At 72.1% G+C, this 55,492-nt stretch carries 53 protein-coding genes (1 of these 53 cut by a window edge); 23 read left to right on the top strand and 30 right to left on the bottom strand.

What is annotated here, in order from left to right:
• Positions 1-574 carry the 3' portion of a LysR family transcriptional regulator gene (locus tag L2C96_RS19280; protein ID WP_237337233.1) on the top strand. 422 nt of this gene lie to the left of the window's left edge, so the window shows 574 of its 996 coding nt (coding positions 423-996); its start codon lies off the left edge, out of view; it ends in the stop codon at positions 572-574.
• Here the strand turns inward: L2C96_RS19280 and L2C96_RS19275 are convergent.
• The 3 genes from L2C96_RS19275 to L2C96_RS19265 all read right to left on the bottom strand — a co-directional run bounded on the left by L2C96_RS19275 (position 461) and on the right by L2C96_RS19265 (position 2,882).
• Positions 461-922: an Rv2732c family membrane protein gene (locus L2C96_RS19275; protein ID WP_237337232.1), complete on the bottom strand. Its 462-nt coding sequence runs from the start codon at positions 920-922 to the stop codon at positions 461-463. The two genes, L2C96_RS19280 and L2C96_RS19275, sit on opposite strands and share 114 nt — an antisense overlap.
• Positions 919-2,403: a tRNA (N6-isopentenyl adenosine(37)-C2)-methylthiotransferase MiaB gene (gene miaB / locus L2C96_RS19270; protein ID WP_237337231.1), complete on the bottom strand. Its 1,485-nt coding sequence runs from the start codon at positions 2,401-2,403 to the stop codon at positions 919-921. The genes L2C96_RS19275 and miaB overlap by 4 nt, the downstream gene beginning before the upstream one ends.
• A 242-nt stretch (positions 2,404-2,645) precedes the next feature.
• Complete coding sequence (locus tag L2C96_RS19265) at positions 2,646-2,882, bottom strand: hypothetical protein (RefSeq protein WP_020419605.1); 237 nt, start codon at positions 2,880-2,882, stop codon at positions 2,646-2,648.
• A 258-nt stretch (positions 2,883-3,140) separates the two neighbouring features.
• Here L2C96_RS19265 and L2C96_RS19260 point away from each other — a divergent pair, with 258 nt between their 5' ends.
• The 5 genes from L2C96_RS19260 to L2C96_RS19240 all read left to right on the top strand — a co-directional run bounded on the left by L2C96_RS19260 (position 3,141) and on the right by L2C96_RS19240 (position 7,959).
• The gene (locus L2C96_RS19260) at positions 3,141-3,869 is read left to right on the top strand and encodes an amino acid ABC transporter ATP-binding protein (protein WP_193354374.1); all 729 of its coding nucleotides are present in this window, start codon (positions 3,141-3,143) and stop codon (positions 3,867-3,869) included.
• Positions 3,870-3,926: 57 nt separating this feature from the next.
• A complete protein-coding gene (locus L2C96_RS19255; RefSeq protein WP_020419607.1) occupies positions 3,927-4,838 on the top strand; it encodes a glutamate ABC transporter substrate-binding protein in 912 nt (303 codons plus the stop codon).
• Positions 4,839-4,924: 86 nt separating this feature from the next.
• Positions 4,925-5,572, top strand: coding sequence for an amino acid ABC transporter permease (locus L2C96_RS19250; RefSeq protein ID WP_020419608.1), 648 nt, complete (start codon positions 4,925-4,927; stop codon positions 5,570-5,572).
• Positions 5,569-6,429, top strand: coding sequence for an amino acid ABC transporter permease (locus L2C96_RS19245; protein ID WP_020419609.1), 861 nt, complete (start codon positions 5,569-5,571; stop codon positions 6,427-6,429). Before L2C96_RS19250 ends, L2C96_RS19245 begins: the two co-directional genes overlap by 4 nt.
• Positions 6,430-6,552: 123 nt before the next feature.
• Positions 6,553-7,959 (top strand): hypothetical protein, encoded by a 1,407-nt coding sequence (locus L2C96_RS19240; protein ID WP_237337230.1) that lies wholly within the window; start codon positions 6,553-6,555, stop codon positions 7,957-7,959.
• 5 nt (positions 7,960-7,964) lie between these two features.
• On the opposite strand, the gene ggh is transcribed toward L2C96_RS19240, so the two are convergent.
• The 5 genes from ggh to L2C96_RS19215 all read right to left on the bottom strand — a co-directional run bounded on the left by ggh (position 7,965) and on the right by L2C96_RS19215 (position 13,503).
• The gene (gene ggh, locus L2C96_RS19235) at positions 7,965-9,356 is read right to left on the bottom strand and encodes a glucosylglycerate hydrolase (protein WP_020419611.1); all 1,392 of its coding nucleotides are present in this window, start codon (positions 9,354-9,356) and stop codon (positions 7,965-7,967) included.
• Positions 9,357-10,433 (bottom strand): ABC transporter ATP-binding protein, encoded by a 1,077-nt coding sequence (locus tag L2C96_RS19230; protein WP_020419612.1) that lies wholly within the window; start codon positions 10,431-10,433, stop codon positions 9,357-9,359.
• A 9-nt stretch (positions 10,434-10,442) separates the two neighbouring features.
• Positions 10,443-11,291, bottom strand: coding sequence for a carbohydrate ABC transporter permease (locus L2C96_RS19225; protein WP_237337229.1), 849 nt, complete (start codon positions 11,289-11,291; stop codon positions 10,443-10,445).
• Entirely contained in the window at positions 11,288-11,926 is a 639-nt protein-coding gene (locus tag L2C96_RS19220; protein ID WP_237337228.1) for a carbohydrate ABC transporter permease, read from the bottom strand. The genes L2C96_RS19225 and L2C96_RS19220 overlap by 4 nt, the downstream gene beginning before the upstream one ends.
• Before the next feature lie 257 nt (positions 11,927-12,183).
• Positions 12,184-13,503: an ABC transporter substrate-binding protein gene (locus L2C96_RS19215; protein WP_020419615.1), complete on the bottom strand. Its 1,320-nt coding sequence runs from the start codon at positions 13,501-13,503 to the stop codon at positions 12,184-12,186.
• 78 nt (positions 13,504-13,581) lie between these two features.
• Here L2C96_RS19215 and L2C96_RS19210 point away from each other — a divergent pair, with 78 nt between their 5' ends.
• Together L2C96_RS19210 and L2C96_RS19205 are read left to right on the top strand one after the other, a co-directional pair.
• The gene (locus L2C96_RS19210) at positions 13,582-14,745 is read left to right on the top strand and encodes an ROK family transcriptional regulator (protein ID WP_020419616.1); all 1,164 of its coding nucleotides are present in this window, start codon (positions 13,582-13,584) and stop codon (positions 14,743-14,745) included.
• A gap of 16 nt (positions 14,746-14,761) precedes the next feature.
• Complete coding sequence (locus L2C96_RS19205; RefSeq protein ID WP_237337227.1) at positions 14,762-16,474, top strand: P-loop NTPase fold protein; 1,713 nt, start codon at positions 14,762-14,764, stop codon at positions 16,472-16,474.
• Here L2C96_RS19205 and L2C96_RS19200 read toward each other — a convergent pair whose 3' ends face one another.
• Genes L2C96_RS19200 through L2C96_RS19185 form a run of 4 tightly spaced genes read right to left on the bottom strand, consistent with a single transcriptional unit; the run spans position 16,475 to position 20,269 of the window.
• Entirely contained in the window at positions 16,475-17,230 is a 756-nt protein-coding gene (locus L2C96_RS19200; protein ID WP_237337226.1) for a succinate dehydrogenase/fumarate reductase iron-sulfur subunit, read from the bottom strand. It abuts the gene before it with no gap.
• Entirely contained in the window at positions 17,227-19,137 is a 1,911-nt protein-coding gene (locus tag L2C96_RS19195) for a fumarate reductase/succinate dehydrogenase flavoprotein subunit (RefSeq protein ID WP_020419619.1), read from the bottom strand. The genes L2C96_RS19200 and L2C96_RS19195 overlap by 4 nt, the downstream gene beginning before the upstream one ends.
• A 38-nt stretch (positions 19,138-19,175) precedes the next feature.
• Positions 19,176-19,982: a succinate dehydrogenase subunit SdhC gene (gene sdhC / locus L2C96_RS19190; RefSeq protein WP_020419620.1), complete on the bottom strand. Its 807-nt coding sequence runs from the start codon at positions 19,980-19,982 to the stop codon at positions 19,176-19,178.
• Positions 19,979-20,269, bottom strand: a complete 291-nt coding sequence (locus tag L2C96_RS19185; RefSeq protein ID WP_017983947.1) for an Rv0250c family protein — start codon at positions 20,267-20,269, stop codon at positions 19,979-19,981. Before L2C96_RS19185 ends, sdhC begins: the two co-directional genes overlap by 4 nt.
• Before the next feature lie 235 nt (positions 20,270-20,504).
• On the opposite strand from L2C96_RS19185, the gene edd reads away from it, so the two are divergent.
• The 5 genes from edd to L2C96_RS19160 all read left to right on the top strand — a co-directional run bounded on the left by edd (position 20,505) and on the right by L2C96_RS19160 (position 27,082).
• Entirely contained in the window at positions 20,505-22,373 is a 1,869-nt protein-coding gene (gene edd / locus L2C96_RS19180) for a phosphogluconate dehydratase (protein WP_237337225.1), read from the top strand.
• 8 nt (positions 22,374-22,381) lie between these two features.
• A complete protein-coding gene (eda, locus tag L2C96_RS19175; protein ID WP_027936108.1) occupies positions 22,382-23,005 on the top strand; it encodes a bifunctional 4-hydroxy-2-oxoglutarate aldolase/2-dehydro-3-deoxy-phosphogluconate aldolase in 624 nt (207 codons plus the stop codon).
• A 121-nt stretch (positions 23,006-23,126) separates the two neighbouring features.
• Positions 23,127-24,563 carry a lipase maturation factor family protein gene (locus tag L2C96_RS19170; protein ID WP_237337224.1) on the top strand — a complete coding sequence of 479 codons (1,437 nt, stop codon included), beginning with the start codon at positions 23,127-23,129 and terminating at the stop codon, positions 24,561-24,563.
• Positions 24,564-24,573: 10 nt separating this feature from the next.
• A complete protein-coding gene (locus L2C96_RS19165; protein WP_237337223.1) occupies positions 24,574-26,091 on the top strand; it encodes an aminotransferase-like domain-containing protein in 1,518 nt (505 codons plus the stop codon).
• Positions 26,009-27,082: a pyridoxal phosphate-dependent aminotransferase gene (locus L2C96_RS19160; protein WP_237337222.1), complete on the top strand. Its 1,074-nt coding sequence runs from the start codon at positions 26,009-26,011 to the stop codon at positions 27,080-27,082. Before L2C96_RS19165 ends, L2C96_RS19160 begins: the two co-directional genes overlap by 83 nt.
• Here the strand turns inward: L2C96_RS19160 and L2C96_RS19155 are convergent.
• A complete protein-coding gene (locus L2C96_RS19155; protein ID WP_237337221.1) occupies positions 27,071-28,210 on the bottom strand; it encodes an MFS transporter in 1,140 nt (379 codons plus the stop codon). The two genes, L2C96_RS19160 and L2C96_RS19155, sit on opposite strands and share 12 nt — an antisense overlap.
• 66 nt (positions 28,211-28,276) lie before the next feature.
• Here L2C96_RS19155 and L2C96_RS19150 point away from each other — a divergent pair, with 66 nt between their 5' ends.
• Positions 28,277-29,887: an ArsR family transcriptional regulator gene (locus tag L2C96_RS19150; protein WP_237337220.1), complete on the top strand. Its 1,611-nt coding sequence runs from the start codon at positions 28,277-28,279 to the stop codon at positions 29,885-29,887.
• Positions 29,888-30,262: 375 nt separating this feature from the next.
• On the opposite strand, the gene L2C96_RS19145 is transcribed toward L2C96_RS19150, so the two are convergent.
• From L2C96_RS19145 to L2C96_RS19135, 3 genes are all read right to left on the bottom strand, one after another.
• The gene (locus L2C96_RS19145; RefSeq protein WP_020419628.1) at positions 30,263-30,799 is read right to left on the bottom strand and encodes a regulatory protein RecX; all 537 of its coding nucleotides are present in this window, start codon (positions 30,797-30,799) and stop codon (positions 30,263-30,265) included.
• A 3-nt stretch (positions 30,800-30,802) separates the two neighbouring features.
• Complete coding sequence (recA, locus tag L2C96_RS19140) at positions 30,803-31,843, bottom strand: recombinase RecA (protein ID WP_017983956.1); 1,041 nt, start codon at positions 31,841-31,843, stop codon at positions 30,803-30,805.
• 204 nt (positions 31,844-32,047) lie between these two features.
• Positions 32,048-32,242, bottom strand: coding sequence for a DUF3046 domain-containing protein (locus L2C96_RS19135; RefSeq protein ID WP_017983957.1), 195 nt, complete (start codon positions 32,240-32,242; stop codon positions 32,048-32,050).
• 42 nt (positions 32,243-32,284) lie between these two features.
• Here L2C96_RS19135 and L2C96_RS44545 point away from each other — a divergent pair, with 42 nt between their 5' ends.
• On the top strand, positions 32,285-32,410 hold the full coding sequence (locus L2C96_RS44545; protein WP_020419629.1) for a hypothetical protein: 126 nt from the start codon (positions 32,285-32,287) through the stop codon (positions 32,408-32,410).
• Here the strand turns inward: L2C96_RS44545 and L2C96_RS19130 are convergent, their stop codons facing one another.
• Positions 32,411-34,261, bottom strand: a complete 1,851-nt coding sequence (locus tag L2C96_RS19130) for an Hsp70 family protein (RefSeq protein ID WP_020419630.1) — start codon at positions 34,259-34,261, stop codon at positions 32,411-32,413.
• 112 nt (positions 34,262-34,373) lie between these two features.
• On the opposite strand from L2C96_RS19130, the gene L2C96_RS19125 reads away from it, so the two are divergent.
• Entirely contained in the window at positions 34,374-38,990 is a 4,617-nt protein-coding gene (locus tag L2C96_RS19125) for an ATP-dependent helicase (protein WP_237337219.1), read from the top strand.
• An 81-nt stretch (positions 38,991-39,071) separates the two neighbouring features.
• Positions 39,072-39,572 carry a peptide deformylase gene (def, locus tag L2C96_RS19120; RefSeq protein ID WP_020419632.1) on the top strand — a complete coding sequence of 167 codons (501 nt, stop codon included), beginning with the start codon at positions 39,072-39,074 and terminating at the stop codon, positions 39,570-39,572.
• Positions 39,573-39,856: 284 nt separating this feature from the next.
• On the opposite strand, the gene L2C96_RS19115 is transcribed toward def, so the two are convergent.
• The 4 genes from L2C96_RS19115 to L2C96_RS19100 form a co-directional block, all read right to left on the bottom strand.
• Complete coding sequence (locus tag L2C96_RS19115) at positions 39,857-40,933, bottom strand: GNAT family N-acetyltransferase (protein ID WP_020419633.1); 1,077 nt, start codon at positions 40,931-40,933, stop codon at positions 39,857-39,859.
• A gap of 117 nt (positions 40,934-41,050) precedes the next feature.
• The gene (locus L2C96_RS19110; RefSeq protein WP_237337218.1) at positions 41,051-41,779 is read right to left on the bottom strand and encodes a VOC family protein; all 729 of its coding nucleotides are present in this window, start codon (positions 41,777-41,779) and stop codon (positions 41,051-41,053) included.
• Positions 41,780-41,823: 44 nt separating this feature from the next.
• A complete protein-coding gene (locus tag L2C96_RS19105; protein WP_020419635.1) occupies positions 41,824-42,588 on the bottom strand; it encodes a maleylpyruvate isomerase family mycothiol-dependent enzyme in 765 nt (254 codons plus the stop codon).
• Positions 42,585-43,094 carry an SAV_6107 family HEPN domain-containing protein gene (locus tag L2C96_RS19100; RefSeq protein ID WP_237337217.1) on the bottom strand — a complete coding sequence of 170 codons (510 nt, stop codon included), beginning with the start codon at positions 43,092-43,094 and terminating at the stop codon, positions 42,585-42,587. The genes L2C96_RS19105 and L2C96_RS19100 overlap by 4 nt, the downstream gene beginning before the upstream one ends.
• Positions 43,095-43,517: 423 nt before the next feature.
• Between L2C96_RS19100 and L2C96_RS19095 the strand changes: the two genes are divergently transcribed.
• Positions 43,518-44,063, top strand: coding sequence for a copper resistance CopC family protein (locus L2C96_RS19095; RefSeq protein WP_237337216.1), 546 nt, complete (start codon positions 43,518-43,520; stop codon positions 44,061-44,063).
• On the opposite strand, the gene L2C96_RS19090 is transcribed toward L2C96_RS19095, so the two are convergent.
• Together L2C96_RS19090 and L2C96_RS19085 are read right to left on the bottom strand one after the other, a co-directional pair.
• The gene (locus tag L2C96_RS19090; RefSeq protein ID WP_237337215.1) at positions 44,032-44,934 is read right to left on the bottom strand and encodes a DUF2268 domain-containing putative Zn-dependent protease; all 903 of its coding nucleotides are present in this window, start codon (positions 44,932-44,934) and stop codon (positions 44,032-44,034) included. The two genes, L2C96_RS19095 and L2C96_RS19090, sit on opposite strands and share 32 nt — an antisense overlap.
• 43 nt (positions 44,935-44,977) lie before the next feature.
• On the bottom strand, positions 44,978-45,562 hold the full coding sequence (locus L2C96_RS19085; protein WP_020419639.1) for a DUF5134 domain-containing protein: 585 nt from the start codon (positions 45,560-45,562) through the stop codon (positions 44,978-44,980).
• A gap of 170 nt (positions 45,563-45,732) precedes the next feature.
• On the opposite strand from L2C96_RS19085, the gene L2C96_RS19080 reads away from it, so the two are divergent.
• A complete protein-coding gene (locus L2C96_RS19080; RefSeq protein ID WP_020419640.1) occupies positions 45,733-46,233 on the top strand; it encodes a YbaK/EbsC family protein in 501 nt (166 codons plus the stop codon).
• Complete coding sequence (locus L2C96_RS19075; RefSeq protein ID WP_237337214.1) at positions 46,230-46,799, top strand: GNAT family N-acetyltransferase; 570 nt, start codon at positions 46,230-46,232, stop codon at positions 46,797-46,799. Before L2C96_RS19080 ends, L2C96_RS19075 begins: the two co-directional genes overlap by 4 nt.
• On the opposite strand, the gene L2C96_RS19070 is transcribed toward L2C96_RS19075, so the two are convergent.
• The 4 genes from L2C96_RS19070 to L2C96_RS19055 all read right to left on the bottom strand — a co-directional run bounded on the left by L2C96_RS19070 (position 46,784) and on the right by L2C96_RS19055 (position 51,742).
• Positions 46,784-47,677 carry a DMT family transporter gene (locus L2C96_RS19070; RefSeq protein ID WP_237337213.1) on the bottom strand — a complete coding sequence of 298 codons (894 nt, stop codon included), beginning with the start codon at positions 47,675-47,677 and terminating at the stop codon, positions 46,784-46,786. The two genes, L2C96_RS19075 and L2C96_RS19070, sit on opposite strands and share 16 nt — an antisense overlap.
• Positions 47,678-48,097: 420 nt before the next feature.
• Positions 48,098-49,759: a DUF885 domain-containing protein gene (locus L2C96_RS19065; protein ID WP_237337212.1), complete on the bottom strand. Its 1,662-nt coding sequence runs from the start codon at positions 49,757-49,759 to the stop codon at positions 48,098-48,100.
• A 31-nt stretch (positions 49,760-49,790) separates the two neighbouring features.
• Entirely contained in the window at positions 49,791-50,675 is an 885-nt protein-coding gene (locus L2C96_RS19060) for a methylenetetrahydrofolate reductase (RefSeq protein ID WP_020419644.1), read from the bottom strand.
• Positions 50,676-50,734: 59 nt separating this feature from the next.
• On the bottom strand, positions 50,735-51,742 hold the full coding sequence (locus L2C96_RS19055; protein ID WP_237337211.1) for a bile acid:sodium symporter family protein: 1,008 nt from the start codon (positions 51,740-51,742) through the stop codon (positions 50,735-50,737).
• 84 nt (positions 51,743-51,826) lie between these two features.
• Between L2C96_RS19055 and L2C96_RS19050 the strand changes: the two genes are divergently transcribed.
• Entirely contained in the window at positions 51,827-52,681 is an 855-nt protein-coding gene (locus L2C96_RS19050; protein ID WP_237337210.1) for a LysR family transcriptional regulator, read from the top strand.
• A 12-nt stretch (positions 52,682-52,693) separates the two neighbouring features.
• Here the strand turns inward: L2C96_RS19050 and L2C96_RS19045 are convergent, their stop codons facing one another.
• On the bottom strand, positions 52,694-53,041 hold the full coding sequence (locus L2C96_RS19045) for a winged helix-turn-helix transcriptional regulator (protein ID WP_237337209.1): 348 nt from the start codon (positions 53,039-53,041) through the stop codon (positions 52,694-52,696).
• 53 nt (positions 53,042-53,094) lie between these two features.
• Between L2C96_RS19045 and L2C96_RS19040 the strand changes: the two genes are divergently transcribed.
• Positions 53,095-53,847, top strand: coding sequence for a group II truncated hemoglobin (locus L2C96_RS19040; RefSeq protein WP_237337208.1), 753 nt, complete (start codon positions 53,095-53,097; stop codon positions 53,845-53,847).
• Here L2C96_RS19040 and L2C96_RS19035 read toward each other — a convergent pair.
• Positions 53,844-54,155: an AzlD domain-containing protein gene (locus L2C96_RS19035; protein WP_237337207.1), complete on the bottom strand. Its 312-nt coding sequence runs from the start codon at positions 54,153-54,155 to the stop codon at positions 53,844-53,846. The two genes, L2C96_RS19040 and L2C96_RS19035, sit on opposite strands and share 4 nt — an antisense overlap.
• Positions 54,152-54,814, bottom strand: a complete 663-nt coding sequence (locus L2C96_RS19030; RefSeq protein ID WP_237337206.1) for an AzlC family ABC transporter permease — start codon at positions 54,812-54,814, stop codon at positions 54,152-54,154. Before L2C96_RS19030 ends, L2C96_RS19035 begins: the two co-directional genes overlap by 4 nt.
• Positions 54,815-54,883: 69 nt before the next feature.
• On the opposite strand from L2C96_RS19030, the gene L2C96_RS19025 reads away from it, so the two are divergent.
• Positions 54,884-55,441 carry a helix-turn-helix domain-containing protein gene (locus tag L2C96_RS19025; protein ID WP_020419651.1) on the top strand — a complete coding sequence of 186 codons (558 nt, stop codon included), beginning with the start codon at positions 54,884-54,886 and terminating at the stop codon, positions 55,439-55,441.
• The last annotated feature ends 51 nt before the right edge of the window (positions 55,442-55,492 follow it).

Below are 55,492 nucleotides of genomic sequence, written 5' to 3'. Positions count from 1 at the left end.
CTTCGTGCGGCCCGCCGTCACCGACGAGCGCATCACCGTCGACGTGCTCACCACGGAAGCCCGCATCGTCGTCATCCCGGCGCACTCCGAACTGGCCGCCGCCGACGAACTCCACCTCGCCGACGTCCTGGACCTGCCGTTCGTCGCACTCCCGCCGCACACGCCGCGGCCGTTCACGGACTACCTGTACTTCACCGAGGCCCGCGGCGGCGAGGCCCCGCGCCCCGGACCGGACCACGCGGTCACGCCGCAGGAGGTGCTGATGAGCGTCGCGGCCGGGCGGGGCGCCGGCTCGGCCCTCAGCTCGTTCGCGCGCTTCTACCGCTGGCCCGGCACCGTGTGCGTGCCGGTCGTGGACGCGCCGTGGGACCACAGCGTGCTCGCCACCCGCACCGGCGACCGCGACCCGCACGTGCAGCTGTTCCGCGGCCTCGCCCGGTCGCTGGCCCCGCGGTTCGCGTCAGGTGCGGGACCAAGCGGTGCGCATCCACTGGGCGGCCAGCAGGATGGTCGCGACCAGCGCGATCACCATGCCGATGCCGGGGCCGCGCCCGATGGCGCCGTTGGCGACTGACGACTGCTGCGACCAGATCGCCAGCAGCCCGTCGACCGAGGCGAACCAGCCGCCCATCGCGCACACCCAGGACAGCCACCAGCGGCGCGTCATCAGCGTCAGCGCGGAGGCCAGCACGCCGATCACCGTGGACGTGACCGCGAACAGCTGCGGGATGCCGCCACCCTGCCCGAGCAGCACCTGCCAGCCCACGTGCGGGCCGACCCACGGCAGCAGCTGCCCCACCAGCAACACGAACACCAGCACCGCGATGACGAACCCGCGGCGGCCCAGCTCGACAGTGCGGGAGGCCTTGGTGACGACCTCGTCGACGTCGGTGCCCAGCCGGTCGTAGTCGCTCTCGCTCACAGCCCGCACCCGCCCGTCGTCACCGGCTGGGGCGCCGGGCGGCCGAACGAGGGCAGCCCGAGGCTGACCCCGTCGGTCTTGGGCCGGCGGCCCGCCTCCACGTTGTCACCGGCGCGGGTGCGCCGGTGCGTAAGCAGGTCACCGTCGGCGACGAGGTGGTGCGGCGCGCCGTAGGTGACCACGGTTTCGACCACGTCACCCGGCCGCACGGACCCGTCGATGGCGGACCCGGTCGGCGTGAAGTGCACCAGCCTGCCGTCGCGGGCGCGCCCGCTCATCCGCCGGGTCTCGGTGTCCTTGCGGCCCTCACCCTCGGCGACCAGCAGCTCGACCTTGCGCCCGACCAGCTTCTTGTTCTCGTCCCAGGCGATCTCGTTGACCAGCTCGACGAGCCGGTCGTAGCGCTCCTGCACGACCTGTTTGGGCAGCTGGTCCGGCAGCTCGGCGGCCGGGGTGCCGGGGCGCTTGGAGTACTGGAAGGTGAACGCGCTGGAGAACCGGGCCTCGCGCACGACGTCGAGCGTGGCCTGGAAGTCCTCTTCGGTCTCGCCGGGGAACCCGACGATGATGTCGGTGGTGATGGCCGCGTCCGGGATCCGGTCGCGCACCTTGTCCAGAATGGACAGGAACCGGCTCGACCGGTAGGAGCGGCGCATCTCGCGCAGGACCCGGTCCGAACCGGACTGCAGCGGCATGTGCAGCTGCGGGCAGACGTTCGGGGTCTCGGCCATCGCGTCGATGACGTCGTCGGTGAACGCGGCCGGGTGCGGCGAGGTGAACCGGACCCGCTCCAGGCCGTCGATGCCGCCGCAGGCGCGCAGCAGCTTCGAGAAGGCGTCCCGCTCGCCGAACTCGACGCCGTAGGAGTTGACGTTCTGCCCGAGCAGCGTCACTTCCAGCACGCCCTCGGCGACGAGCGCCTCGACCTCGGCCAGGACCTCGCCTGGCCGCCGGTCGCGCTCCTTGCCGCGCAGCGACGGCACGATGCAGAAGGTGCAGGTGTTGTTGCAGCCCACGGAGATCGAGACCCAGCCCGAGTAGGCCGACTCGCGCCGCGCGGGCAGCGTCGAGGGGAACGTCTCCAGCGACTCGAGGATCTCCACCTCGGCCTCGGCGTTGTGCCGGGCGCGCTCCAGCAGCACCGGCAGGGCGCCGATGTTGTGGGTGCCGAACACGACGTCCACCCACGGCGCGCGCTTGACGATCTCGCCGCGGTCCTTCTGGGCGAGGCAGCCGCCGACGGCGATCTGCATGTCCGGGTTGGCGTCCTTGGCCGGGCGCAGGTGCCCGAGGGTGCCGTAGAGCTTGTTGTCCGCGTTCTCGCGCACCGCGCACGTGTTGAACACGACGAGGTCGGGCGCGTCGTCGGCGCCGGCCGGAACGTAGCCCGCCTCCTCCAGCTGGCCCGCGAGCCGCTCGGAGTCGTGCACGTTCATCTGGCAGCCGAACGTGCGGATCTGGTAGGTTTTGCCACCGTTCATCGGGCACCGTGTTCGCTGGTAAGACAAGCCATGACGGCTACCAGCGTAACTCTTCGGGGTTGCCCGCCTTCGCGCGCGTCAGCGTTCTTGCTTCCGGCGGCGGAGCCGCCGCACCACCTGCGCAGTCGGCACCGCCCCGGGTTTGAGCCGGCGCCGCCGCGCGCAGCGTGTCCGTTGAGGGTGGTGCCGGCCAGACGGGAGGGGCCGCCACCCGCACCGCCACGCAAGGCGTGTGGACAGGCCTAAGTTCGCAGCGCTACGTACCAGCCTTCGGGGATCGGGCCGGGCAGCAGGTCCGGGATGAACGTGCAGATGTGGCCCGGCCAGGACGGGAGCTGCGACTGGCAGTCCGCCTGCGTCGGGTACGGGCCGGCTTTCAGGCTGACCCCGTCGGCGTGCGCGGCGGGCGCGGCGAGCGTGCACAGCCCCGCGCCGAGCACGAGCGCGGCGGCCGTCTTGCGGAGGTTGCGTGCGGTCACGAACCGAGTATCGAACGTGACGACGCCGAGCGCAGCGGTGTGCCCCGTTCGAGCGAAGCGACCCCGTCCGAACTGCACCGCTCGCCTGACTACAGTTACCGGCACCCGGGGTCACCGTGCGTCCGGAACCGGCCAAAACGGATGACACCTAGGTTGCGTTTGATTCGATTTACGGGCGCGGGGGCGCGTCACGGTGTTAGATCGCCGAGTGAGCCTGGCTATGGAGGGCAGATGAGCACAGCTACGTCAGCACCAGCGATGATCAGGGCTGCGGGCGTGAACAAGTTCTTCGGTGACCTGCACGTGCTCAAGGACATCAACCTCGAGGTGCCCAAGGGCCAGGTCGTCGTGGTGCTCGGCCCGTCCGGGTCCGGCAAGTCGACGCTGTGCCGCGCGATCAACCGGCTGGAGCCGATCAACTCCGGCGAGATCGAGGTGGACGGCCAGCCGCTGCCAGCGGAGGGCAAGGCGCTGGCCGCGCTGCGCGCCGAGGTCGGCATGGTGTTCCAGTCGTTCAACCTGTTCGCGCACAAGACCATCGTCGAGAACGTGATGCTCGCGCCGGTGAAGGTCCGCAAGATCGGGCAGGACGAGGCGCGCAAGACCGCGATGCAGCTGCTGGACCGGGTGGGCATCGCGAACCAGGCGCAGAAGTACCCGGCTCAGCTGTCGGGCGGTCAGCAGCAGCGTGCGGCGATCGCGCGGGCGCTGGCGATGAAGCCGAAGGTGATGCTGTTCGACGAGCCCACCTCGGCGCTGGACCCGGAGATGGTCCAGGAGGTTCTGGACACCATGACCGGGCTGGCCAAGGAAGGCATGACGATGCTCGTGGTCACGCACGAGATGGGCTTCGCCCGTCGCGCGGCGAACCGCGTGGTGTTCATGTCCGACGGGGAGATCGTCGAGGACGCGTCGCCGGACGAGTTCTTCACCAAGCCGAAGTCGGACCGCGCTAAGGACTTCCTCGGCAAGATCCTGACGCACTAGTTGAGTTCCCGCGGCGCCCGGCAGGCGCCGCTCGATCCCGGGAGAACAGGAATTCAGATGAAGATCCGCACCCTGGCAGCGGGCCTGCTGGTCGGCGCCCTGACGCTGACCGCTTGTGGCAAGGAGGGGACCCCCTCCGGCGGCACCGGGGACACCGGAACCGACGCCGCCGCGCTGCCCACCTACACGGTGGCTCAGAACGTGGACGTGGCCGGCTCGCCGACCTTCGCCAAGATCAAGGGCGCAGGCAAGCTGACCATCGGCGTGAAGGACGACCAGCCGGGCCTGGGCCTGAAGGACCCGACGACCGGCAAGTTCCAGGGCTTCGACATCGAGATCGCGAAGATGGTCGCCGCGGGCCTCGGCTTCGACGAGAGCAAGATCACCTTCACCACGGTCGACTCGGCCGCGCGTGAGGCCGCGATCACCAACGGCAACGTCGACTACTACGTCGGCACCTACACCATCACCGACAAGCGCAAGGGCCAGGTCTCCTTCGCCGGCCCGTACTTCATGGCCGGGCAGGACCTGCTGGTGCGCAAGGACGACACCTCGATCACCGGCCCGGAGACCCTGAAGGGCAAGAAGGTCTGCTCGGTGACCGGGTCGACCCCGATCCAGCGCGTGCGCGACCAGCAGCTGACCGAGCCCGCGAACATCGTGGAGTTCCAGAAGTACTCGCAGTGCGTCGAGAAGCTGATCACCAAGGAGGTGGACGCCGTCACCACCGACGACGCCATCCTCAAGGGCTTCGCCGCGCAGGACCCGGACAACCTGAAGGTCGTCGGCAAGACGTTCTCGCAGGAGCCGTACGGCATCGGCCTGCCCCGTGACGACGCCGCGCTGCGCGGCAAGGTGGACGACCTGCTGCAGGCCGCCATCGACGACGGCACCTGGCAGAAGATCTACGACGCCACCCTCGGCAAGTCCGGCTCGGCCGCGACGCCGCCGGCGATCCAGCGCTACTGACACTCCTCTGTGGCCGGTGAGCGCGAGCGCGCTCACCGGCCACACCCGTTTCCACCCATCAATCGAACCGCGGCGGGGAAGGCCCGATGGACGTCCTGCTCGACAACTTGGACCTCTACGGTCCGTTCTTCTGGACCACGATCAAGCTGTTCCTGATATCCGGTGTGGCGAGCCTGATCTTCGGCACGTTCCTGGCCGGCCTGCGGGTCAGCCCGGTCCCGGTGTTCCGCGCCGTCGGCGCCACCTACGTGACACTGCTCCGCAACACCCCGCTGACGCTGGTGTTCGTGTTCCTGGTGTTCGCCTACCCGCTGCTCGACATCCTCGACCTGAGCTACTTCACCGCCGCGGTCGTGTCGCTGACGCTCTACACCTCGGCGTTCATCTGCGAGGTCGTCCGCTCGGGCATCAACACCGTCCCCGTCGGGCAGGCCGAGGCCGCCCGCGCGCTGGGGCTGACCTTCACCCAGATCCTCGGCCAGATCGTGCTGCCGCAGGCCATCCGCTCGGTGGTGCCGCCGCTGATGAGCATGCTCATCGCGTTGCTGAAGAACACCACCATCGCCGCCGGGTTCTCCGTCGCCGAAGCGGGCGCGATCCGGCAGTACCTGTCCGAGCGCGGTGACAACCAGCTGGTCGGCCTGCTGTGGGTCGCCCTCGGGTTCATCATCCTGGTCGCGGTCCTGTCGTTCATCCAGCGGACCCTCGAGAAGCGCTGGAGCGTGGCGCGATGAGCAACGTCCTGTTCGACGTCCCCGGTCCCAAGGCGCGTGCCCGCCACCGGGTGCTGGCCGTGGTCGGCAGCCTGATCGTGGCCGCGGTGATCGCCTACATCATCTGGCGCTTCATCGACAGCGGCCAGTTCTCCGCGCGGCGCTGGGAGTGGCTCCAGTACGCCCAGGTCCAGCGCGACCTCGTGGACGCGTTGCTGGCCACGTTGCAGGCCTTCGCGCTCGGCGCGGTCCTGGCGCTGGTGTTCGGCGCGATCTTCGCGGCCGGGCGGCTGTCCGACCACGCGTGGGTGCGCGGCGTCTCCACCGCCGTCGTCGAGTTCTTCCGCGCCATCCCGCTGCTGATCCTGATGTTCCTCTTCTACTACGGCGCACCGGTGCTGGGCGTGTCCCTGCCGCCGTTCGCCGCCGTGGTGCTGGGCCTGACCCTGTACAACGGGTCGGTGCTGGCGGAGGTCTTCCGCGCCGGCATCCTGGCGCTGCCGAGGGGCCAGAGCGAGGCGGCGTACGCGCTGGGCATGCGCAAGACGCAGGTGATGACGCTCGTCCTGATCCCGCAGGCGGTCCGGTCGATGCTGCCGACCATCATCAGCCAGCTCGTGGTGCTGCTCAAGGACACCGCGCTCGGGTTCCTGGTCACCTACCCCGAGCTGCTGTACTACGCCCGCTACATCGGCTCGCAGGGCACGTTCGGCCGCCCGATCGTGCCGTCCACGCTGGTGGTCGCGGCGATGTACATCGCGTTGTGCCTGCTGCTCACCGCGCTGGCGAACTACATCGAACGCCGCCAGCGGCGCAGCAAGAAGCACGTGGAAGTCCAGCGCCCGCCGACGACGGAGGACGTCGTGGGCGTGGCCTGATTCAGGCGGGAACGAGGGGCGTGACGGCTGCCGTCACGCCCCTCTTTTCGTTTCCGCACCGTCACCGCCGTGCCCGCGGATAACATGGATCATCCGCTGGTCCTGGCCGGGAAGTGACGCCACATGGGAAACCACCTCGAAACGTTCGCCAAGATCATCGGCAAGCTGAAGACGCCGCTCACGCTCGCCGGCCTGGCCGTGGTGATCCTCTACCTGCTCTACCAGCAGGTGCTCAACCTCAGCGTGCTGTCCCCGCTGCAGGGCAACGAGACGTTCACGCTGGTCGATTCGATCGTGTCGAAGGTGTTCTGGCTGGCCGTGGTGGCCGTGGTGTTCGGGTTCGCCGGATTCGTGCTCACCGCGCTGCTCCCGCGCCGCACCAGGCCCAAGCAGGCGGTGGTGTCCCTGGTGGACACCGCGCTCGACCCGGAACTGTCCAGTCCGGCCGCCAACCCGCCCACGGACAACCGGTACGAGGTGCTCGAGCAGAAGTTCGAGGTCGGCGCGATCGACTGCAAGTTCGTCAACCGCGGGGACGCGACGGCGTTCCTCGATTCCTTCTCGGTGCTCGTCAAGGGCGTCACCGTCGACCGGGCGCCGGTGTTGTCCTACAGCTACGCGGTGCGGGGCCGGTCCGTGGTCGTCTCGGCGCGCAACGCGGGCTGGGGTGCGGCGAGGCGGATGCGGTTGCGGCTCGTCGACCCGGTTCTGCCGGACCTGTTCCCCGCGCAGTCGGAGGTGACGGTTCCCGTCGTGGAGCCGGGGGCGACGGTTCCGGTGCTCCGCCTCGACCCGGACCCCGCCATCGCCGGCGCGATCGGCGACCTGAGGCGACGGCGGGCGGAGTTCCTGCCCAGCGTCGTCGAAGCGATGCGGCGGGAGGACGACTCGATCCGCGCGTCGGCGGACTTCCGGGCGTTGCTGTCCCACCACGAGCGCTGGCACGTCGGCGAGTACTTCGAGAACCTCCCCCGCGGTGACAGCCCGCGCCAGCAGTGGCACCTCCGCTACGTCGGCGCTCTCCCGGAGACGGCGGAGGTGCCGGTCGGCATCACCGTGACGGGGAGCTACGAAACCGAGGACGGCAACTCCCACGAGATCACCCGCACCGACGTGCGGTGCGCAATCGACGAACCGGTCTCGCCGGGGGTGCTCTGGCTCGGCGACCACGGGTTCTCCTACGAGTTCCACGAGGTCAGCCACAACGCGGTACCCCCGTCCACGGTGCACGCCGTGGTGCTCGACGCGGAGCCCGGACAGCGGCGGGACTACGCGTTGTCCAGGGCGATCGAACCCGGCGGTGTGGAGCGCTTCCACGTCGCGCTCGCCTCCGTCAAGTCGGCCACGTACGAGATCGCCCTGGGCTTCCGCGTCGACGGGCGCGAGCACATCTGGTCGAAACCGATGCCGGTCCGGCTGGAGCGCCTGCACGGCTCCGCGCTGCCGGACAACTTGACCGACGGCGCGTCCTTCGAGGTGCGGGACGGCCGCCTCGTCCTCGGCGGCCGCCGGACGTCGCCCTGGTGGTGACCGCGTCAGTCGGCGTCGGCGCAGAGCCAGTCCAGCACCACGGCCGCCGTCCAGCTCTGGTCGGTGCTGCCCAGCGGTTCGCCGGTGAAGGGCTCGTAGTACTCGCCGAAGGCGCCGTCGTCGGTCAGCCGCAGTCCGGCCTCCCGCAGCTTGCGGGCCCGCTCGTGCCAGCCGCGGCGCTCAAAGGCCCACCCGAACAGCCAGTTCACCACCGGCCACTGTGGACCGCGCCAGTACTGGCGCGGGTTGAAGCCCGGCCGCATCGGTGACACCGACGGCGGCACCGGCGCCAGCAGGCCGGGGTGGCCGCACCAGCGGTCGCTGTCCAGCAGCGACAGCAGGCGCAACTGGACCTCGTCCGGCGCGCCGCCGCACAGCAGCGGCGCGAACCCGGCGATCGTCTGCGTGTCGAGCCACCGGTTGGCGCGCAGGTCCCGGTCGCGGGCCATGCCGGACACCGCGTGGCAGCTCGCCGCCACCGCGTCCCGCGCCCGCGACGCCCACAGCGCCAGGTCCGCGAGTTTGTCCTCGGCCTGGCCGAACTCCGTGCCCAGCTCGATCAGCACGTCGCAGGACACCGCGAACAGCGCGGTGATGAACACATCGCCGACCAGGAAGCTGGAGCGGCGCACGATCTCCTTCTGGTCGTACCCCGCGCGGCGCATCTCCTCGATGAGCCACAGGTAGCGGTCGTACTCCTTGTCGGTCGGCCGCTCGCTCGGATCGCCGATGACGCGCACGTCCTTGCGCACGTACGGCGGCAGCTCGTCGCCCGGGTTGACCGCCGCGTAGGGCACGTCCCAGCGCGGCGAGTTGTCCATTCCGGACTCCCACCCGTGCACGATCGCGATCAGCCCGCTCGACCCCGGGGTGCGGTACTCGACGAGCCAGCGGTGCCAGGAGTACAGCCTGGGCCAGATCGAGCGGGCGAACCGCTCGGCGTCGGCGCGGTCCTCCGGCGAGGACGTGCGCGCGATCTCCAGCATCCGCTGCACCGCGATCGCGTGCACCGGCGGCTGGCAGATGCCCGAGGTGCGCACGTCGCGCGGCCCGTCGACCGCCGTGTCGGTGCCCCAGCGGTCCGGGCCCGGGAAGTACGCGTCGTCGTCGGTGAAGACGATGTGCGGCACCATCCCGTTGCGCCACTGCGCCTTGAACAGGGTCTCCAGCTCGGCGACCGCGCGCGGCAGGTCGAGCCGGGCCAGGCCGATCGAGATGAACGCGGCGTCCCAGCTCCACATGTGCGGGTAGAGCCGCGGCGCCGCGGTGATCACGGCACCGGTGTCGTTGTCCCTCAGCACTCGTGCGGCCCGCGCGGCCAGGGTGGGCCTGGCGTAGCGGACCGGTCTTCTGCCGCCGGCGGCTCCTTCGCAGGGACTGGTGACGTCGACGGTCATCTACTTCGCCTCCAACAGGAGTTGGGTTTCGGGGTCGTACCACCGGCACTGCTCCGGTGGCAGGCCCAGCGTCAGGGTCTGGCCGGGCTCGGCGCGGAAACCCGCCGCGGCCTGCACTTTCAGCACCTGCCCGCACAACTCCGTGGTGAGCAGCGTCGAGGAGCCCAGCGGCTCGTACACCTGCACCTCGCAGCGCAGGCCGTCCGCGCCGGGCGCCACCGTGATCGACTCCGGCCGGATGCCGAGCCGCAACTCCTTGCCCCCGAACGTCTTCAGCGCGCCCGGGACCGGCAGCGTCTGGCCGCCGAAGTCGATCCGCGAGCCGTCGTCGCTGACGGTGCCGGTGAGGAAGTTCATCGGCGGGCTGCCGAGGAAGCCACCGACGAACTCGTCCGCGGGCTCGGTGTAGACGGCGACCGGGTCGCCGCACTGGGCGATGCGGCCGTCGCGCATGACGGCGACCCGGTCGCCCAGCGACAGCGCCTCGACCTGGTCGTGCGTCACGTACAGGGTGGTCACGCCGATCTCGTTGACCAGCTTCTTCAGCTCCGCGCGGAAGGACAGCCGCAGCAGGGCGTCCAGATTGGACAGCGGCTCGTCCATCAGGAGCACGTCGGCGTCCATCACGATCGCCCGCGCCACCGCGACGCGCTGCCGCTGGCCGCCGGACAGCTTCGCCGGGTACCGGTCCAGGTAGGGCGTGAGCTGCAGCAGCTCCGCGGCCCACTCGACCTTCTTGCGCACCTCGTCCGCCGGCACGCCGTGCACCCGCAGGCCGAAGCCGATGTTGTCGGCGACCTTCTTGTTGGGGAAGACCGCGTAGGACTGGAACACCATGGACAGGTTGCGCCGCCGCGGTTCCAGGTAGGTGACGTCGCGGCCGCCGATCACGATCTGCCCGGCGTCCGGGGTCTCCAGACCGGCGACCATCCGCAGCAGCGTGGTCTTGCCGCAGCCGGACGGGCCGAGCAGGACCATGAACTCGCCGTCGGCCACCTCCAGGGACACCTCGTCGGTGGCGCGGGCGGTGCCGCCCGGGTAGGTCTTCACGAGCTCGTGCAAGACGACCTCAGCCATTGCGCTCCCTCATCGCAGCGTGGTCCCCCACATGTTCACCAGGTACCGGCGCATCACGAAGATGAACACCAGCGCGGGCAGGATCAGCGCGAAGCCGCCGGCGAACCGGTAGGCCTGCGGCGCCTCCCCGAGCGAGGCCAGCACCTGGGCGGGCAGCGTCCGGTGCCCGAGCGTGATCACGGCGGCGCCGAGGATCTCGTTCCAAGACAACACGAACGTGAAGATCGAGGACGCGGCCAGACCCGGCAGCGCCATCGGGAACACGACCCGGCGCGCCGCCTCGAACCGGCTGCAGCCGAACACCTGCGCCGCTTCCTCCACGTCGGTGGGCACCGAGACGAAAATGCTCGCGCTGATCAGCACGGTGGTCGGCATCGCGAGCGTGGTGTGCAGCAGCGTCACCGAGAACACCGTGTCGTAGACGCCGGTGTTCAGGAACATCGTCGCCAGCGGCACGGACAGCACCACGATCGGCAGCGCGCGGGCCAGCACCATGAACACCTGGTAGGCGTCCTTGCCGCGGAACACCTGCCGCGCCAGCGCGTACCCGGCGGGCGCGCCGACCAGCAGCGACAGCACCACCGTGTAGACGCCGACGAGCAGCGAGTTGCCCAGCGCCGGGATGGTGCCGGTGGCCTGGACGAACGCCAGCAGCGTGTCCCCGGAGAACCCGCTCGGGATCAGCGGTTTCGGGAACTCCAGCAGCGCCTGCGGCGAGGACACCGCGGCCAGGCCGATCAGGACCATCGGCACGAGCATGAACAGGCTGATCAGGATGCACGCGACCTGGACGGCGACCGCGCGGCGACGGCGGCGACGCAGCGGCGCCCGGTCGATCGGGGGCAGGGTCGTGGTCACTTGGCCGCCTCCTGCTGCCGCATCGTGCGCAGGTAGAACAACGCCGTCGCCAGGGACAGCGCCAGCACGACGAGCGCCGCGGCACTGGCGACCGCCGGATTCTGCAGGTTCACGTACCACTGGTAGGTCTCCCCGACCAGCAGCGGGAAGTCCCGGCCGGTGAGGGCCTGCGCGACCGCGAACGCCTGCAGCGCCAGGATCGTACGCAGGATCAGCGCCACCTGCAGGCTCGGCTTGAGCTGCGGCAGGGTCACGTGCCACAGCCGCTGCCAGGCGCTCGCGCCGAACACCTGCGCGGCCTCGTCGAAGTCCTTGGGCACCATCTGGATGCCGGCCACGACGATGACGAACACCAGCGACGTGGCGCGCCAGATCTCCGCGATCACCACGGCCAGCAGCATCGTGCCGGTGTTGGTGTAGGTCAGCCACTGCACGCCGGTGTCCGAGACGCCCCACGACACCAGCAGCGAGTTCAGGTAACCGCGGCTGTCGAACACCGACAGCCACACCAGGCCGGCGGCCAGCTCGGACACCGCGAGCGGGATGGTCCACAGGTAGAAGTGGCCGGACAGGAACTTCGGCCGGGCCTGCACGAGCAGCGCCATCGCGACGGCCAGCACGAGCTGGACCGGCACCACGATGACGATCAGCAGCAGGGTGTTGCGCAGCGCCCGCAGGAAGTACGGGTCGCCGAAGAGCCGCTCCCACGCGGCGAGCGTGAAGCCGGAACTCGTCGGTGAACGCGGAGATCAGCGCCTGGATCACCGGCCAGCCGAACAGGGCCAGCATGAAGACGATCGACGGCGCGAGCAGCAGCCACGGCGAGCCGGACAGGCGGCGGCGCTTCGCCACCGGGGTCTGGACCGGCGCGGGTGCGGTGGTCACGGCCATGTCAGCCCACCTCGCAACGCTCGGACGGCGGATCGGGCGCCCAGCACGGCACCTTCAGGTCGTCGAACACCTTCTGCAGCACCCGCGCCTGACTGTCCAAAGTCGACTGGATGTCGGCGCCGCCGAGGACGATCGCCTGGAACGAGTCCTTGAACGCCTTGGTGACCTCGCCCTCGCGGGTGCCGAGGCCGACCGGCAGCAGCGACAGGACCGAGCCCGGCGCGTCCCGCTGGCGCTGCACCGCGCCGGCCTCCATCTGCAGCGCGGGCGGCAGATCCGCGGGGATCTGCGCGTCGACGACCGGGAAGAACCCGTTCGAGCGCAGCAGCCCGACCTGCGCCTGCGGGGTCGACAGGGCCTGGATCACCTGCTCGGCCTGGCGGCGGTCGGTGCTGCCCTTCGGGATCGCGAGACCGAGCACGACGGCCATGTAGCCGAGGCCGCGGGGGCCGCGCGGCGCGGGCAGCATGCGCCACCGCCGCGGCTCGTCGCCGGGCGCGGAGACCAGGCGCGCGACGTGGTCCCAGCCGACTTTCACCGCACCGGCCTGCAGCGGCTCCTGCATGAAGTCGTAGGTGGTGCTGGACGGGCTGGTGTTGGCCCACAGCTCCTTGAGGTACTGCCACGCGGTGACGGCCTCCGGCGAGCGGAAGGTGGTGATCTGCCCGCCGGTGAACGAGGGCAGCAGGTAGCCCTGCAGGAACCGGTGGATGAGCCCCTTCGGCCCGCACGGCAGGCCCAGCACCGGCTGGTTGCCGTTGGCGCGGCGGGCGGCGATGGCCCAGTCCAGGAGCTGGTCGTAGGTCAGCGTCTCCGGGTCGGCGCCCGGCGGCAGGTGCGCCAGCGCGTCCTCGTGCGCGGCGAGCACGAAGCTGGCCTGCGCCCACGGGACGTACCAGGACTGCTGGGTGCCCGCCCTGGCCAGCGCCCGGAACTCCTCGGGAATCCCCTGGCCGGACGGCACCGCGGAGACGTCTTCGAGGTACTCCCCCGCGAGTGGCGCGAGGTCGCTGTGCGAGCCGCCGAGCAGGCCGACCTGGGTGCGCCCGGCGCCGACCTGGCTCTGCACCTGGCTGGCGAACGGGCCTTCTTCGATCGTGACGTAGCTCACCGAGCCCGGGACCGCGCCGGCCAGGAACGAGCGGAAGCGCTCGGCCTCGGCGACCGGCCGGAACTGCGTGGACAGGAAGACCATGCCGCCGCCGCCCGTGGTCGCGAAGCCGACGCACCCGGCGGCCGTGGACGCGGCGCCGGCCAGGAAAAGACCCCGGAGGACGGTACGACGGGTGGGGCCGCTGCCGGTCAGGCGGGCCGCGCGCATTCTTTTCCACCCCAGATTTCGCCGTCTACACTTCTGTCAGGTCATTGAACATAAGTCCTCGCGGGAGACCCTGTCAACATGCCCCCGGCACGCACCGGCTCGCCCACCTCGCCGGGCCACATCCTCGCGATCCTGCGCAGCGAGGGGCCGCTGACGCGGCAGCAACTGCAGGATCGGACCGGTCTGTCCCGCCCGACCCTGGTCGAGCGGCTCGACGTGCTGCAGCGGCTGAAGCTGCTGCGGCAGGTCGGGCACCGGGCCTCCAGCGGCGGCCGTCCCGCCGAGATGCTCACCGCCGACGACGTGGGCCGCACCGCGCTGGTGGGCGACATCGGCCAGCGGCACGCGACGATCGCCGTGGTCGACCTGCGCGGGACCGTGTTCGGCCAGGTCCACCGCCCGTTGCCGGTGGGGCACCGGCCCGCGGAAACGCTGTCCTTCCTGCTGGAGACGGGCCGCAAGCTGCTGGCCGAGGCCGGGCGCGCGGACAGCCTGTGCGCGTTCGGGCTGAGCGTGCCGGGGCAGATCGACCACGAGGCCGGCACGACGATCGCGCCGCCGTCGATGTCGGAGTGGCTCGGGGTGCGGTTGCGCGACACCTTCGCCGACGCGCTGTCGGTGCCGGTGTTCCTGGAGAACGACGCGAACGCGCTGGCGTTCGGCGCGTACTGCGACATGGACCGGCCGCGGGCGGCGCTGGTCGGGGTGAAGGTCGGCACCGGGATCGGCGCGGGCATGGTGATCTCCGGACGGGTGCACCGCGGCGAGACCGGCTGCGCGGGCGAGGTGGGCCACATCCGCATCGAGGGGTCCGATCTGCGCTGCGACTGCGGGCGGCGGGGCTGTGTTTCGGCGATCGCGAGCGGGCAGGCGGTGATCCGGACGCTGCGGCCGACGGGCGTGCGCAGCGCCGACGACGTGCTGCGCCGGGTGCGTGCCGGACACCCCGAGGCGGTCCGCGTGACGCGCGAGGCCGGCCGTCTGGTGGGCACCGTGCTGGCGACCGTGGTGACCATCGTGAACCCGCGCTACCTGCGGGTGGGCGGGGCGATCGGGGTGCTGCCGCCGTTCCTGGAGGGGCTGAGCGAGGTGGTGCTGGCAGGCGCGCACACGAGCTCGCTGGACGGCCTCGACATCGGGCCCTGCACGATCGGGGTCAACACCACGCTGACCGGCGTGGCCGGCCTCGTCGCGGACGAGGTGCTGGACCCGGCCGCGGTCGACGCGATGGCGTCGCGGTGACCGGTATAAACCAGGGGTGACCGCTTTCGACGACGACGGGTTCACCGTCACCGAGCCGCCCGGGGGCTACTCGGTCCTCAACGACTCCCCCGTCGGCGAGGGCGGCAACACCGACCTCCTGGAGTCGACGGTCATCGCGGGCAACCTCGCGGAGCTGATCCTCGCCTCCCGGGACGCGGCGCCGTTCACCGTCGCCGTCGACGCCGGGTGGGGCATGGGCAAGAGCAGCCTGCTGCGCGGCCTCGACACCGCATTGAGCGCGGACCCGGCGGTCAGCACGGTGTGGTTCAACGCCTGGACCGCCGAGCGCGCGGGCGCCGTCGAGGGCCTGATCAAGTCCGTGCTGCTGAGCTTCGACCGCAACGTGGTGCGGCGCGTCATCCGCGGCGCGTTGCGGCGCACGCACGTCGTCGGCGGGCTGCGCGCCGCCTCGCTCGTCGTGTCCAGCGTCTTCGGGCTCGGCCAGGTTGTGGACGCGGTGTGGCGCGCGCTGAGCGTGGATGCCAAGGCGCGCAACGAGATCAACACGGTCGTGCGGGAGATGGCGGCCGACTGGCTGGAGCGGGGCGGCGGCGCCGGGCAGCGACTGCTCGTGGTCTTCGTCGACGACCTCGACCGCTGCTCGGACGAGCGGATCTTCGAGGTCTGCGAGGCGATCAAGCTCTACCTGGACTCGCCGGGGATCGTGTTCGTGCTGGCCTGCGACCAGGCCGTGCTCTGGCGCGCCGTCGGCCACGACGACCCCGGCGCCGGCGTGCGGTACCTGGAGAAGATCATCCAGGTCAGCTACCCCGTGCCGCCGCCGAGCGAGGCGCTGGCGCGGAAACTGGTGGACGGTTACGTGAGCCGTTCCGGCACCGCGCACCTCTTCGACGACGCCATGAAGAGGCTGCTGATCGAGCGCACCGGCCGCAACCCGCGGCGCATCAAGCGGCTGATCAACAGCTTCGTGCTGGAGCACCACCTCGGCCGCGGCAGCGACGACCTGGACGCGGCGACGCTGGTCAAGGTCGTCCTGCTCCGGCACTTCTACCCCGAGTTCCACACCATGGTCGCGCTCGAAGGACCCGCGCTGATCACCCGCTTCCTGGACTACCACGACTTCCGCGAGCACGTCCGGCGCGGCGCGGAGCTGGACCCGGCCGCCAGGGACCGGCTGTTCGCGGCCACCGGCGTCACGCCGGCCGGCACCGCCGCCGACCTGGACAGCGTCACCCAGGACCTGCCCGTCGGCTTCCCGGAACTGGCCAAGGACAAGGAGTTCGTCGAACTGGTGCGCAGCCTGCCGCGGGACGGGCGGTGGCTGCGCCGCCCCCTGCACACCGGCGCGCGGGCCTACGGCGCGCCCCCGACCGGGTCGCTGCTCGGCATGCGGGTGCTGTGGATCGACGACAACCCGGCGGACACCGGATCGCTGCCCGACCTGTTCCGCGCGGCCGGCGCCCGCGTCGAGACCGCCACGAACCGGGACGAGGCCATGGCGACGCTGGCCCGGCTGAACCCGACGGTGATCATCTCCGACGTCAGCCGGGACGGCGATCCGCAGGCCGGGTTCACCGACCTGCGCCACCTGCGTGAGCACGGGAACTACACCGGGCCCGCGTTCTTCTACTGCGGGCAGGTGACGCCGTCCCGCCTGCAGAAGGCCAGGGAGGTGGGCGCGGACGGGATCACCACCTCGCCGCGCGAGCTGGCCGCCTGGTTGTCCGCCCTCGCGGACGAGGGTTGATCAGTCCGCCTTCCGCCGGAAGATCTTGCTGCCCAGCCAGACCACCGGGTCGTAGCGGCGGTCCACCACGCGCTCCTTCATCGGGATCAGCGCGTTGTCGGTGATGTGGATGTTCTCCGGGCAGACCTCGGTGCAGCACTTCGTGATGTTGCAGTACCCGAGCCCGTGCTCGTCCTGCGCCGCGTGGCGGCGGTCGGCCACGTCGAGCGGGTGCATCTCCAGCTCGGCGATCCGCATCAGGAACCGCGGCCCGGCGAAGTTCTCCTTGTTCTCCTCGTGGTCGCGGATCACGTGGCAGGTGTTCTGGCACAGGAAGCACTCGATGCACTTGCGGAACTCCTGCGAGCGCTCCACGTCGACCTGCTTCATCCGGTACTCGCCCGGTTTCAGGTCGGCCGGCGGGGTGAACGCGGGGATCTCGCGCGCCTTCGTGTAGTTGTACGAGACGTCGGTGACCAGGTCGCGGATCACCGGGAACGTCCGCATCGGCGTCACGGTGACGACCTCGTCCTCGGCGAACACCGACATCCGCGTCATGCACAGCAGCCGCGGGCGGCCGTTGATCTCCGCCGAGCACGACCCGCACTTGCCCGCCTTGCAGTTCCACCGCACCGCCAGGTCCGAGCACTGAGTGGCCTGCAGCCGGTGGATGATGTCGAGGACGACCTCGCCCTCGTTGACCTCGACGGTGAAGTCCTGCAGCCCGCCGCTGTTCGCGTCCCCGCGCCAGACCCGGAACGAAGCCTTGTAGCTCATGCCCGCCTCCCCGGGTGGTCGGCCAGCTCTTCGTCGGTGTAGTACTTCTCCAGCTCGCTGAGCTCGAACAGCTCCAGCAGCTCGGGCCGCATCGGCTCCTGGTCCTTCGGCGTGACCGTGACCTCCAGCGCCAGCGGATCGTCCCCGGACGCGCTGCACACGAGCAGCTTGTTGCGCCAGTGGGAATCCATCCGCGGGTAGTCGTCGCGGGTGTGCCCGCCACGGCTTTCGGTGCGCATCAGCGCGGCCCGCGCGACGCACTCGCTGACCAGCAGCATGTTCCGCAGGTCGACGGCCAGGTGCCAGCCCGGGTTGAACTGCCGGTGCCCCTCGACGGTGACGTTGCGGATCCGCTTCTTGATCTCGTCCAGCTTGGCCAGCGCCTGCTCGATCTCCTCGGCCTTGCGGATGATCCCGACCAGATCGTTCATCGACTGCTGCAGCTCGTTGTGCAGTGTGTACGGGTTCTCCTCGACGCCTTCGGCAGGCGGGTCGAACGGCACCAGCGCGGTCCGGGCCGCCTTGTCGACATCGGACTGCGCGACCGCGGGACGGGTCTCCAGACCCTCCACATAGGACGCGGCGCCGAGACCAGCGCGACGGCCGAACACCAGCAGGTCCGACAGCGAGTTGCCGCCCAGCCGGTTCGACCCGTGCATCCCGCCGGAACACTCCCCGGCGGCGAACAGGCCGCGCACGCTCGACGCGGCCGTGTCCGGGTCGACCTCGATGCCGCCCATCACGTAGTGGCAGGTCGGGCCGACCTCCATCGGCTCGGCGGTGATGTCCACATCGGCCAGTTCCTTGAACTGGTGGTACATCGAGGGCAGCCGCCTGCGGATCTCCTCCGGCGTGAGCCGGCTGGCGATGTCCAGGAACACCCCGCCGTGCGGCGAACCGCGGCCCGCCTTGACCTCCGAGTTGATCGCGCGCGCCACCTCGTCGCGCGGCAGCAGGTCCGGCGTGCGGCGGTTGTTCTCCTGGTCGGTGTACCAGCGGTCGGCCTCCTCCTCGGAGTCGGCGTACTGGCCCTTGAACACGTCCGGCACGTAGTCGAACATGAACCGCTTGCCCTCGGAGTTCTTCAGCACGCCGCCGTCACCGCGCACGCCCTCGGTGACCAGGATGCCCTTCACGCTCGGCGGCCACACCATGCCCGTCGGGTGGAACTGGACGAACTCCATGTTGATCAGGTCCGCCCCGGCGCGCAGCGCGAGCGCGTGCCCGTCACCGGTGTACTCCCAGGAGTTCGAGGTGACCTTAAAGGACTTGCCGATGCCGCCGGTCGCGAGCACCACGGCCGGCGTCTCGAACAGGATGAACCGGCCGCTCTCGCGCCAGTACCCGAACGCGCCCGCGATGCGGTCGCCGTCCTTGAGCAGCTCGGTGATCGTGCACTCGGCGAAGACCTTCAGCTTGGCCTCGTAGTCGCCGAACTCGCGCAGGTCCTCCTGCTGCAGCGAGACGATCTTCTGCTGCATGGTGCGGATCAGTTCCAGCCCGGTGCGGTCGCCGACGTGCGCCAGCCGCGGGTAGGTGTGCCCGCCGAAGTTGCGCTGGCTGATCCGCCCGTCCGCGGTGCGGTCGAACAACGCGCCGTAGGTCTCCAGCTCCCAGACCCGGTCCGGCGCCTCCTTCGCGTGCAGCTCCGCCATGCGCCAGTTGTTGAGGAACTTGCCGCCGCGCATGGTGTCCCGGAAGTGCACCTGCCAGCTGTCCCGCTCGTTCGCGTTGCCCATCGCGGCGGCGCACCCGCCCTCGGCCATGACCGTGTGCGCCTTGCCGAACAGCGACTTGCACACCACCGCCACCGACAGCCCGCGCTGCCGCGCCTCGATCACCGCTCGCAGACCGGCGCCGCCCGCGCCGATCACCACCACGTCATAGCTGTGCCGCTCGACTTCCATCGCCTGCCACCTAGTCCTTGGAGTCCTTGACGTCCTTGTCAGTCCACGAAACGCAGATCGGGGATGGCGCCGCTCGCCACGAGCATCACGTAGAGGTCCGTGACGACGAGCGTCCCCAGGGTGATCCAGGCCAGCAGCATGTGCCGGTTGTTGAGCTTGGTGACCTGGGTCCAGAGCCAGTACCGCACCGGGTGGCGGGAGAAGTGTTTCAGCCGCCCGCCGACCACGTGGCGGCACGAGTGGCAGGACAGGGTGTAGGCCCAGAGCATGATCACGTTGCCGAGCAGCACCAGGTTGCCCAGCCCGAAGCCGAACCCGCCGGTCTCGCCGTGGAACGCGACGATCGCGTCGTAGGTGTTGATCACCGAGATCAGCACCGCCACGTAGAAGAAGTAGCGGTGGGCGTTCTGCAGGATCAGCGGCAGCCGGGTCTCGCCCGTGTACTTGCCGTGCGGTTCGGCGACCGCGCACGCAGGCGGCGAGAACCACACCGACCGGTAGTAGGCCTTGCGGTAGTAGTAGCAGGTCAGCCGGAAGCCGAGCAGGAACGGCAGCGACAGGAACGCCAGCGGGATCCAGCCCGGCAGCTCCCCGAACGGCGTGCCGAAGTGGGCCGACCCCGGCACGCAGGAGTCGCTCAGGCACGGCGAGTAGAACGGCGTCAGGTAGCCGTACTCCGGCACGTAGTAGGCGGTGCGGACGAACGAGCGGATGCCCGCGTAGATGACGAACGTGGCCAGGCCGAGCGTGGTGAACAGCGGCGGCACCCACCACCGGTCGGTGCGCAGGGTGCGTGCGGTGATCCGGGCGCGCCCGCTAGCGGCGTTGGTAGCGGGCGCGCTCACCGCTGGTCACGGTGGTATCCGCCGACCCCTTCGTCGTCGGCCCCCTGCCACAGGGCCGGGTCGTACGGGCCGTCGGGGATCTTCACGACGGCCGAGGGGTCCAGCGGCTTGGGCTGGACCGGGACGCTGGGCTGCTCCAGGTCGCTCGCGTCGATGTCCAGGCGGTCGACGTCGTTGGCGAGGCGACGGACCGCGGAGGCGTCACCGTAGCGCGATCGCAGGGCGCCGACGCACTGCTTGAGCTGCCCGATCGTGCGGCGGAGTTCGGCGAGTTCGGTGGTGGTCATGACTACCTCCGGTCAGTTCGGCGGCGAGCCGGGGCTGGTACCGACTCTGCCGTTCGGCGTGCAATGTGACAAGTAGCACACAGTAGGTTGATGTTGTGATCGGGGTCACCTGAAACGATCTTCTTTATCGATTTTGATCCGGCCGATCCGGCAGCTACTGTGTCCACTGTCACGACCGTGCGACGCCAGCGAAGTCGTCAGCCGGACCAGCCGACGAGTTCCAGGTGGTTCTCCCGTGCGAAAAGCCCGAACACCCGTCCACCCCGTCGTCGAGGAAGTCACCGAGCGCATCGCCGCGCGCAGTGCCGCCACCCGCAGCGCCTACCTGGCGCGCATGGCCGCCGCCCGCGCCGAGGGGCCCGCCAGGGCCGGCCTCGCGTGCAGCAACCTCGCCCACGGCTTCGCCGCGTGCGGCGGCGAAGACCGCATCGCCCTGCGCGGGCTGCGCAAGCCCGGCATCGCGATCGTGTCCGCCTACAACGACCTGCTCTCCGCGCACCAGCCGCTGGACGAGTTCCCGGCGTGGATCAAGGACGCCGCACGCGAGGCCGGCGGGGTCGCCCAGTTCGCCGGCGGCGTGCCCGCCATGTGCGACGGCATCACCCAGGGCCGCGCCGGGATGGAGCTGTCCCTGTTCAGCCGCGAGGTCATCGCGATGGCCACCGGCATCGCCCTGTCGCACGAGATGTTCGACGGCGCGCTGCTGCTCGGCGTGTGCGACAAGATCGTGCCCGGCCTGCTGATCGGCGCGCTGGCCTTCGGGCACCTGCCCGCGATCCTGGTCCCGGCCGGGCCGATGACGTCGGGGCTGCCGAACAAGGAGAAGGCGCTCGTGCGGCAGCTCTACGCCGAGGGCCGCGCGACCCGGGAGGACCTGCTGGCGGCCGAGTCGGCGTCGTACCACTCGGCGGGCACCTGCACGTTCTACGGCACCGCGAACTCCAACCAGCTGGTCGTCGAGGTGATGGGCCTGCACCTGCCCGGCGCGAGCTTCGTGCACCCGGGCACGCCGCTGCGCCGCGCGCTGACCGAAGAGGCCGCGCGGCGGGTGGTCGCGTTGTCGCGGGAGGCCGGGTACACGCCGCTGGCCGAGGTGATCAGCGAGCGTTCGGTGGTCAACGGTGTGGTGTCGCTGCTGGCCACCGGCGGGTCGACCAACCACACGATGCACCTGGTCGCCATCGCCGCGGCGGCCGGGATCGAGCTGACCTGGGACGACTTCGCCGACCTGTCGTCGGTGGTGCCGCTGCTGGCCAGCGTCTACCCGAACGGCAGCGCGGACATCAACCACTTCCACGCCGCGGGCGGGGTGCAGGTCCTCATCGGCTCGCTGCTGGACGCCGGGCTGCTGCACGAGGACGTCCGCACGGTGGCCGGGGACGGGCTGTCGCGGTACCGGTCGGAGCCGGTGCTGGACGACGGCTCGCTGACCTGGCGCGAGGTGCCCGCGCGCAGCCTGGACGAGGACGTGCTGCGGCCGGTGGACAACCCGTTCGCGCCCGACGGCGGGCTGCGGATGCTGTCCGGCAGCCTCGGGCGCGCGGTGATGAAGGTGTCGGCGGTCGCGCCGGAGCACCGCGTGGTGCGGGCGCCCGCGCGGGTGTTCACCTCGCAGGAGGGTTTCACCGAGGCGTTCCGGGCCGGTGAGCTGGACCGGGACGTGGTCGTGGTGATCCGCAACCAGGGGCCGCAGGCGAACGGCATGCCGGAACTGCACGGCCTGACGCCCGCGCTCGGTGTGCTGATGGACCGCGGGCACCGGGTCGCGCTGGTCACCGACGGCCGGATGTCGGGCGCCTCGGGCAAGATCCCGGCCGCGATCCAGGTGACGCCGGAGGCCGCGGCGGGTGGTCCGCTGGCGCGGGTCGCCGATGGTGACGAGGTCGTGGTCGACGCGGTCGCCGGGCGGCTGGACGTGCTGGTGGACGAGGTCACGCTGGCGGCCCGGCCGCTGCGGGACGCGCCGCCGGATGAGGCATCCTGGGTCGGCACCGGCCGGGAGTTGTTCACCGCGCTGCGCCGCGCGGTCGGGCCGGCCGATCAGGGAGCCGGCGTGTTCGGGCCGATGACCCCGGGGCACTTCGGTGCGCCCGCGCGAGTGTGAGGAGAGACGTGAAGACAGGGCATGACGTGCTCGAGTTGTCGCCGGTGCTGCCGGTGGTCGTGGTGGACGACGCCGCGGACGCCGTGCCGCTGGCGAAGGCGCTGGTCGCGGGCGGGATCCGGGCGATCGAGCTGACCCTGCGGACGCCGGCCGGGCTGGCCGCGATCGAGCGGGTCGCGGCCGAGGTGCCGGAGATCGTGGTCGGCGCGGGCACCGTGGTGACGCCGGAGCAGGCTCGCCAGGCGGCGGACGCGGGTTCGGCGTTCTTGGTGACGCCGGGCTGCACGGACCGGTTGCTGGAGGCCGTGTCCGGGACGGGGTTGCCGTTCCTGCCCGGCGTGAGCACCGTCTCGGAGGCGATGCGCGTCGCCGAACACGGCATCACCGCGCTGAAGTTCTTCCCGGCGGAGGCCAGCGGAGGGGTCGCGTACCTGAAGGCGCTCGGTGGGCCGTTGCCGCAGCTGCGGTTCTGCCCTACGGGTGGTGTCACGGTGCAGAACGCGCCGTCCTACTTCGCACTGTCCACAGTGGGCTGCGTCGGCGGAACCTGGCTGACCCCGAAGGACGCTGTGCGGGCCGGCGATTTCGGGCGGATCGAGCAGCTGGCGCGCGAGGCCGCGGCGCTGCGCTGAACGGTTTCGCGACCGCCGCCCGTGGGGGGCGCGGGCGGCGGTCGCGAATTCAGCTCCCGATTGGGGGCCGGGCCGCCCGGGTACTAGCCTCACGGCACTCGTCTGGCGAGGGGAGATCGCCGTGGGATGGGAGTGGCTCGCCGATCCGGGTTACTGGGCGCCCCGGCTGCTGTTCCAGCGGGCGCTCGCCGCGATCTACGTCGTCGCGTTCCTGGGCGCCGCCCTCCAGTTCCGGCCGTTGATCGGCGAGCGGGGCCTGCTGCCGGTGCCCCGGTTCACCCGCCGCGTGCCGTTCCGCCGCGCGCCCAGCCTGTTCCACTGGCGCTACTCGGACCAGCTGTTCGCGGGCGTCGCGTGGACCGGCGTCGTCATCTCGGCCGCGCTCGTCCTCGGCCTGTTCGACCACACCCCCGTGTGGGCGACCATGCTGGCGTGGCTGGTGCCGTGGCTGCTGTACCAGTCGATCGTCAACGTGGGCCAGATCTGGTACTCGTTCGGCTGGGAGTCGCTGCTGCTCGAGGCCGGGTTCCTGGCGATCTTCCTCGGCCCGGCCGACACCGCGCCGCCCGTGCTCGTGCTGTGGCTGCTGCGCTGGGTGCTGTTCCGGCTCGAATTCGGCGCCGGGCTGATCAAGATGCGCGGCGACGCGTGCTGGCGCGACCTGACCTGCCTCTACCACCACCACGAAACCCAGCCGATGCCCGGGCCGCTGAGCTGGCACTTCCACCACCTGCCCAAGCCCCTGCACAAGGTCGAGGCCGCGGCCAGCCACTTCACCCAGCTCGTGGTGCCGTTCGCGCTCTTCGCCCCGCAACCCGCCGCGAGCGCGGCCGCGCTGCTGATGATCCTCACCCAGCTGTGGCTGGTCGCCAGCGGGAACTTCTCCTGGCTGAACTTCCTCACCATCGCCATCGCGGTGTCCGTTGTGGACATCATCCCGGCGCCCGTCCCGGAACTGGCCCGACCGCCGGTGTGGCAGCACGCTCTCGTGATCGGGGTGACCGTGCTCGTCGCGGTGCTCAGCTACCGTCCGGCGCGCAACCTCGTGTCGCGCGAGCAGGTCATGAACACCAGCTTCGACCGGCTGCACCTGGTCAACACCTACGGCGCGTTCGGCAGCGTCACCAAGGTGCGGCACGAGGTCGTCATCGAGGCGACCGACGATCCCGCGCCCGACGAGCACACCGTGTGGCGCGAGTACGAGTTCAAGGGCAAGCCCGGCGACCCGCGGCGGCGCCCACCGCAGTTCGCGCCCTACCACCTGCGGCTGGACTGGCTGATGTGGTTCGCCGCGCTGTCCACCCGGTACGCCGAATCGTGGCTGCCCGGTCTGGCGGAGAAGCTGCTGTCGGCGGATCCGGGCACGCTGAAGCTGTTGCGGCGCGACCCGTTCGACGGCAGGCGGCCGGCCTACCTGCGGGCGCGGCTCTACCGGTACCGCTTCACCACCCCGCGCGAGCGCAGGGAGACTGGGGCGTGGTGGGTGCGTGAACCGCGGGGCCCGGCGCTACCGACCACGAAGCTCGGGCCGCACGGCGCGGTGGTCGCCGTCGACTGAGGAGGACGGGATGCACGCTGGCCGGCTCGCGGAGCTGCTCGGCCGGTGGTCCAGCGGCAGCGAGCCGCTCTACCTGAAGCTGGCCGCGCGCCTGGAGGGGCTGGTCGAGCGGGGTGAGATCCCGGCCGACGGGCGCCTGCCGACCGAGCGCGCGCTGGCCGCGGAGCTGGCGGTCAGCCGCAACACCGCGGTCGCCGCCTACGACGTGCTGCGTGACCGCGGGCTGGTCGAGCGCCGCCGCGGCAGCGGCACGTTCGTGCGACGGCCGCCGCGGCCCGGGCGCGGGGTGGTCGCCGAGTTCAACCCGATGTTCCTGCACCTGCTCGACCCGGTGCCGGACCTGATCGACCTCACCTGCGCGGCGCCGCCGCAGCCCGCGTACCTCGCCGAGGTCGTCGCCGAGGCCGCGGTGGGCGACTTCGGCATCGGCTACCACCCGTCCGGCATCCCGGCGTTGCGGCAGGCGATCGCGGACCACTACGCCGCGCAGGGTGTGCCCACCGATCCCGCGCAGATCGTCGTCACCTCGGGCGCGCAGCAGGCGATTTCGTTGCTGGCGCAGCTGTTCCTGCGGCCCGGCGACGCGGTGGCCGTCGAGGAGCTGACGTACCCGGGCGCACTGGACGCGTTCCGCGGCGGCGGGGCGCGCATCCTCGGGGTGCCGCTGACCGCCGACGGGGTGTCGGTGCCGCACCTCGCGGAGGTCGTCGTCGGGGCGAAACTCGTGTACCTGGTGCCGGCGTTCCAGAACCCGACCGGCTCGGTGCTGCCGCCGCACGCGGCGCGGCGGGTGGTGGCGCTGTGCGAGTCGCACGGGGTGCCGCTGGTCGACGACCACGTGCTCGCCGACCTCGCGCTCGACGGTCCACGGCCCGCGCCGCTCGCCCGGCACGGGAGCGGGGTGATCAGCGTGGGGTCGCTGAGCAAGCTGATCTGGGGCGGGGTGCGGATCGGCTGGGTCCGGGCCGATCCGCGGACCGCGGCCGACCTGGCGCGGCTCAAGGCGGTCGCCGACCTCGGGACGGACGTCGTCGCGCAGGCGATCGGGGTCGCATTGTTCGCGCGCTTCGGCCGGCTGAGGGCGGAGCGGCAGGCGGAACTGCGGGCGCGGCGGGACCAGGTGGTGCGGGACCTGCGGGCGGCGTTGCCGTCGTGGGAGTTCCGGACGCCACCGGGTGGCCAGACGCTGTGGATCCGGTTGCCAGGCGCCGACTCGCGGCGGTTCGCGCAGTTCGCGTTGCGGTATGGCGTGGCGTTGCTGGAGGGCACGTCGCTGGCCGCGCACGAGTCCAGCGGCGAGCACATCCGAGTGCCGTTCACCCTGCCGCCGGAGGCGTTGTCCGAGGCGGTGCGGCGGTTGCGGAAGGCGTGGGACGACTATCCGGGAGCCAATGACGCGGGATTGGCCCTGTCCGGCGCGGCCGCGACCGGCGAGGGTGATCGGCATGCGACGTTTCCCGCCGAGCGCGATGACGAGTCTGCTGGACGAGAGTCCCCGGTACGACCTGGCCGAGAGCACCTGCGGTGACCTGACGGTCGCCGAGCTGGTCGATGTCGGCAGGCTGGCGAAGTTCCCGCTCGGGTACGGCACTTCCGCCGGTGACGAGGAGTTGCGGGCGCTGCTGGGCGCGCGGCTCGGGGTGTCCGCGGACGAGGTGCTGATCACGGCGGGCGCCGGAGCCGCGCTGTTCCTCGTCGGGCTGGTCGCCGACGGGGAGGTCGTGGTGGTGCAGCCCGGGTACCCGCCGATGCTCGGGCTGGCGCGGGGGCTCGCGGAGCGGGTGCGGACGGTGCGGCTGCGGTTCGAGACCGGGTACCGCCTGGATGTGGCGGCGCTGCGGGCGGCGCTGACCGCGCGGACGCGGCTGGTGATGCTGGCGACGCCACAGAACCCGGCCGGGGTGGCGTTCACCCGGGACGAGATCGACGCGGTGTTGTGCGCGACGGCCGAGGTGTGCCCGGAGGCGGTGGTGCTGGTCGACGAGACGTACCGGGAGGCGGCGTATGCGGAGATCGAGTCGTTCGCCTCGGTTTCGCCGCGGGTGCTGACGTGCGGGTCGTTCTCGAAGGCGCACGGCGCGCCCGGGCTGCGGATCGGCTGGCTCACCGCGCGGGACCCCGCGTGGTACGAGGAGCTGCGCCGGGCGAAGTTCACGAGCGCGGTGTCCTGCGGCACGCTGGACGAGTTCCTGGCGCTGGAACTGTTGCGGCGCGCCGACGAGGTGCTGGCCGGGAAGCGGGCACGGATGCGCGCCGGGCTCGCCGAGGTGGCCGCCTGGGTGCCGCGGCAGAACGGCCGGGTGACCTGGCTCCGCCCCGACGCGGGAGCTTTCTGTTGCCTGCGCGTGGATTCCGGCGCACCCGAGTTCTACGAACACCTGGCGACGGCCGGGGTGGCAGTCTCCCCAGGCGACTGGTTCGGTGACGACCCGGCCGTCTTCCGGCTCGGCTTCGCCCACGAACCGGTCGAGCGCCTGCGCGAAGCGCTGGAGCTGATGAGCCAGGCGCTACAGCCCTGACCGGAACGCCAGCAGGGCGAGGCCTCGCAGCAGCCCCGCGATCGGATAGGGCGCGCGGAGACCGAAGAGGTGCGCGACGAGCCCGCCGGTGAGCGCGCCGAACGGCATGAGCCCCCAGCCGAGCAACCGGTAGACGCTGTTGACCCGGCCGAGGATCCCGGCCGGGACGAGCTGCTGCCGGAGGCTGACGGTGACGATGTTCCAGAGGGTGGTGACGAACCCGTTGGCGGCCAGCAGGAGGGCCAGCACCAGCGCGGTCGGGCTCAAGCCGATGGCCACGAAGATCACGGCGTTCGCCACCAGCGCGAGGCGCAGGGTGCGCCGGGCGCCGAGGCGGGCGGGGACGTCGAGCACCCCGGCGAGGAGGCTGCCGACGGCGGCGCCGGTGAGGAGCAGGCCGTAGCCGCCGGTGCTCAGGTGCAGCGTCTGCGTGGCGAGCAGGACAAGGGTGGCGTTGCCGAGTTGCGCGCAGAAGGTGTTGACGGCCAGCAGCGCGGCGAGGGTGCGGAGCAGCTTGTGCCGGAGCAGCCAGCGCAGTCCTCCGGTGACCGTCGACCCGGCCTGCCTGGACCGGTGGCGGGGCAGCGTGGCGAGGAGCGCGGCGGAGACGGCGAAGGTCACGGCGTCGAGAGTGAGGGGCAGCGCGGCGGAGATGGCGAAGAGGAGACTGCCCAGGGGTGGCCCGGCGAACTGCTGGCCGGTGGTCGTGATCGCCTGCTGGTAGCCGTTCGCCTTGGGCAGCAACGGTTTCGCGACGAGGTCGGGCAGGATCGCCTGTGCCGCGTTGCCGAAGAGGACCTCGCACGCGCCCAGGCCGAAGGCGATCGTCGCCAGTGCGGGCAGGGTCAGTGCGTGCAGTGCGGCGAGGACAGCGGCGGTGCCGGTCAGCAGCGCCTGCACGGTCTGGGTGCGCCACATCAGGGTGGCCCGGTCGCAGCGGTCGACGAGCGCGCCGGCCGGGAGGGACAGCAGCAGCCACGGCAGGTAGGTCACGGCGGACAGGACCGCGATCAGCCGCGGGTCGGGTGTCAGCGTGGTGGCCAGCAGGGGGATCGCCGCCGTGAACGCGCCGTCGCCGAGGGCGTCGACGGCCGATGCCCACCACAGCCGCCAGTAGGTACCGGTCATGCGGTGAGGGTGTCGGGCCCGGGTCGCCGTGCGGCACCGTTGAGCGGTGGGCTACATACTCGGATCATGCCCCTGACGGTCGAACTGGACGTGTCCGAGCTGGCGGCGACGCGGTTCGCGATCTCGCCGCTGTCGGAGACGGTCGCGGGGTTGCAGCAGCTGGCGGGGCACGTGCGGCGGGCGGTGCACCTGCCGTGGGTGCGGTGGGCGGAGGCCGAACTCGCGCGGGAGGCGCTGGACCTGCCGGGGTTGTGGCCGTTGATCGCCGGTGACGGGGCGAGCTGGCCGTCGTTCCTGATCCCGGCGCCGCGCGGAGCGGGTCCGTCGCTCGAGGACGATCTGGCGGTGGTGCGGCGGACCACGGCCGGCCAGGTGCGCGCGAGCCTGGGCCGCGTTTTCGGTGCTGATCTTCCGGACGGTGTGGCCGCTTTGGCTGCGCGCCCGAGTGCGGGCCTGGAAGCGATCACGGACGAGCTGCGGGAGGCGTATGCGCGGCTGATCGAGCCGCACTGGCCGCGGATTCGCGCGGTGCTGGAGGCAGACGTGGCATACCGCGCACGGCAGCTCGCGGCGGGCGGGGCGGCGCGGCTGTTCGGCGGCCTGCACCCGGACCTGAGCTGGCGCGCGGGCCGGCTGGTGCTGGCTGGTGCGGACCGGGCGGTCGAGCTGGGGCCGGGCGGGCTGGTGCTGATGCCCGTCGCACTCGCCCCGGCGCACGTGATGATCAAGCGCCACACGACAACCCAGACGACGATCCGCTACCCGGCGCGTGGAGTGGGGGCCCTCTGGTCCGCGGCGATGGCGCCGGTGCCCCCTGTTCGCGCCCCGGCTCGCCGGTCCGCGCAGAGGGGAGCCGGGCCGCTGGCTGCTCCCGGGCGCGGTGCGGCTGGCCGATCCGCGCTCCGACCGGCGAACCACGCCGCGCCGGAGGTGACTGGTTCAGCGGAGCGAGCCGCGCCGCAGCAGGCGGGAGGCACCGCACCACCGGCAACGACTGTCCGCGGTTCGGCGAACCAGCCCGCACCCCAGCCGGCCCGCCACACCGCACCACCACCGGCGACTGTCCCCAACGCGCCAGACCAACCCACAACCCAGCCCGCCAAGCGAGCCGCACCACCGGCGGCGACTAATCAGGCCCCGGCAGATCAGCCCCACACTGCACCGCAAGCGGTGACTGGCCGCAGCCCGGCAGACCAGCCCACATCCCAACCGGCCAGCCAAGCCGCGCCGCAGGCAGGGAACGACCGCGGGTCGGCGGACCTGTCCGCGCGACAGCCCGGGGGGCAAGCCGCGTCGCGGGTGGCGGGCGTTCGCGGTTCGACACACCGCTCCGAGCCACAGCCGGCCGGGGGCGCAGCATCGGGGGTAGCAGGCGTTCGCGGGTCGGCACGTGAGGCCGACATTCTCTGGGCGGCGCGGCCACCGTCGGCCAGCGTGGTGCGGTTGCTCGGCCGCGCCCGCGCCGAACTGCTGGCGGCACTCCACTCCCCCGCGACGACCACCGATCTGGCCCGCGCGCTCGCCGTGACGCCCAGTGCGGTGTCCCAGCACCTCCGCATCCTGCGCGAGAACGGTCTCGTGACGCGGGAGCGGGCCGGTCGCAGTGTCCTGTACGTGATCACACCCCTCGGCGAGGCACTGATCCGTGTCGCGGGTGGGCGAGAGAACCAGCGGTGAGCGCGCGAAGTCGCCATTTCGTACGGCTGTCAGGAACGCATTTCGTGGCGTGAGTTGTCCACAGCGACCGCACGAAAAGTCATTCTCGCGGAGAACAGCCTGTGATGCGGCAGGCCGTGGGACCGCCGTTCGCTGGTTGCCCCGGGTTGTGAAGAGGGCGAGGCCCGGTCGATCGGTCACTCGACCGCCCTGGGCCTCGCCTACCCGTACTCCTGTGCAGTGGGGCGGCAGGGCTCGACCCACGGCCGCGGCAGTGACCAGCACAAGCCAGCCGCATCGCAGCCGGCCGCTGCCGTCCCACACACAGCGCACCCACGACAAAGCCCACCGCGGGAATCTGCGGTGGGCTCAGTCTTGGGTCCGGGAAGAGCGGGCTCAGTCCAGTGTCGCGTCGTCCAGGGGGGTGGCGTCCGCGCCGGCGTTGCGGAGCTCGTCGCGCACCACGGTGTACGCCAGGCCCTGCGGGTAGCCCTTCCGGGCGAGCGTGCCGAGCAGCCTGCGCGTCGCGGTCTGCTCGTCCAGCGTCGTCATCGTGCGGAGGCGCTTGCGCACCAGCTCGCGCGCCCGCTGCTCCTCCGACTCGCGGTCGATCTCGCCCGCCGCCTGGGCCGCCACCTCCGCGTCGACGCCCTTGCGCTTCAGCTCGGCGACCAGCGCGGTGCGCGCCAGGCCCTGGTAGGCGTGGCGCGAACGCACCCACTGCTCGGCGAACGCGGCGTCGTCGATCAGGCCGGCGTCGTCCAGCTTGCCGAGCAACTGCTCACGGATCTCGTCGTCGAAACCCTTGCGCCGCAACGCCTGCCGCAGCTCGTCCTTGGTGCGGGCGCGGATGGCCAGGAGGTCGAAGCAGACCTCCTTGGCCTTCTTCCACGCCTCGTCCCGGGACAGCTCCTTCGGGTCGAACCTGGGCATCGATCAGAAGTCGACCGGGGCGGGCTCGGCCGCCTCGGCGTCGACCTGCGGCCCGATGCCGAGCTTCTCCTTGATGCGCTTCTCGATCTCGTTGGCGATGTCCGGGTTGTCGCGCAGGAACTTCCGCGCGTTCTCCTTGCCCTGACCGAGCTGGTCGCCCTCGTACGTGTACCAGGCGCCGGACTTGCGCAGGATGCCCTGGTCGACACCCATGTCGATCAGCGAGCCCTCGCGGGACACGCCGACGCCGTACAGGATGTCGAACTCGGCCTGCTTGAACGGCGGCGCGACCTTGTTCTTCACGACCTTCACGCGGGTGCGGTTGCCGACCGCCTCGCCGCTGTCCTTGAGCGTCTCGATGCGGCGCACGTCGAGCCGGACGGAGGCGTAGAACTTCAGCGCCTTGCCACCGGTGGTGGTCTCCGGCGAGCCGAACATGACGCCGACCTTCTCACGCAGCTGGTTGATGAAGATCGCCGTGGTGCCGGAGTTGGACAGCGCACCGGTGATCTTCCGCAGCGCCTGGCTCATCAGCCGGGCCTGCAGACCGACGTGCGAGTCACCCATCTCGCCCTCGATCTCGGCGCGCGGCACGAGCGCGGCCACCGAGTCGATGACCAGGATGTCGAGCGCGCCGGAGCGGATCAGCATGTCCGCGATCTCCAGCGCCTGCTCACCGGTGTCCGGCTGGGACACCAGCAGCGCGTCGGTGTCCACCCCGAGCGCCTTGGCGTACTCCGGGTCGAGCGCGTGCTCGGCATCGATGAACGCGGCGATCCCGCCCGCCTTCTGGGCGTTGGCGACCGCGTGCAGCGCGACCGTCGTCTTACCGGAGGACTCCGGGCCGTAGATCTCGATGACCCGGCCGCGCGGCAGGCCGCCGATGCCGAGTGCGATGTCGAGCGCGATGGCGCCGGTCGGGATCACGCCGATGGGCGGGCGGGTCTCCTCGCCCAGCCGCATGACGGAGCCCTTGCCGTACTGCTTGTCGATCTGGGCCAGGGCGAGCTCGAGCGCCTTGTCCTTGTCGGGTGCTGCTGGCATGGAAATCCACCTCGTCGTCAGAGCCTGTGGGGCTGGTGTTCGAGTTTGTTTTCGCTGTGGCCCGAGACTACGGGCGGGGTCCGACAATTCCGGGCGCCGAGACGAGGCTGTGGATCGTTGACCCCGATGTGGACAACACAATAGCCGAACACGTGTTCGAGGCAAGAGCGACACACCCGCGAGCGCGGATTTTCCGGGAATCGGTCACCGGCGCTCCGGCGGGACGTCGAACTCCGCGCACACCGCCCGCCAGATCTCCTTCGCCGGGGTGCCCTCGGCCAGCGCCTGCTCGACGGTGCGGCCGCCGAGGCCGCTGAAGACGTGGTCCTTCGCCAGGATCTCCGCCCTGCCGGGCCCGAACTCGTCGGCCATCAGCTGGCGGAACACGGTGATGCGCATCGAACCCAGGGTAGCGACCGGCGCGCCGGGTACCGTGTCCGCATGACCTCCGCGCAGGAGATGCCGTCCTGGGGCCCCACCGCGATGACCGTGGCCTCGGCGGCCGTCCTGGTCGCCGCCCTCGTCGTGGCGCTGCGGGCGTTGTGGAACATGCGCAACCGGAAGTAGCTACTCCCCGGGCTGCACGTGCTGCTCGAAGTAGGTGGCCAGGTCGCCGGCCGAGAGCGGCGCCTGCCCGGTGCCCGCCTTCTGGTAGACCACCCCGGCCAGCGGCCGGTCGGCGACCGTGAACACCAGCACCGCCGAGCTCCGCGCGGACGCCGACGAGTAGCTGCCGTCCAGGCCGTTGCCCTTCCACCCGGCCCGCACCTGGTTGCCGCCGACCGCGCCGAGCAGCCGGTCGGTGTACTCCTTCACCTTCGCCGCGGACACCCCGTGCAGGTAGGTCACCTGCGCCCCGGCCAGCGCGGGCGCCGAGCAGGTGGTCAGCACGCCGATGTTCTCGTTCTCCGGCGGGGCGATGTCGCCGGTGCCCGCGCCCGGCGCGCACTGGCCGTCGGCGATCGTCCCGGCCAGCTGGCGCAGGCAGCCGGTGAAGCCGGACGGGTCGGCGGCGCCGGGCTGCTGGCACTCGGCGGCGCTGAACGTGGTCGCCGACGAGCTGGACGACGGCCAGAACAGGTAGGTGGCGACGGCGGCCAGCACCACCACGACGACCGCGGCGACGCCGGCGACCAGCTTCTTCCGGTCCTTCTTCGGCGGCGCGGCCGGGGGCATGCTGGGGAAGTTCGACGGCGCCGGCTGGTACCCGGCCTGCGGGTACGGCGACGCGCCCGGGTAGCCGCCCGGCGGGGTGCCCGGCACGGTCGCGACCGGGGGCGGCGGGAACCCCGGGGGCGTCCCGGTGGCGGCGACCTGCCCCTCGACGTTCTGCGTGCGCATGCTGATGCCGTCGCGGGCCACGTGGTGCGCACCCAGCGCGACCGCGGTCTCCGGCTGGTCCAGGCTGGTGGGCACGATGCCGAGCTTCTCCGCGATCATCGACCCGACCAGCGGCAGCCTGCTCGACCCGCCGACGAGGTAGATGCCTGCCAGCCGGTCCGGGGACAGCCCGGCGGCGGCGACCGTGCGGCCCAGCAGCTCGACGCTGCGCAGCAGGGCCGGGCGCACCAGCGCCTCCAGCTCGCCACGCGTCACCAGGACGTCGTTGAACGGCTCGGGCATCGGCACCTCGGTCTGCGGCAGCCGGGACAGCGCCTCCTTGGCGGCCTTGACGTCCTCCTGCAGCGCGCGCCGGGTGCGCCGGTCCGCGGTGGACTCCGGGCGCAGCAGCCGCTGCCAGCGCTGCGGGTCCGAGTGCGAGACCTCGCGGCCGACGTGCACCATCAGCGCCTGGTCGACGTCGAGCCCGCCGAGGTCGGGCAGGCCGTCCTCGGCCAGCACGGTGAACCCGTTCTGGGTGGCGCCGACGACCGCGACGTCGAACGTGCCCGCGCCCAGGTCGTACACCGCGAGCGCCTGGCCGGGCGCGGGCGAGCGGCCGGGGAAGGAGGCGAAGTGCGCGGCCGCGGCGACCGGCTCGGGCACGAGCAGCAGCGGGCCGGTCAGGCCGGCCAGCCGCGCCGCGGACAGCAGCACGTTGCGCCGGGTCGGTCCCCACTGCGCCGGGTGGGTGAGGCGGACCTCGTCGGGCAGGTCGCCGCCGAGCTGGCGGGTGGTCTCGTCGAGCACGCGGCGCAGCACCGCGGCCAGCGCCTCGTTGACCGGCACGACGTCCTGGCCGAGCAGCAGCGTCTGCTCGTCCACGCGGCGCTTGGGGTTGGGCTCGAAGCGGGTGGGGTCCAGGCGGGCCCGGCGCTCGGCGTCGCGGCCGACCACGAGGGTGCCGCCCTCCTCGGCGAACACCGCGGACGGCATGGTGGCCGAGCCGTCCACCTCGACCACGCGCGGTGGCCGCCCGTGCGCGGACAGCACCGCCACGGTGTTGGACGTACCGAGATCCACCGACAGGATGCGCACAGCTCTTCCCCTCACGATCCACCCAGGCCAGGACGTGATGCTGCCACGCTGCCCGGGACCGCGCGTGCGGCACCCGCGAGAAATTGTCGTACCCCCCGGTCATGATGGATGCGTGACCGACGTGCTCGACCTGTTCTCGCCCGCCACCCGCGGCTGGTTCGCGGGTGCCTTCGCCGCGCCCACCGAGGCGCAGGCGGGTGCGTGGCGCGCGGCGCAGGCGGGTGAGCACGCGCTGGTCGTGGCACCGACCGGCTCGGGCAAGACGCTGGCGGCGTTCCTGTGGGCGCTGGACCGGCTGGCGGCCGGGCCACCGGCGGCGGACGCCCAGCGCCGCTGCCGGGTGCTCTACGTCTCGCCGCTGAAGGCGCTGGCGGTCGACGTGCAGCGCAACCTGCGGGCGCCGCTGGCGGGCATCCGGCAGGCCAGCCACCGGCTGGGGCAGACGCCGCCGGAGATCACGGTGGGCATGCGCACCGGCGACACGTCCGCCGCCGAGCGCCGCACGTTCCTCAAGACCCCGCCGGACATCCTGGTCACCACGCCGGAGTCGCTGTTCCTCATCCTCACCTCGTCGGCGCGCGAGTCGCTGCGCGGCGTCGAGACGGTGATCCTGGACGAGGTGCACGCGGTGGCCGGCGGCAAGCGCGGCGCGCACCTGGCGCTGTCGCTGGAGCGGCTGGACGCGCTGCTGCCGAAGCCGGCGCAGCGCATCGGGCTGTCCGCGACCGTGCGCCCGATCGACGAGGTCGGCTCGTTCCTCACCGGCGGCCGCCCGGTGCGGGTGGTGCAGCCGAAGACGGCGAAGACGATCGAGGTGCGGGTCGAGGTCCCGGTCGAGGACATGGCGAACCTGGACGCGCCCGCGCCGAGCCCGCTGGAGCGGCTGGACGCGATGCTGCCGGACGACGGCCCGCCGGACGAGCCGGCCGCGGTGCGCAGGCCGTCGATCTGGCCGTCGGTGGAGCAGCGGGTGCTGGAGCTGATCCGGCAGCACCGGTCGACCATCGTGTTCGCCAACTCGCGGCGGCTGGCCGAGCGGATGACGGCGCGGCTCAACGAGCTGGCCGCCGAGCAGACGGAACTGGCCGCCGACCAGCGGTTCCCCGCCGAGGCCATCGGCGAGTCCGGGCTCACCACGGGCGCGGCGGCGACGGTCGCGAAGGCCCACCACGGCTCGATGTCGCGCGAGCAGCGCACCCGGGTCGAGGAGGAGCTGAAGTCCGGGCTGCTGCCGTGCGTGGTCGCCACGTCGTCGCTGGAGCTGGGCATCGACATGGGCGCGGTCGACCTGGTGGTGCAGATCGAGGCGCCGCCGACGGTCGCGTCCGGGCTGCAGCGCGTCGGCCGCGCCGGCCACCACGTGGGCGCGGTGTCCACCGGCGTGATGTTCCCGAAGTTCCGGGGCGACCTGGTGTCCTGCGCGGTGGTGTCGGAGCGGATGACGGCGGGCGCGATCGAGGCGGTGCGCTACCCGCGCAACCCGCTGGACGTGCTGGCGCAGCACATCGTGTCGATGGTGGCGCTGGAGCCGTGGTCGGTCGAGGACCTCGCGGCGACGGTGCGGCGGGCCGCGCCGTTCACCGCGCTGCCGGACGACGCGCTGCTGGCGGTGCTGGACATGCTGGCCGGGCGCTACCCCAGCGAGGAGTTCGGCGAGCTGCGCCCGCGCATCACGTGGGACCGGGTGTCGGGCGAGCTGCGCGGGCGGCCGGGGTCGCAGCGGCTCGCGGTCACCTCCGGCGGCACGATCCCCGACCGCGGGCTGTTCACCGTGATGACGCCGGGCGGCGACGGCAGCCCCGGCTCCCGGGTGGGCGAGCTCGACGAGGAGATGGTCTACGAGTCGCGGGTGGGCGACACGATCCTGCTGGGCACGTCGTCGTGGCGGATCACCGACATCACGCACGACCGGGTCATCGTGGTGCCCGCGCCGGGTGAGCCGGCGCGGATGCCGTTCTGGAAGGGCGACGCGCCGGGACGGCCGCTCGAACTCGGCCGCGCGCTGGGCGCGTTCGTCCGCGAACTGTCCAGTTCGGACGACGAGAAGGCCCGCGAGCGGGCGCGTCAGGCGGGTCTGGACGAGCTGGCGTGTGACAACCTCCTGACCTACCTGACCGAGCAGAAGGCGGCGACGCGGCACGTGCCCAACGACCGCACGATCCTGCTCGAACGCTTCCGCGACGAGCTGGGCGACTGGCGGGTGGTGCTGCACTCGCCGTTCGGCGCGCAGGTCAACGCGCCGTGGGCGCTGGCGATCGCGGCCCGGCTGCGGGAGCAGCGCGGGGTGGACGCCCAGGTCATGCACTCCGACGACGGCATCGTGCTGCGCCTGCCGGAAGCGCTGGACAGCGACGGCGCGGAGGTCACGATCGGCACCGACGACGTGCTGATCGACCCGGAGGAGGTCGAGCAGATCATCGTCGCCGAGGTCGGCGGCTCGGCCCTGTTCGCCGCGCGGTTCCGGGAGTGCGCGGCGCGGTCGTTGCTGCTGCCCCGGCGCGATCCGCGGCGGCGCACCCCGTTGTGGCAGCAACGCCAGCGGGCCTCGCAACTGCTGTCGGTGGCCGCGAAGTACGAGCGGTTCCCGGTGGTGCTGGAGGCGATGCGGGAGTGCCTGCAGGACGTCTACGACGTCGGTGGCTTGCGTGAGCTGATGGCCGACGTGCGGGCGCGGCGCGTGAAGGTCGCCGAGGTGGAGACGCCGTCGCCGTCGCCGTTCGCACGCAGCCTGATGTTCGGCTACGTCGGGATGTTCCTGTACGAGACGGACGCGCCGCTGGCCGAGCGGCGGGCGGCGGCGCTGTCGCTGGACTCGACGCTGCTGGCCGAACTGCTGGGCACCGAGGCGATCCGGGAGCTGCTCGACGCCGAAGTGGTCGACGAGGTCGAGCGCTCGTTGCAGCGGCTGGAGCCGGACCGGCACGCGCGCAACGCCGAGGAGACCGCGGACCTGTTGCGGTTCCTGGGTGATCTGTCCGACGAGGAGGCCGCGGCGCGCGGCGTCCGGCGGGAGTGGCTGGACGAGCTGGTCGCGCAGCGGCGGGTCATCCGGGTGCGCATCGCGGGCGTGGACCGCAACCTGTCGATCGAGGACGCGGGCCGGGTGCGGGACGCGCTGGGCGTGGCGCTGCCGATCGGGGTGCCGGAGGCGTTCACCGAACCGGTCGCCGATCCGCTCGGCGATCTGCTGGCCCGGTACGCGCGGTCCCGCGGGCCGTTCTCCGCGCACCAGGCCGCGGAGCGGTTCGGGCTCGGGCCCGCGGTGGTGACGGGTGTGCTCGACCGGCTCACCGCCGAAGGCCGCCTGGTGCGCGGCGAGCTGCGGCCGGTCGGGCATCCGGAAACCCACGGCGCGGGCACCGAGTACTGCGACGCGGCGGTGCTGCGGCGGTTGCGGCGGGCGTCGCTGGCGCGGCTGCGGGCCGAGGTCGAGCCCGTGGAACCCGCGGCGCTGGGCCGGTTCCTGCCGTCCTGGCACGGCATCGGGGCGCGGATGCGGGCGGCGCCGAGCGTCGACGACGTGCTGTCGGTGGTCGAGCAGCTGGCGGGGGCGCCGCTGCCGGCGAGCGCGCTGGAGTCGCTGATCCTGCCGAGCCGCCTGCCCGGGTACTACCCGGCGCTGATGGACGAGCTGATGACCGCGGGCGAGGTCGTGTGGTGCGGCGCCGGGGCACTGGCCGGTGGCGACGGGTGGGTGTCGCTGGCGCCCGCCGACGTGGCCGACCTGCTGCTGCCGGAGGCGGACGAGGAGGCGCCCACCAGCCCGCTGCACGAGGCGATCCTCGCCGCGCTGGACGGCGGCGCGTTGTTCTTCCGCCAGCTCGTCGACCGGGTGACGCCGCTGCTGGACAGCGCGCCGAACGACGCCGACGTGGTGGGCGCGCTGTGGGACCTGGTGTGGGCGGGCACGGTCACCGGCGACACGCTCTCGCCCCTGCGGGCGCTGGTGTCGGGCAAGGGCGCGGCGCACAAACCCCGCCAGGCGACGCCACGCAGCCGGTACGGGCGGATGCGCGCGGGGCGGCCTGCGATGCCGTCGCGCACCGGGCCGCCGACGGTGGCCGGGCGGTGGGCGCTCACGCCGATCCGCGAGTCCGACCCGACGCGGCGCACGCACGCGCGGACGGAGGCGTTCCTGGAGCGGCACGGGGTGCTGACGCGGGGCGCGCTGGAGACCGAGCGGGTCACCGGCGGGTTTTCCGGGATCTACAAGGTGCTGCGGGCGATGGAGGACTCGGGCCAGGTGATCCGCGGCTACGTCGTGGAGGGCCTGGGCGCGGCGCAGTTCGCGGCGCGTGGCGCGGTCGACCGGCTGCGGGCGATGTCCGATCCGAGCGGCACGCGGCGGCCGGACGCGATGACCGACGCTGTCGTGCTGGCGGCGACGGACCCGGCCCAGCCGTACGGTGCGGCGCTGTCGTGGCCTGCGGCGCTGGGCGACACCAAGCACCGCCCGGCGCGCAAGGCAGGCGCGCTGGTGGTGCTGGTCAACGGCGTGCCCGCGCTGTACGTCGAACGGGGCGGCCGGTCGCTGCTGTCGTTCACCGAGGACGAGCCGACGCTCAAGGCGGCCGCGCACGCACTGTCCCGCGCCGTCCGCGAGGGCTGGCTGGGGCAGCTGGCGGTCCAGCGGGCGGACGGCGAGCAGGCCCTGACCTCCGCCCTGGCCGACGTCCTCCGGGACGCGGGCTTCCGCGCCACCCCCAAGGGGCTCCGGCTACGAGCTTGAGATCACGTCACCCTCCGTTGGCTCACTCCGGGCGAGCACGATTTACTTTTCGTGACCCGAACGAGTGAGAGGACAACCCTGATGGCGTTGCGGGAGCTGCGGTACTTCGGCGACCCGGTGCTCAAGACGGTCTGCGATCCCGTGACCACGTTCGACAAGAAGCTCGAGCAGCTGGTGACCGACCTGCTGGACAGCGTGCGGCCGGACGGGCGGGCGGGGCTGGCGGCGCCGCAGATCGGGGTGAGCCTGCGGGTGTTCAGCTACGAGGTGGACAACCTGTTCGGGTACGTGATCAACCCGGAGATCGTCGAGCTGTCCGAGGAGACGCACGAGATCAACGAGGGCTGCCTGTCCGTGCCGGAGCTGTGGTTCCCGACCCGCCGGGCGAAGCGCGCAGTCGTGCGTGGCGTCGACCTGCGGAACGAGCCGGTCACCGTGGAGGGCGAGGACGTGCTGGCGCAGTGCCTCCAGCACGAGACCGACCACCTCGACGGCGTGCTCTACCTCGACCGGCTGGAGAAGGACCGGAAGCGGCAGGCGCTCAAGCAGGCGCGTGACAAGGACTGGTTCTGGAACCGCTGACCTCCGCGCAGAGGCGGCCGCGAGCCCGGTGAGCGTGGCCCGCGAGCCGCGGTGGGCGCTGCGCTGGGCATCGCCGGAAGGCTGCGAAGCTCCGCCAACGACACGACCGCCTCGGCGGGCACTCCCCGGGCGTCGTGAGGGCCGCGACGAGCGCGGCCCCGGGCCTCCCCGCGCGGCGCTCTTGGGCGACCCAGCGCGTTGTGGGAAAGCGATCTCGCGGCGCGCCCGCGGCTTCCGCGCCGACAGCGCGCGGAAGCCATCACTGCGGCGACCGTCGCCGCGGGCTACAGCTCGCTCAGCACCCGAGCACCCGCGGCCTCCAGATCGATCCGCATCAGCCCCTCCTCCTCCGGCGGCTCCGGCGCCAGTCCCGCCCGCCGCGCGGTCCGGTAGATGCCGTCCCGCCCGGGCAGTGACACCGCCACCAGCCTGCGGCAGCCGCGCGCCGCGGCGATCTCCGCCAGGCGGCCCATCAGCGCGGTGCCCACGCCGTTGCGCTGCCAGCCGTCCTCGACGAGCAGCGACACCTCGGCGATCTCGCCCGTCGGGCCGGGGATGAGCTGTCCGACGCCGATCACCTCGCGCCCGCACACCGCGAGCAGGCTCATCCCCCGCGGCGGCACCAGCAGCCGGTGCAGCCAGCGGCGCGGCATGGTGCGCATCCCCGTGTGGTAGCGCGCGAAGAGCGTGGTCATCGAGCACCGCGCGTGCATCGCGGACACCGCCTCGGCGTCGGCCGGCTTGCCTTCGCGCAGCACGACCGCCGCGCCGTCGGCGCAGGTCAGGGCCAGCGGGCTGGACACGTTGCGCCGCGCGCCGTCCAGCAGTCCCAGCAGCGCCTCCGCGCGGGTCAGTTCCAGCTGCACGAACGGCGCCCACCGCCGCCGGGCTACCAGCGCGGTCTCCCCGTCCACCGCGAACACCACCCGGTGGCCGCCCTCGACACGCGCCGGGTTGGCCTCGGCCAGCGGCACGACCGTGACGAGATCCGCGGTCAGCACCTCACGCAGCACCTCGGCCCGGCGCGACGGGTCGTCGACCGCCCGCGCGGCCGCGGTGAGCGTCGCGGCGGAGGCGTCCACCAGCTCGCGCACGTCGGCGTCGGTGATGCACGAGCACTCGCACCCCTCGGCCTGGATCGCCGCGACGAGCTGCTCCTTGGTGAGCCCGGTCGCGGGCCGGATCACCACCTCGTCGAGCACCCCGCCCGGCACCGGGAGCACGTTCAGCCCCAGGATGTTGCACTCCAGGTCGGCCATCCGGATCGCGATGCGCGCCAGCATGCCGGGGTGGTCGTCCATCCGGATGCGGACCCGCCAGACGGCCGACGAGACCTCGTCCTCGACGACCGGCTGCGGCACCGCTCTTCGCGTGCGAATCAACATCCCATAACGATCGCCCACGGTTGTTGCCGAGCGTGGACGCGTGTGTTTCGCCCGTGTCAGGCTCCGGCCGCCGCCGCAACGGCGCCGAAACACTCAGCGCGGCGACAGCACGCAGAACTCGTTGCCCTCCGGATCGGCCAGCACGTCCCACGGGACGTCGCCCTGACCGATGTCGATCCGCCGCGCGCCGAGCCCGCACAACCGGTCCGCCTCGGCCGCGGTGTCGCCGTCCGCGAACGGCGCGACGTCCAGGTGCAGCCGGTTCTTGCCGGCCTTCGCCTCGTCGCTGCGCAGGAACTCCAGCCACGGCCCGCGCCCGGTCGGCGCGCGCAGCCCGACGATCACCGGCTCCTGGTTGCCGATCCGCCACCCCGCGGCCTCGCCCCAGAAACCGGCCAGCGCCAAGGGATCGCGGGCGTCCACGACGACCGCCGCGATGGCCTCCGTCGTGGTGTAGCCGGGCCGCGGTTCGAGCACGCAGAATTCGTTGCCCTCCGGGTCGGCGAGCACCTCCCAGGGGACCGCGCCCTGGCCGATGTCGCGCTTGCGCGCGCCGAGGGCCAGGGCCCGGTCCACCTTGGCCGCCTGGTCCGACGGCGACGTGCTGGCGAGGTCGAGGTGCACCCGGTTCTTCACGGCCGGGTCCTTGGCCTCCGGCACGGTGCCGAAGACCAGCAGGAGGCCGTCGTCCCCGGGCGCCTCGACGTCGATCTCCTCGTCGTCGGCGAAGGTGATCGTCCAGCCGAGCAGCTGCGCCCAGAACTCCGCCAGCTCCCGGGGCCGGTTCGCGTCGATCACGAGGCTGTCCAGTCGTGTCGCCATGCCCGGGACGATATCCAGCAACGCTTCCCCACGTCCTGGAATTTTCACTTCGTCGCCAGGCGCAGCAGCGCCCAGAACTGCCCGATCGAATCGTCGCTCCGCTCCCAGGTGACCGACCCGTGCCCGAGCCTGCCCCACAGCCACTGGTAGACCGCCATCGGCGGACCGGTGACCAGTCCGTTCGCCCTGTCGGTGTCGGCGGCCGAACAGCGCCAGGCGACCGTCTCACCGGGCCCCGCGCGGGCGATCCAGTCGTGGCCACCGGTGCGGATCCCGACCGATCCGGTGAACGTGCCGGACAGCCCGAGCATCGGCAGCCGCTGCCCGAACCACAGCGCCAGGATCTCGTCGATGCCGTCGATCGCCACGTCTTCGTCGACCTCGGTGACGATCCGGTTCGCGGCGTTCTGGAGGTCGATCCGGTGCACCGTGGTCTCGTGCGCCATGCGGCGGCACCAGAACCCGTAGGTGCGGTCGGCGGGCCACCAACTGGCCGCGTGCTCGGCGGGGTCGTGCGAGGTCAGCTCGCGGTACAGCGCCGCGAACCCCTCCCGCAGGTACTCCTCACCGCTTTGGCCGTCCGCCGGGTCCCGCTGCCAGTCCGAGGGGCGCCTGCCCTCGGTCATCCAGCCCGTGGCGACGCGGTAGACGCCGCCGACGTGCCGGACCACCTCGCCGATCGTGAGACCGGGTGTGGTGGGCACCGGCGTGTCCGGCGCCGCCTCCCGCGCCGTCGCGGTGAGCCGGTCGACCTCGGCGCCCAGCACGTCCAGCAGGCGGCCGTGGTCGACGAGTGCTTGCCCGGTCATCGCCTTCGGGACGCCTTCCTCAGGGTCGGCGGCGCGTCGCACTGCCGCACCCGGCTCGGGGTCACGGGCGTCCGCCCGTGGACGAGGTCGCGGGCCAGCTCGACGAACAACGCGGACTGGCGCAGCAGCTCGTCGGCCCGTTCGGGGGTGATCCGGCGGGTGTTGCCCGCCTGCGCGGCGGCGCGGGCCGCCGAGTGCGCGGCGAAGTACGCCGTCCAGTCGGTCAGCTCGGGCGCCGCCGTCTCGAGCAGCACCCAGACGCTGGCCGGGCGGGCCCGGCCGCGGTGCGGACGGCCGCTCGCCGCGAGCACCGCGGCGCCCGCGCGGAGCGCGGCCAGGTACGCCGCGATGAACCTGGGCGCCGGCTGGGCGGCGTGCCGGGCCTCGGCGAGGCCCCGCCGGGCGTCGGCGAGCAGGGCCGTGGCGGCGGGTGCCGCCGGAGGACGGACCGGTAGCGGCAGCGCCGGCTGCCTCTCCTCGGCGTGGGATGCGACGGCAATGGACATTGCCCCTCCCTCGGAACAACGTGCTGGTGGCGGCCCCCGGTGCCGAAACGCTTCCCCCGTTCCGGCACCGGGTGGCCTGACCGGCGAGCGCTCACCGGATGTCGAACTCTTGTTCGAGCGAGTTCCAGCGTAGCTTCGAACACCTGTTCGTTCAAGTCCTGGAATGACGTGGTGTGCCGCACTCCAGCGCGTTCGATCACACGATCGGGTCAGAACGGAAATTCCGCGGAACTCGCCCCGGGGACCCGGCGACCTGCACGACGTCACGCCGGGCCGGTCCGCCGCCCAGCCCACCTGCCCGGTGTCACACACCCCCCGCACAACGCGCGGGAAAGTGGTTCAATGCCGCGGGAACTTTCCCGCGTTCGCGGACGACGTGGATCACGGGCCTCCCACACCCGACTCCCCCAGGAAGGTGCGCCCATGCTCGTCCGGCGTCTGTCCGTCGCGCTCGCACTGGCCGGCACGGCGCTGCTGGCCGCCGCGCCCGCCGCATCGGCCCACACCACGCTGCAGAGCAGCGACCCGGCCGAAGGCGCGGCGCTGTCCACCGCGCCGCGGCAGGTGAGCCTCAAGTTCGGCGGCGCGTTCACGCTCCCGGTCGACCCGATCCGGATCACCGGCCCGGACGGCGCGCAGTGGCAGGTCGGCCCGGCGACGGTGACCGAGCGGACCCTCACCGCGCCGGTCCAGCCGTCCGGTCCCGCCGGGGCCTACGTGCTCACCTGGTCGATCGTCGCGGCCGACGGCGACCCGATCAGCGGCCGGATCAACTTCTCGCTCACGGCGCCCGCCTCCACACCGTCGTCAGCCGTGCCCTCGTCGCCCGCGCCGGCTCCCGCGACGCAGCAGGCGGCCGAGACGCCGGACGACGGCGGCTTCCCGGCCTGGGCGTGGATCGTCCTCGCCGTGGTCGTGGTCGCCGCCGTCGCCGGGGTCATCGTCCGGGGGCGGCGTTCATCGAGCTGAGGGCGGTGTCGATGACCTCCCGGCTGTCCACCAGCAGCGCCTGCGCCGCGGTGCGCCCCGTCGCGGCCAGGTACGCGTCGACCAGCCGGTTGCCCACGGCGTAACCGGCGCCGGTGGGCAGTCCGACCGGCGTGGCGCCGTACCGGATCGCGTGCGCGTCGCCGTGCACCCACGCGGTGAAGTTCTGCATGCCGGTCACCTCCAAGCCGGAGACGACCTTGGCGAACACCGCGTCGTCGTGCAGGTGCGGCACGCCGACGCGGGCGTAGCCGAGCTCGTCGCCGTACAACTGGCGGGCGAACGCGTCCGCCAGGCCCTCGGACACCACCTGCTCCCCCACCGTGACCGTCGCCGGGTCCCAGACCACGCCGCCGCTGGAGTAGCGGAGGTTGTGGTTCAGCTCGTGGACCGCGGTCGCCTCCAGCCGCGCCAGGTTCTCCGGGAACGGCCAGAAGTTGAGGAACAGGTAGCCGGACACGCTGCCGTTGGCCGTCATGCCCAGGCTCGTGCCCATGAAGTGCTCGTCACCGGGGTCGCCGAGGACGATCAGGACGGTGATGCCGGGCACCGCGAGCTCCGGGGTCGCCTCCAGCTGCACGGCGACGGCGTCGCGCAGCGCGCGCTCGATCCGGCCCCACGCATCCGCGTCGTGCAGCGCCTCCAGCGCCTCCAGGCACCGGTCCTCGTCGCGGTCGAGCGGGAAACCCGAGCCCATGCGGTGCATCGCGACGAGGTCCACCTCGCCGGGGAAGTAGCGGTACATGCCTGCGGCGGGCCGCAGCATCGCTTCGAGCAGCGCGGCCCGCTCCTCCCGCGGGGCGCGCAGGATCCGCCGCATGGCGGGGTAGGTGTCCAGAACCGTGATCGTCATGGGCGCGACGCTAAAGCCTCCAGCTAGGGGAGACTCAACCCGTTTAGAGCATCGGCACGAGCATCGCGGCCATGCCGGCGCCCATCACGGCCCGCGCGGCGCCCGTGCCACGGCCGCCGGGCCCGCCCCGCACCGCGCGCCACCCGGACAGGGCGGTGTCGGCGGCGAAGTACACGACCAGACCGGCCATCACGGCGGGCAGCAGGAACCCGGCGGACGCGCTGGAGTGGCCGCCGTGGTCACCGCTCGCCGCGGGCGCGCCGCCCATGGCGCTGACCATCGCGAGCATCGCCACCGCGCCCAGCAGGTGGTGCGTCGCCGCGGAGCGCCACCGCGGCAGGCCGGGCGCGGCGCGGAACAGCGTGGCCGCGAACCAGGCGGCCATCGCCACGAACACGACGTTCCAGGCGATCGCCGGGACGGAGTTCCCCCACGGCACGAACATCAGCGCCATCGCCACGGCCATCACCGAGTGCGCGAGCGCGGACTCGCGGTCGCCGGTCACCCCGTCGCAGCACGCCGCCCACGACCGGGCCGCCGGGGCGAGGACCTGGATCAGGGAGAAGACCGCGAGCACCGTGAACAGGCCGGCCAGCGACCAGCCGAGCCATGCCGGGGAGGAGAACATGCGGGGCCACCTTTCGCACGGATCGGCTCACGATATCGTTGGCGGACAAGGAAAAACACGCCCGACGGGCGGGCGTGAAAAGTCCCACGGCCGGGAACTCCCGGGCCGCTCCGGACGACTGGGCGGGGATACGCGTCGCCACCGGCCGCGGCCCGTGATCTCATATCGGTATGAGCAGCCTGGACCATCCGGCGGTGGCCAAGGTCGCTGCCGCGCTCGCCGAGGCGGGCAAGCACGACGCCGCTGCCGGCATCCGCATCCTGCCGGCCGAGGTGCGCACGGCCGCGCAGGCCGCCGAGGCCCTCGGCGTCGAGACCGGCGCGATCGCCAACAGCCTCGTCTTCCGCGCGGTGTTCGCCGACCGCACCGTCCCGCTGCTGTCGCTGACCTCGGGCGCCCACCGGGCCAACACGGACACCCTCGCCGCGCTGGTCGGTGCCGAGTCGGTGGAGAAGGCCGACCCGGCGTTCGTGCGCGAGCACACCGGGCAGGCCATCGGCGGCGTCGCCCCGGTCGGGCACCCGGCCCCGGTGCTCACTCTCGTCGACACCGCGCTACAGGCCTACGACACCGTGTGGGCCGCGGCCGGGCACGCCAAGTCGGTCTTCCCGACCACCTTCGCCGACCTCGTCGCCGTCACCGGCGGACAGCCCGCGGACGTCGCGTCATGACCACGTCCCTGCACTACACCCAGCTGTCCGCCGACGACTTCCGCACCCGCCTGCGGGAAGCGCTCGCCATCTACGTCGAGGCGATGCGCTACCCGCCGGGCACGGCCGAGCAGCGCGCCCCGATGTGGCTCACGCACGCCCTGCGCGAGGGCTGGCGCTGCATCGCCGCGTTCGACGCCGAGGGCACGATGCTCGGCATCGCCTACGGCTACCGGGGCGCGCCCGGCCAGTGGTGGCACGAGCAGGTGCGGCGCGGGCTGACCTCCGCGGGCGGCGAGCAGCTCGCCCAGCAGTGGCTGGCCGACTATTTCGAGCTGACCGAGATCCACGTCCGCCCGGCGAGCCAGGCCCGCGGGATCGGTGAGGACCTGCTGCGCCGCCTGCTCGACGGCGTGCCCAACCGGCACGTCCTGCTGTCCACGCCGGAGGGGCCGAGCCGGGCGTGGAAGCTGTACCGGCGCCTGGGTTTCGTCGACGCGCTGCGCGACTACCACTTCGCCGGTGATCCACGCCCGTTCGCCATCCTCGGCCGCACCCTGCCGCTGGAGCCTCAGGACCGCAGGTAGCCCACCAGCAGTCCGGCGCCGAGCAGTGCGGCGCCGCACCAGCCCTGGACGCCGAGGTCCTCGTGCAGGACGACGGCGGACAGGATCGCCGCGGTGAGCGGTTCCAGCAGGGTCGCGAGCGCCGCCACGACGGGCCGCGCGGCGCCGAGGACGCGGAAGTACAGCACGTACCCCAGGCCGGTCGGCACGACGCCGAAGTACAGCGCGACCGCGAGGACGTCCAGCCGCAGCGGCAGCGCCATGCCGAGGACCAGCCCGGCTGGCAGCAGCAAGAGCCCGCCGGTGAGCAGCCCGAACGCGGTGGTGCGCTGGTAGTCCAGGCCTTCGACGGGACGGCGCAGCGCCAGCGTCAGCACGCTGAAGCCGGCGCCGGCGGCCAGTGCGAACGCCACGCCGCCGAGCAGCCGCCAGCCGCCCTGGCCGGGGGTGGCGGACAGCAGCGCGAGCCCGGCCAGCCCGAGCGCGACCGAGACCAGGGTCAGCGGGCCGGGCAGGCGGCGGGCGCGGACGGCCGTGACGGCGGTGACGAAGACCGGCACGCTGCCGATGGTGACCATCGTCGCGGTGCCGACCGAGGTCAGCGTGACCGCCGCGAAGTACGCCGCCTGGAACGAGCCGAGTAGCCCGCCGGCCAGGGCGATCCGGCGGACCACCGGCTTGGTCCAGACCATCCCGCGGAGGCCGCGGGAGAGCCACAGGAAGACCACGAGCGCGGCGCCGCCGAGCAGCAACCGGTATGTGGCAACGGAAATCGCGGAGAGACCACCGCGGGTGGCGAGCAGCGACCCGGACAGGCCGCCGGTGCCCCACAGCACCCCGGCGACGAGCAGGGTCAACGACGATCGGGCGCGCGCGGGCGCCTCGACGGAAACGGACATGGGAAATTCGCTCCTGCGTCTGATGTGGACAATGCCGTGGACGCGGGGCGATGCGACATCACGAAACCCGTGATGCCTTGTGGCGCCGCAGAAGTGCGGCGAGAAGCGACCGCCCCGCTAGGCCGGGGGCGGCGGGGTGACGAGGAAGACCCGGTGCATCACGATGTCCTTCAGTCGTTGTTCCTAAGCGGCGGAGCCGCTTGCGGTGGGGCCATCAGCCGGCACCGCCGCGGGTTCTGAGGTGGTTCCTGGCGAGGACAGCGCCGAGGTGGTGAATCGGCATTCATGAGGAGGCGATCCCACAGCCAGGGGCCGCCTGGAATCGAGCCAGTCGCGCGGAGCGCGTCCGTTGAGGGTGGTGGTGGGCTGGCGGGAGGGGCCGCTACCCGCACCGCCACGCAAGCCATGGTTGAAACTCCCCTAGTCGAGTTCGGCGAGCTGTTCGCGGAGGGTGTCGAGGCCCATGCCGCCCAGGCGGAGGGCCTTCGTGTGGAAGTCCTTGAGGTCGAACGCGTCGCCCTGGCGCTTGCGCGCGTCCTCACGCGCCTCGATCCACAGGCGCTCCCCCAGCTTGTACGCCGGGGCCTGGCCGGGCCAGCCGAGGTAGCGGTTGATCTCGTCGCGCACCAGCGGCTCGTCGGTGATCGTGCGGGTCAGCATGAACTCCAGGCCGAGGTCGGGCGTCCACCGCTCGCCCTCGTGGAAGCCGGTGCCGGACGGGATCTCCAGCTCCAGGTGCATGCCGAAGTCGACGATCACCCGCGCGGCGCGGAACAGCTGCTCGGACAGCATGCCGAGCAGGTCGCCGTCGTCGGCGAGGTAGCCGAGGTCCTGCATCAGCCGCTCGGCGTAGAGCGCCCAGCCCTCGCCGTGCCCGGACGTGAACGCCAGCAGCCGCTGGAACCGGTTGAGCGACTGCTCGTGCACGGCGGTGGCGATCTGGAGGTGGTGGCCCGGCACGCCCTCGTGGTAGACGGTGCTGACCTCGCGCCAGGTGGTGAACTCGTCGCGGCCCGGCGGCAGCGACCACCACATGGTGCCGGGACGGGTGAAGTCCTCGTTCGGGCCCGTGTAGTACGCGCCGGCGCCGCCGCCGGGCGGGGCGATGCGGCAGTCCAGGGCCATCAGCGGGTCCGGGATGTCGAAGTGCTTGCCGCGCAGGTCGGCCAGCGCGGTGTCGGACAGTTCCTGCATCCACCGCTGGAACGCGTCCCGGCCCCGCACCTGGTAGCGCGGGTTCGCGTCCAGCGCCGCGGCGGCGTCGGCGAGCGTGCCGCCCGGCGCGATGCGCTCGGCGACGGCCTTCATCTCGGCTTCCAGCCGCAGGAACTCGGCCCAGCCCCACTCGTAGGACTCGCGCGGGTCGAGCTTCGCGCCGATGAAGTACCGCGACCAGAGCCGGTAGGCGTCCTCGCCGACGGCGTCCTTCGCGCGGGCCTTCGGCGCCAGTTCGGCCCGCAGGAACCCGGCGAGCTCGGCGTAGGCCTCCTGGGCGGCGCGGGCACCGCGGTCGAGGTCCGCGCGCGGCGCACCGTCGGGCGCGCCGGCGATCATGTTCTGGAAGAAGCCGGTCTCCCCGGACAGCCCGGCCCACGTCTCGGCCTGCTCGGCGACCTTGGTGACCTGGCGCAGCGCGGGCGCGTTGCCGGCTTCGGCGGCGGCGAGCAGGGACGCGCGGATGCCGTCGACCGCGTCCGGGACCTTCGCCAGGCGCTTGGCGATGGTCGCCCACTGCTCGGGCGTGTCGGTGGGCATGAGGTCGAACACCATGCGCAGGTCCTGCACCGGGCTCGCGATGACGTTCAGCGACGCGACGTCCAGGCCGGCGTCGTGGATCTCCAGGTCCAGCCCGATCCGCTCGGTGAACACGGCCTTGGCCGCGCGCTCCCCCGCGTCGGCGGGCTCGGCGGCGGTGACGGCCTCCAGCGCCCGCCGCTCCAGCGCGGCGCGGGCGGCGTAGCCCTCCGGCGAGTAGTCGGTGAGCTGGTCGTCGTAGCCCGGGATGCCCATCTCGGTCGCCGCGACGGGGTGCGCGGCGGCGAAGTCCTCGACGAACTGGTCACAGATCTGGTGCACGCCCATGGATGCAACCTACCTGGCGCGGCAACCGGGTTTACGCGCGAGCGGGCACCAGGCCGAGCCGGTGGACCACCTCGCGGGTCGCCTTGGACCGGTTGAAGGTGTAGAAGTGCAGGTCCGGCACGCCTTCGGCGATGAGCCGCTCGCACAGCTCGGTGACCACGTCCAGGCCCTCGGCGCGGAACGCCTTCGGGTCGCCGGCCAGCGGTTCGAGCCGGTCCAGCAGCCGCTGCGGCGCGGGCGCGCCGGACAGCCGGATCGTGGTGTGCAGGGTGCGCGGCGTGGTCAGCGGCATCACGCCGGGGATGACCAGCGCGTCGCAGCCCGCGGCGGCGACCCGGTCGCGCAGCCGCAGGAAGTCCTCGGCCTCGAAGAACAGCTGGGCGATGCCGAAGTCGGCGCCTGCGCGGAACTTGCGCACCAGGTACTTCGTGTCGGTGTCCAGGTCGAGCGAGCGCGGGTGGCCGTAGGGGAACGCGGAGACGCCGACGCAGAAGTCGCCGAGCGAGCGGACGAGCGCGACCAGCTCCTCGGCGTAGCTCAGGCCCTGCGGGTGCGGCACCCACTCGCCGTACGGGTCGCCCGGCGGGTCGCCGCGCAGCGCGAGGATGTTGCGCACGCCGACTGCGGCGTACCAGCCGATGACGTTGCGCAGCTCGGCGACGGAGTGGTCCACCGCGGTCAGGTGCGCCATCGGCACCAGCGTGGTCTCGGTCGCCACCCGCGCGATGCTGCGGATGGTGCCGTCCCGGCTCGACCCGCCCGCGCCGTAGGTGATCGACATGTAGGCGGGGTCCAGCGGCTCCAGCTCGCGGATCGACCGCCACAGCACGGCTTCGTCGGCCGCGTCGCGCGGCGGGAAGAACTCAATGGAGAACGCCGGGGACTCCCCTCGCAGGCGCTCGATCACCGACGTCATGCGGGCAATGGTAACCGGTGTCCGAAAGGTGGGAAATGAGGTCCGCCACCTGGGAAGGGCTAACGCACCGCGGCCGCAGCGGGTTGGTCCGCGCCCGCCTTGGCGCCCCACCGCCTGGCGAGCACCGCGCAGATCATGAGCTGGGCCTGGTGGAACAGCATCAGCGGCAGCACGATCAGGCCGACCGTCTGCGCGGGGAACAGGACCGCGGCCATCGGCAGTCCGCTGGCGAGGCTCTTCTTCGACCCGGCGAAGATGATCGCCACGCGGTCCGCGCGGCCGAAGCCCAGCTTCGGCGTGACCAGCTTGAGGGTCCAGAACACGATGTAGAACAACGCGAGGTTGACGACCACCAGCCCGCCGAGCGCGAGCGGCGTCAGCTGGTGCCAGATCCCGGCCACGACGCCCTCGCTGAACGCCGCGTAGACGACCATCAGGATGACTGTGCGGTCGGCGCGGCCGAGGACCTTCTTGTGGCGCGTGATGAACCCGCCGATCCAGCGCCGCGCGATCTGCCCGGCGACGAACGGCACGAGCAGCTGCAGCACGATCGAGGTGACCGCGTCGAGCGAGAAGCCGTTGCCGGTGCTGTGCAGCAGCAGGCCGACCAGCAGCGGGGTGATGACGATGCCCAGCAGGCTGGAGAACGACGCGGCGCAGATGGCGGCGGCCACGTTGCCCTTGGCGATCGAGGTGAACGCGATCGAGGAGTTGACCGTCGAGGGCAGCGTGCACAGGAAGATCACGCCGGCGGCCAGCGCGGGGGTCAGCACGGACGGCACGAGCAGCTTGGTGGTCAGGCCGAGCAACGGGAACAGCACGAACGTCGTGGCCAGGATCACCAGGTGCAGCCGCCAGTGCTTGAAGCCGGCCACGGCCTCGGCGGTGGACAGGCGCGCGCCGTAGAGGAAGAACAGCGCGCCGACGCCGATCGAGGTGACCCAGGAGGCGATCTCCGCGCCCTGGCCGCGCGCCGGCACCAGGCAGGCGACTCCGACCGCGGCGAGGATGCCGATGATGAACGGGTCGATGCGGAGCTTGGCGAGGAGCGCGGCGGGGCTTTTCACGCTCCCGATGGTCCGCCGGACCGGGCCGATTGTGAAGTATGATGAAGGGCATAACTGCTATCGCGATTCGCGATGGAGGCCGGTGTGCTCGATCCCGTGTGGCTGCGGACGTTCCTGACGGTGGCCGAGACGCGCAGCTTCACGCGCGCCGGGCAGCGGCTCGGGCTGCGGCAGTCGACGGTGAGCCAGCACGTGCGCAAGCTCGAAGAGGCGACCTCGCAGCAACTCCTGCTGCGCGACACCCATTCGGTGTCGCTGACGCCGGACGGTGAGGCGATGATCGGGTTCGCCGGGACGATCCTGGAGGACATCGAGCGGGCGCTGGCCTACTTCGCCGGGCCGGAGTTGCGCGGGCGGGTGCGGTTCGGCGCCTCGGAGGACTTCGTGGTCGGGCCGCTGCCGGAGATCCTGCGCGAGTTCCGGCGGCTGCATCCGCTGGTGGACCTCGAACTGACGGTGGATCTGTCCGGTGTGCTCTACGAAAAGCTGCGCGCGGGCGAGCTGGACCTGGTGCTGGGCAAGCGCCGCGCGGGCGACGAGGCGGGAAGTCCGTTGTGGACGGATCCGCTGGTGTGGGTGGGGCGCGAGGGGTTCGAGCTGGAGCCGGGCGCGCCGGTGCCGCTGATCGCGTATCCGCCGCCGAGCATCACCCGCGCCAGGGCACTGGAGTCGTTGCAGGACAACGGAAAGCCGTGGCGCATCGTCTGCACGAGCGGCAGCCTGAACGGCCTCCGCGCCGCGGCGCTCGCCGGTCTCGGTGTCGTGGTGTTCGCGCGGAGCCTGATCCCGGCCGGGCTGGTGGAGCTGCCGGCCGGCCACGGACTGCCCGACCCGGGCGAGGTGCAGTTCCTGCTGACCACCCGCTCGACCACCCCACGCGGCCCCACGGCGGCGCTGTCGGAAGCGATCCGCGCGGAGGCCAACCGGCTGCACGGTTGACCGGAACCGCCGCTACCCGGCCGGTTCGATGCGCACCCCCTCCCGTTCGGCCCGGCGCTGTCCCCAGTCGTGCAGGATCTGCAGCGCCGGGGCCAGCTCGGTGCCCTCCGCGGACAGCCGGTAGGTGACCGAACGGACCGCGCCGTCGTGCACGAACCTCTCCACCAGCCCGGCCGCCTCCAGTTCCCGCGACCGCGTAGTCAGCACCTTCTCGCTGATCCCCGGCATCCGCCTGCGCAGCTCGCCGTACCGGTGGTCGCGCTCCTTCAGGTACGCCAGCACCACCACGGCCCACTTGCCGCCGATGACGTCGACGGCGAGTTCGACCGGGCAGTGGTAGCGCGTGCGAGTCGTGTCCACGCACCACAAAGTACGTACTTGCCGGGCCAGCGCACAGGTGCTCGACTTGACCGATGCTCACCGAATACATCCGGTACCGGATTCCCGCCGGGCAGGGCGCGGAATTCGAGGACGCCTACCGGCGCGCGTCCGCGCACCTGGCCGCCGCTCCCGAGTGCCACGACTTCGAGATGACCCGCTGCGTGGACGAACCGCAGTGCTACGTCGTCCGGCTGACCTGGACCTCCGCCGACGCGCACCTGACCGGCTTCCGGAAGGGCCCGCACTTCCCGCCCTTCTTCGCCGAGGTCCGCGGTTTCGTCGACGCCATCGAGGAAATGCGCCACTACGAACCCGTCGACATCGGCAGTCCGCTGCCGAGCCTGTACGAGTGGGCGGGCGGCGCCGAGGCGTTCGAGAAGCTGTTCACCGCCTTCTACCGGAAAGTGCCTGCGGAAGACCTGCTCGCGCCGCTGTTCGCCGGCATGGACGCCGAGCACGCGCAGCACGTCGCGCAGTGGGTCGGCGAGGTGTTCGGCGGTCCGAAGGACTACAGCACGCGCCGCGGTGGTCACCGCCACATGGTGTCGAAGCACCTCGGCAAGGCGATCACCGAACAGCAGCGCCGCCGCTGGATCGGCCTCCTGCTGGAGACCGCGGACGAGGTGGGCCTGCCGTCGGACCCGGAGTTCCGCTCGGCGTTCGTCGCCTACCTGGAGTGGGGCACCCGGCTGGCGGTGTTCTTCTCGCGTCCCGGCGCGCGCCCCGCCGTCGACGAGCCGATGCCGGTGTGGGGCTGGGGTTCCGTGCGTCCCTGGCAGGGCTAGGGCACGCCGGCCAGCCGCAGCAGCGCGGTGACCGCCGCGGCGGCGACGACCACCACCAGGAACGGCGCCTTCCGCCAGGCGAGCACGCCGCCGACGGCAACCCCGATCGGGCGGGCGAACCCGGCGAAACCGTGGCCCTCCGCGAGCGCGCTCGTCGCCACCACGGCGACCAGCAGGACCGTCGCCGAGACCGCCATCAGGTTCTGCACCCTGGGCGAGAGCTGGATCCTCGACTGCAGCAACGGCCCGGCGAACCGGAACGCGAAAGTGCCCGCGGCGAGCACCGCGATCGCGATCAGCAGGGTCATCGCCGCACCACCAGGACCAGCACCCCGGCCAGCGCGAGCAGCACCGGCAGGCCCGCGGGCAGGAACGGGGTGGCCGCGAGCGCGACCACCGCGCCGGCCAGCGCCGCGTGCCGGGTGCCGCGGTCCTTCAGCGACGGCAGCACCAGCGCGAGCAACACGGCCGGGAAAGCGGCGTCCAGCCCGAACGCGTCGGTGTCGCCGATGACCGTGCCCGCGAAGGCGCCCGCGACCACGCCAAGGTTCCAGGCCACGAAGATGGCGATCCCGCAGGCCCAGTAGGCGGTGCGACGGCGCGGGGCGTCCTCCTGCGCCAGCGCGAACGCCACGTTCTCGTCCGTCATCAGGTGGCTGCCCAGGATGCGCCCGCGGCGGCCGAGCACCTCGCTGACCGCCATGCCGAACGGCAGGTGCCTGCTGTTGACCAGCAGCCCGGCGACCGCCGCCGCGAACGGGCTGCCGCCCGCGGCCACCAGCCCGACGAACAGGAACTGGGCCGCGCCGGCGAACACCAGCAACGACATCACCACCGGCAGCCAGGCGCCGAAGCCGGACCCGGTGCTGATGGCGCCGTAGGAGACGCCGACGACCCCGTCGGCCAGCGCCACCAGGGCGACGTCGCGCAGCAGGCGATGGTCGAGTGTTCGGTATATCGTACGCATCACCTTCCATACTGAACACCGACAAAGCGTTCGTCAAGGCGAACAACCGGACTTCTGGAGCGAACACGCATGGCCGAGCGCGGCGCACCACTGGACGTCATCGCGGCTTCCCTGCGACGGGAACGCGCCCGCACCGGGCTGTCCCTCAGCGAGGTCGCCAAGCGGGCGGGTATCGCCAAGTCGACGTTGTCCCAGCTGGAATCCGGTAGCGGCAACCCGAGCGTGGAAACGCTGTGGGCGCTCAGCGTGGTGCTGGACGTGCCCTTCGCGCGACTGGTCGAACCGGTGCGGCCGCAGGTGCAGGTCATCCGCGCCGACGAGGGGCCGACGTTCTACTCGGAGCGCTCGGACTACGTGGCAACGCTCGTGGCATCCTGTCCGCCGAACGCGCGCCGCGACATCTTCCGCATCGCCGCCGAGCCGGGCCCGCCGCGCCGCTCGGACCCGCACATGCCCGGCGTGGTCGAGCATGTAGTGCTCAGCGCGGGCCGCGCCCTGGTGGGCCTGACCGACGAGCCGGTGGAACTCGCCCCCGGCGACTACATCGCCTACCCGGGCGACGTGGAGCACATCTTCCAGGCCCTGGAGCCGGGCACCCGCGCGGTGCTGATCTCCGAGCACACCTAGATGAGTAATTCCGATCTTGGTTAGTGGTCGTAGGCGATCAGGGATCGGGTT

The sequence above is a fragment of the Amycolatopsis tucumanensis genome, from assembly GCF_021654135.1.
Classification (GTDB): Bacteria; Actinomycetota; Actinomycetes; order Mycobacteriales; family Pseudonocardiaceae; genus Amycolatopsis_E; species Amycolatopsis_E tucumanensis.
This window is presented reverse-complemented; position numbering and strand designations above follow the sequence as displayed.

Excerpts from the sequence above, each read along its gene's own strand:
- miaB (WP_237337231.1), bottom strand. The coding sequence starts at position 2,403 with ATGAACGGTGGCAAAACCTACCAGATCCGCACGTTCGGCTGCCAGATG.
- L2C96_RS19260 (WP_193354374.1), top strand. The coding sequence starts at position 3,141 with ATGATCAGGGCTGCGGGCGTGAACAAGTTCTTCGGTGACCTGCACGTG.
- L2C96_RS19255 (WP_020419607.1), top strand. The coding sequence starts at position 3,927 with ATGAAGATCCGCACCCTGGCAGCGGGCCTGCTGGTCGGCGCCCTGACG.
- L2C96_RS19250 (WP_020419608.1), top strand. The coding sequence starts at position 4,925 with ATGGACGTCCTGCTCGACAACTTGGACCTCTACGGTCCGTTCTTCTGG.
- L2C96_RS19245 (WP_020419609.1), top strand. The coding sequence starts at position 5,569 with ATGAGCAACGTCCTGTTCGACGTCCCCGGTCCCAAGGCGCGTGCCCGC.
- L2C96_RS19240 (WP_237337230.1), top strand. The coding sequence starts at position 6,553 with ATGGGAAACCACCTCGAAACGTTCGCCAAGATCATCGGCAAGCTGAAG.
- ggh (WP_020419611.1), bottom strand. The coding sequence starts at position 9,356 with ATGACCGTCGACGTCACCAGTCCCTGCGAAGGAGCCGCCGGCGGCAGA.
- L2C96_RS19230 (WP_020419612.1), bottom strand. The coding sequence starts at position 10,433 with ATGGCTGAGGTCGTCTTGCACGAGCTCGTGAAGACCTACCCGGGCGGC.
- L2C96_RS19215 (WP_020419615.1), bottom strand. The coding sequence starts at position 13,503 with ATGCGCGCGGCCCGCCTGACCGGCAGCGGCCCCACCCGTCGTACCGTC.
- L2C96_RS19210 (WP_020419616.1), top strand. The coding sequence starts at position 13,582 with ATGCCCCCGGCACGCACCGGCTCGCCCACCTCGCCGGGCCACATCCTC.
- L2C96_RS19200 (WP_237337226.1), bottom strand. The coding sequence starts at position 17,230 with ATGAGCTACAAGGCTTCGTTCCGGGTCTGGCGCGGGGACGCGAACAGC.
- L2C96_RS19195 (WP_020419619.1), bottom strand. The coding sequence starts at position 19,137 with ATGGAAGTCGAGCGGCACAGCTATGACGTGGTGGTGATCGGCGCGGGC.
- L2C96_RS19185 (WP_017983947.1), bottom strand. The coding sequence starts at position 20,269 with ATGACCACCACCGAACTCGCCGAACTCCGCCGCACGATCGGGCAGCTC.
- L2C96_RS19165 (WP_237337223.1), top strand. The coding sequence starts at position 24,574 with ATGCACGCTGGCCGGCTCGCGGAGCTGCTCGGCCGGTGGTCCAGCGGC.
- L2C96_RS19160 (WP_237337222.1), top strand. The coding sequence starts at position 26,009 with ATGCGACGTTTCCCGCCGAGCGCGATGACGAGTCTGCTGGACGAGAGT.
- L2C96_RS19155 (WP_237337221.1), bottom strand. The coding sequence starts at position 28,210 with ATGACCGGTACCTACTGGCGGCTGTGGTGGGCATCGGCCGTCGACGCC.
- L2C96_RS19150 (WP_237337220.1), top strand. The coding sequence starts at position 28,277 with ATGCCCCTGACGGTCGAACTGGACGTGTCCGAGCTGGCGGCGACGCGG.
- L2C96_RS19145 (WP_020419628.1), bottom strand. The coding sequence starts at position 30,799 with ATGCCCAGGTTCGACCCGAAGGAGCTGTCCCGGGACGAGGCGTGGAAG.
- recA (WP_017983956.1), bottom strand. The coding sequence starts at position 31,843 with ATGCCAGCAGCACCCGACAAGGACAAGGCGCTCGAGCTCGCCCTGGCC.
- L2C96_RS19135 (WP_017983957.1), bottom strand. The coding sequence starts at position 32,242 with ATGCGCATCACCGTGTTCCGCCAGCTGATGGCCGACGAGTTCGGGCCC.
- L2C96_RS44545 (WP_020419629.1), top strand. The coding sequence starts at position 32,285 with ATGACCTCCGCGCAGGAGATGCCGTCCTGGGGCCCCACCGCGATGACC.
- def (WP_020419632.1), top strand. The coding sequence starts at position 39,072 with ATGGCGTTGCGGGAGCTGCGGTACTTCGGCGACCCGGTGCTCAAGACG.
- L2C96_RS19110 (WP_237337218.1), bottom strand. The coding sequence starts at position 41,779 with ATGGCGACACGACTGGACAGCCTCGTGATCGACGCGAACCGGCCCCGG.
- L2C96_RS19105 (WP_020419635.1), bottom strand. The coding sequence starts at position 42,588 with ATGACCGGGCAAGCACTCGTCGACCACGGCCGCCTGCTGGACGTGCTG.
- L2C96_RS19100 (WP_237337217.1), bottom strand. The coding sequence starts at position 43,094 with ATGTCCATTGCCGTCGCATCCCACGCCGAGGAGAGGCAGCCGGCGCTG.
- L2C96_RS19095 (WP_237337216.1), top strand. The coding sequence starts at position 43,518 with ATGCTCGTCCGGCGTCTGTCCGTCGCGCTCGCACTGGCCGGCACGGCG.
- L2C96_RS19090 (WP_237337215.1), bottom strand. The coding sequence starts at position 44,934 with ATGACGATCACGGTTCTGGACACCTACCCCGCCATGCGGCGGATCCTG.
- L2C96_RS19085 (WP_020419639.1), bottom strand. The coding sequence starts at position 45,562 with ATGTTCTCCTCCCCGGCATGGCTCGGCTGGTCGCTGGCCGGCCTGTTC.
- L2C96_RS19080 (WP_020419640.1), top strand. The coding sequence starts at position 45,733 with ATGAGCAGCCTGGACCATCCGGCGGTGGCCAAGGTCGCTGCCGCGCTC.
- L2C96_RS19075 (WP_237337214.1), top strand. The coding sequence starts at position 46,230 with ATGACCACGTCCCTGCACTACACCCAGCTGTCCGCCGACGACTTCCGC.
- L2C96_RS19070 (WP_237337213.1), bottom strand. The coding sequence starts at position 47,677 with ATGTCCGTTTCCGTCGAGGCGCCCGCGCGCGCCCGATCGTCGTTGACC.
- L2C96_RS19065 (WP_237337212.1), bottom strand. The coding sequence starts at position 49,759 with ATGGGCGTGCACCAGATCTGTGACCAGTTCGTCGAGGACTTCGCCGCC.
- L2C96_RS19060 (WP_020419644.1), bottom strand. The coding sequence starts at position 50,675 with ATGACGTCGGTGATCGAGCGCCTGCGAGGGGAGTCCCCGGCGTTCTCC.
- L2C96_RS19040 (WP_237337208.1), top strand. The coding sequence starts at position 53,095 with ATGCTCACCGAATACATCCGGTACCGGATTCCCGCCGGGCAGGGCGCG.
- L2C96_RS19035 (WP_237337207.1), bottom strand. The coding sequence starts at position 54,155 with ATGACCCTGCTGATCGCGATCGCGGTGCTCGCCGCGGGCACTTTCGCG.
- L2C96_RS19030 (WP_237337206.1), bottom strand. The coding sequence starts at position 54,814 with ATGCGTACGATATACCGAACACTCGACCATCGCCTGCTGCGCGACGTC.
- L2C96_RS19025 (WP_020419651.1), top strand. The coding sequence starts at position 54,884 with ATGGCCGAGCGCGGCGCACCACTGGACGTCATCGCGGCTTCCCTGCGA.